Annotated in this window: 30 protein-coding genes and 3 pseudogenes (2 of these 33 cut by a window edge); 8 read left to right on the top strand and 25 right to left on the bottom strand. The window is 71.9% G+C overall.

Annotated features, from left to right (window positions below):
- A protein-coding gene (locus SMA5143A_RS19805; RefSeq protein ID WP_107464229.1) for an MFS transporter crosses the window boundary here: on the top strand, positions 1-895 show its 3' portion. It extends 644 nt beyond the left edge of the window; the window shows 895 of its 1,539 coding nt (coding positions 645-1,539); its start codon lies off the left edge, out of view; its stop codon occupies positions 893-895.
- A gap of 151 nt (positions 896-1,046) precedes the next feature.
- On the opposite strand, the gene SMA5143A_RS19800 is transcribed toward SMA5143A_RS19805, so the two are convergent.
- The 16 genes and pseudogenes from SMA5143A_RS19800 to SMA5143A_RS19725 all read right to left on the bottom strand — a co-directional run bounded on the left by SMA5143A_RS19800 (position 1,047) and on the right by SMA5143A_RS19725 (position 38,829).
- Entirely contained in the window at positions 1,047-2,261 is a 1,215-nt protein-coding gene (locus SMA5143A_RS19800) for an acetylornithine transaminase (RefSeq protein ID WP_107464228.1), read from the bottom strand.
- Positions 2,258-3,205, bottom strand: coding sequence for an acetylglutamate kinase (gene argB / locus SMA5143A_RS19795; RefSeq protein WP_107464258.1), 948 nt, complete (start codon positions 3,203-3,205; stop codon positions 2,258-2,260). The genes SMA5143A_RS19800 and argB overlap by 4 nt, the downstream gene beginning before the upstream one ends.
- Positions 3,206-3,264: 59 nt before the next feature.
- The gene (argJ, locus tag SMA5143A_RS19790; RefSeq protein WP_107464227.1) at positions 3,265-4,416 is read right to left on the bottom strand and encodes a bifunctional glutamate N-acetyltransferase/amino-acid acetyltransferase ArgJ; all 1,152 of its coding nucleotides are present in this window, start codon (positions 4,414-4,416) and stop codon (positions 3,265-3,267) included.
- Positions 4,413-5,441 (bottom strand): N-acetyl-gamma-glutamyl-phosphate reductase, encoded by a 1,029-nt coding sequence (gene argC / locus SMA5143A_RS19785; protein ID WP_107464226.1) that lies wholly within the window; start codon positions 5,439-5,441, stop codon positions 4,413-4,415. Before argC ends, argJ begins: the two co-directional genes overlap by 4 nt.
- Before the next feature lie 194 nt (positions 5,442-5,635).
- On the bottom strand, positions 5,636-6,133 hold the full coding sequence (locus tag SMA5143A_RS19780; protein ID WP_055541637.1) for an AAA family ATPase: 498 nt from the start codon (positions 6,131-6,133) through the stop codon (positions 5,636-5,638).
- Positions 6,134-6,383: 250 nt separating this feature from the next.
- Positions 6,384-7,613: a cytochrome P450 family protein gene (locus SMA5143A_RS19775; RefSeq protein ID WP_181361937.1), complete on the bottom strand. Its 1,230-nt coding sequence runs from the start codon at positions 7,611-7,613 to the stop codon at positions 6,384-6,386.
- Positions 7,614-7,997: 384 nt separating this feature from the next.
- Positions 7,998-8,891, bottom strand: a complete 894-nt coding sequence (locus SMA5143A_RS19770; RefSeq protein WP_258193624.1) for a dimethylarginine dimethylaminohydrolase family protein — start codon at positions 8,889-8,891, stop codon at positions 7,998-8,000.
- Positions 8,888-9,103: an MbtH family protein gene (locus SMA5143A_RS19765; RefSeq protein WP_055516485.1), complete on the bottom strand. Its 216-nt coding sequence runs from the start codon at positions 9,101-9,103 to the stop codon at positions 8,888-8,890. Before SMA5143A_RS19765 ends, SMA5143A_RS19770 begins: the two co-directional genes overlap by 4 nt.
- A gap of 111 nt (positions 9,104-9,214) precedes the next feature.
- On the bottom strand, positions 9,215-10,528 hold the full coding sequence (locus tag SMA5143A_RS19760; protein WP_107464223.1) for a lysine N(6)-hydroxylase/L-ornithine N(5)-oxygenase family protein: 1,314 nt from the start codon (positions 10,526-10,528) through the stop codon (positions 9,215-9,217).
- An 83-nt stretch (positions 10,529-10,611) separates the two neighbouring features.
- Positions 10,612-11,307 (bottom strand): FMN-binding negative transcriptional regulator, encoded by a 696-nt coding sequence (locus tag SMA5143A_RS19755; protein WP_055538566.1) that lies wholly within the window; start codon positions 11,305-11,307, stop codon positions 10,612-10,614.
- A gap of 125 nt (positions 11,308-11,432) precedes the next feature.
- Positions 11,433-27,785: a non-ribosomal peptide synthetase gene (locus tag SMA5143A_RS19750; RefSeq protein ID WP_107464222.1), complete on the bottom strand. Its 16,353-nt coding sequence runs from the start codon at positions 27,783-27,785 to the stop codon at positions 11,433-11,435.
- Positions 27,786-27,791: 6 nt separating this feature from the next.
- A pseudogene (locus tag SMA5143A_RS19745) lies at positions 27,792-31,493 on the bottom strand (amino acid adenylation domain-containing protein); the annotation flags it as partial.
- A 148-nt stretch (positions 31,494-31,641) separates the two neighbouring features.
- Positions 31,642-32,568, bottom strand: a complete 927-nt coding sequence (locus SMA5143A_RS44000; protein WP_258193622.1) for a hypothetical protein — start codon at positions 32,566-32,568, stop codon at positions 31,642-31,644.
- Between the two features lie 86 nt (positions 32,569-32,654).
- Entirely contained in the window at positions 32,655-36,701 is a 4,047-nt protein-coding gene (locus SMA5143A_RS19735) for an SDR family NAD(P)-dependent oxidoreductase (protein WP_107464219.1), read from the bottom strand.
- The gene (locus SMA5143A_RS19730; RefSeq protein ID WP_107464257.1) at positions 36,698-37,543 is read right to left on the bottom strand and encodes a thioesterase II family protein; all 846 of its coding nucleotides are present in this window, start codon (positions 37,541-37,543) and stop codon (positions 36,698-36,700) included. Before SMA5143A_RS19730 ends, SMA5143A_RS19735 begins: the two co-directional genes overlap by 4 nt.
- 173 nt (positions 37,544-37,716) lie before the next feature.
- Positions 37,717-38,829 (bottom strand): ParB/RepB/Spo0J family partition protein, encoded by a 1,113-nt coding sequence (locus SMA5143A_RS19725; protein WP_181361936.1) that lies wholly within the window; start codon positions 38,827-38,829, stop codon positions 37,717-37,719.
- Positions 38,830-39,266: 437 nt separating this feature from the next.
- Here SMA5143A_RS19725 and SMA5143A_RS19720 point away from each other — a divergent pair.
- The 3 genes and pseudogenes from SMA5143A_RS19720 to SMA5143A_RS43060 all read left to right on the top strand — a co-directional run.
- Positions 39,267-39,371, top strand: a pseudogene (locus SMA5143A_RS19720) (TetR family transcriptional regulator); the annotation flags it as partial.
- A 269-nt stretch (positions 39,372-39,640) separates the two neighbouring features.
- A complete protein-coding gene (locus SMA5143A_RS19715) occupies positions 39,641-40,939 on the top strand; it encodes an RNA-guided endonuclease InsQ/TnpB family protein (RefSeq protein ID WP_107464217.1) in 1,299 nt (432 codons plus the stop codon).
- 283 nt (positions 40,940-41,222) lie between these two features.
- The gene (locus SMA5143A_RS43060) at positions 41,223-41,378 is read left to right on the top strand and encodes a hypothetical protein (RefSeq protein WP_181361935.1); all 156 of its coding nucleotides are present in this window, start codon (positions 41,223-41,225) and stop codon (positions 41,376-41,378) included.
- Between the two features lie 345 nt (positions 41,379-41,723).
- Here SMA5143A_RS43060 and SMA5143A_RS19710 read toward each other — a convergent pair whose 3' ends face one another.
- The 3 genes from SMA5143A_RS19710 to SMA5143A_RS19700 all read right to left on the bottom strand — a co-directional run bounded on the left by SMA5143A_RS19710 (position 41,724) and on the right by SMA5143A_RS19700 (position 44,847).
- Positions 41,724-42,335 carry a ScbR family autoregulator-binding transcription factor gene (locus tag SMA5143A_RS19710; RefSeq protein WP_258193621.1) on the bottom strand — a complete coding sequence of 204 codons (612 nt, stop codon included), beginning with the start codon at positions 42,333-42,335 and terminating at the stop codon, positions 41,724-41,726.
- 513 nt (positions 42,336-42,848) lie between these two features.
- On the bottom strand, positions 42,849-44,078 hold the full coding sequence (locus SMA5143A_RS19705) for a cytochrome P450 family protein (RefSeq protein ID WP_107464215.1): 1,230 nt from the start codon (positions 44,076-44,078) through the stop codon (positions 42,849-42,851).
- A gap of 91 nt (positions 44,079-44,169) precedes the next feature.
- On the bottom strand, positions 44,170-44,847 hold the full coding sequence (locus tag SMA5143A_RS19700; protein ID WP_107464214.1) for a ScbR family autoregulator-binding transcription factor: 678 nt from the start codon (positions 44,845-44,847) through the stop codon (positions 44,170-44,172).
- 520 nt (positions 44,848-45,367) lie between these two features.
- On the opposite strand from SMA5143A_RS19700, the gene SMA5143A_RS19695 reads away from it, so the two are divergent.
- Positions 45,368-47,191 (top strand): acyl-CoA dehydrogenase family protein, encoded by a 1,824-nt coding sequence (locus SMA5143A_RS19695; protein WP_308812041.1) that lies wholly within the window; start codon positions 45,368-45,370, stop codon positions 47,189-47,191.
- Positions 47,192-47,231: 40 nt separating this feature from the next.
- Here SMA5143A_RS19695 and SMA5143A_RS19690 read toward each other — a convergent pair whose 3' ends face one another.
- On the bottom strand, positions 47,232-47,834 hold the full coding sequence (locus SMA5143A_RS19690; protein WP_375136520.1) for a hypothetical protein: 603 nt from the start codon (positions 47,832-47,834) through the stop codon (positions 47,232-47,234).
- Between the two features lie 349 nt (positions 47,835-48,183).
- Between SMA5143A_RS19690 and SMA5143A_RS19685 the strand changes: the two genes are divergently transcribed.
- The 3 genes and pseudogenes from SMA5143A_RS19685 to SMA5143A_RS19675 all read left to right on the top strand — a co-directional run bounded on the left by SMA5143A_RS19685 (position 48,184) and on the right by SMA5143A_RS19675 (position 51,498).
- Complete coding sequence (locus SMA5143A_RS19685) at positions 48,184-49,623, top strand: hypothetical protein (RefSeq protein ID WP_107464213.1); 1,440 nt, start codon at positions 48,184-48,186, stop codon at positions 49,621-49,623.
- Positions 49,620-50,771 carry an ARPP-2 domain-containing protein gene (locus tag SMA5143A_RS19680; protein ID WP_107464212.1) on the top strand — a complete coding sequence of 384 codons (1,152 nt, stop codon included), beginning with the start codon at positions 49,620-49,622 and terminating at the stop codon, positions 50,769-50,771. Before SMA5143A_RS19685 ends, SMA5143A_RS19680 begins: the two co-directional genes overlap by 4 nt.
- Positions 50,772-51,004: 233 nt before the next feature.
- Positions 51,005-51,498: pseudogene (locus SMA5143A_RS19675) on the top strand (GNAT family N-acetyltransferase).
- A gap of 40 nt (positions 51,499-51,538) precedes the next feature.
- Here the strand turns inward: SMA5143A_RS19675 and SMA5143A_RS19670 are convergent.
- The 5 genes from SMA5143A_RS19670 to SMA5143A_RS19650 form a co-directional block, all read right to left on the bottom strand.
- Positions 51,539-52,378: a hypothetical protein gene (locus SMA5143A_RS19670; protein WP_107464211.1), complete on the bottom strand. Its 840-nt coding sequence runs from the start codon at positions 52,376-52,378 to the stop codon at positions 51,539-51,541.
- A gap of 178 nt (positions 52,379-52,556) precedes the next feature.
- The gene (locus SMA5143A_RS19665; protein WP_107464210.1) at positions 52,557-53,744 is read right to left on the bottom strand and encodes an acyltransferase family protein; all 1,188 of its coding nucleotides are present in this window, start codon (positions 53,742-53,744) and stop codon (positions 52,557-52,559) included.
- Entirely contained in the window at positions 53,741-56,044 is a 2,304-nt protein-coding gene (locus SMA5143A_RS19660; protein WP_258193620.1) for a glycosyltransferase, read from the bottom strand. Before SMA5143A_RS19660 ends, SMA5143A_RS19665 begins: the two co-directional genes overlap by 4 nt.
- On the bottom strand, positions 56,044-57,084 hold the full coding sequence (locus SMA5143A_RS19655; RefSeq protein WP_146193917.1) for a hypothetical protein: 1,041 nt from the start codon (positions 57,082-57,084) through the stop codon (positions 56,044-56,046). Before SMA5143A_RS19655 ends, SMA5143A_RS19660 begins: the two co-directional genes overlap by 1 nt.
- 159 nt (positions 57,085-57,243) lie before the next feature.
- On the bottom strand, positions 57,244-57,671 hold the 3' end of the coding sequence (locus tag SMA5143A_RS19650) for a LysR family transcriptional regulator (RefSeq protein WP_107464208.1). The gene runs 547 nt beyond the window's last position; the window shows 428 of its 975 coding nt (coding positions 548-975); the start codon falls outside the window, past its right edge — the gene reads right to left on this strand; its stop codon occupies positions 57,244-57,246.

The following is a 57,671-nucleotide window of genomic DNA, read 5'->3' as shown; positions in this document are numbered from 1 at the left end:
CTGGGCGATCAACGAGTGGCCGAAGGACGGCATCACCCATCCCGCCACGCTGACGGCGGCCGTGGTGGCCGTGGTCGCGCTGGTCTCCTTCGGGATCTGGGAGACCCGGATCCCCGAGCCGATGATGCCCGTGGCGCTGTTCCGGAACCGGGTGTTCACCGGGTCGAGCTTCTCGCTGGTCCTGCTGACGTTCGCCAACGGCGGTCTGATGCTGGTGCTCACGCAGTACCTCCAGTTCGTGCTGGGCTACTCGCCCACGAAGACCGGCCTCGCCTTCATGCCCGCGGCCGTCGCCTCGCTCGTCTTCAACGGGGTCGGCGCCGCGCTCGCCAAGAAGATCGGCAACCGGGCGCTCGCCGTCTCCGGTCTGCTGGTCATCGCCGGCGGGTTCGCCACCCTGTCGACGCTGTCCCCCGGGGACGGCTTCGGGACGCTGTCGGTGGCGATGGTGCTGATGGGCGCGGGCGCGGGTCTCGCGATGCCGGCGGCGATCGCGGCGCTCATGGGGGCGGTTCCCCAGGAGCACGCGGGTGTCGGCTCCGCCCTCAACGACACCATCCAGCAGGCGGGTGCGGCGTTCGGTGTGGCGGTGCTGGGTGCGGTGCTGTCCAGCACGTACACCTCCGAGATGCCGCAGTCCGCGCCGGCCGCCGCGCGGGAGACGATCGGCGAGGGGCTCGCCGTGGCCGCGCGGACGAACGACGCGGGGCTCGTCTCGACCGTCCACGAGGCGTTCACCGACGCGGTGTCCAGCAGCTTCACGGTGGGTGCGGCGGGGGTCGTGGGTGCGGCCGTGCTGGCGCTGTTCCTGATGAAGGGGGCGGGCAAGGGGGAGGCGCCCCCGGCGGGTGACGCGGGCGAGGAGAAGGAGCCGGAGGTGGTGGGGGTTCACTGAGGCGGTGTGATCGTGACGACGGCGGGCTCCACGGGGGTATTCCCGTGGAGCCCGCCGTCGTCTTTGGGGGGTTTGCGCCTTTGAGCTCGGGAGGTTCTGAGCGTGGGCGACCGCGCGTCATTCGTGGCTTGTCGCGCCGTTCCCCGCGCCCCTAGCTCGGCACAGACCGCGTTTCGTCCAAGATGGACGGGAGTTGGTGTACGAAGTGGTCCGCGTCTTCCTCCGTCAGGATCAGTGGGGGTGCCAGGCGGATCACGTTCGGGGTTGCCGCGTTGACCAGGAAGCCCGCCTGTTGGGCCTTCTGCTGGACGTCCGCGGCCCTTGGTTCCCGCAGGGCGATGCCCAGCAGCAGGCCCGTGCCGCGTACTTCGGTCACCCAGGGGTGTGCCAGGGCCTCGATGCCCGTACGCAGCCTCTCCCCCACCCGCTTCACCTGGGCCAGCAGGTTCTCGCTCTCGATGGTCTCCAGGACCGCCAGGGCCGCCGCGCAGACGATCGGGTTGCCGCTGAACGTGGAGCCGTGGGTGCCGGGGGTGAGGAGGTCGGCCGCGGAGCCGAACGCGAGGGTCGCGCCGATCGGGAGGCCGCCGCCGAGCCCCTTGGCCAGGGTGACGACGTCCGCCTCGACTCCCTCGGCCTGGGCGGCGAACCAGTGGCCGGTACGGCCGATGCCGGTCTGCACCTCGTCGAGGACGAGGAGGGTGCCGGTGGCCTCGGTGATCTCACGGGCCGCCGTCAGATAGCCGGGGGGCGGGACGATCACGCCGTTCTCGCCCTGGATCGGCTCCAGGATCAGCACCGCGGTGTCCCGGGTGACCGTGGCGCGCAGGGCGTCCACGTCGCCGTACGGGACATGGTCGACCGGGCCGGGGAGCGGGGCGAAGGGGTTGCGTTTGGCCGGCTGGCCGGTGAGGGAGAGAGCGCCCATGGTGCGGCCGTGGAAGCCTCCGGCGGCGGCGACCATGTGGGGGCGGCCCGTGAGCCGGCCCATCTTGAAGGCGGCCTCGTTGGCCTCGGCGCCGGAGTTGGAGAAGTACACGCGGCCCGCACGGCCGGAGAGTTCGAGGAGGCGCTCGGCGAGGGCGACCGTCGGCTCGGCCACGAAGAAGTTGGAGATGTGGCCGAGACCGGCCGCCTGCTCGGTGAGGGCGCTGAGGATCGCCGGGTGCGCGTGGCCGAGGGAGTTGACCGCGATCCCGGCCAGCAGATCCAGGTACTCCCGTCCGTCCGCGTCCCAGACGCGGGTGCCCTTGCCGCGCACCAGCGGCAGTCGCGGGGTGCCGAAGTTGTCCATCATGGCGCCCCGCCAGCGGCGGGTGAGGTCGCCGGGTGTGCCGGGTGCGGTACCGGTCGTATCGCCGCTCATGCGGCCGCCTCCATTCGGGCCGTGGCTGCCATGGACTCGGTCTCGTCGGGCACGACCATCGTGCCGATGCCCTCGTTGGTGAAGATCTCCAGCAGGATCGAGTGCTTGACCCGGCCGTCGATGACGCGGGCGGTGCGCACCCCGTTGCTGACGGCGTGCAGGCAGCCCTCCATCTTGGGGATCATGCCGCTGGCCAGGCCGGGCAGCAGATCGCGCAGTTCGCTCGCGCTGAGCCTCGGGATGACCTCCTCGCTGTGCGGCCAGTCCGCGTACAGGCCCTCGACGTCGGTGAGGATGAGCAGCATCTCGGCGCCGAGCGCGGCGGCGAGGGCGGCGGCCGCGGTGTCCGCGTTGACGTTGAAGACGCCGCCCTCGGCCGCGTCCTTGGCGTCGGAGCTGCGGGCGATGGAGGAGATGACCGGGATGCGGCCGTTGTCGATCAGGGCCTGGACGACCCCGGCGTCCACGGTGGCGACCTCGCCCACGCGGCCGATGTCGACCGGTTTGCCGTCGACGTCGGCGTAGCACTTCACGGCGGTCATCAGCCGGGCGTCCTCGCCGGTCATGCCGACGGCGTGCGGTCCGTGCTCGTTGAGGAGGCCGACGAGTTCGCGCTGGACCTGGCCGGCGAGGACCATGCGGACGACGTCCATGGTCTCGTCGGTGGTGACCCTGAGGCCGCCGGTGAAGTGGGACTTCAGACCGAGGCGTTCGAGCTGGGCGCTGATCTGCGGGCCGCCGCCGTGCACGACGACGGGGTTCAGGCCGGCGTGCCGCAGGAACAGGATGTCCTGCGCGAAGGCCGCCTTGAGGGACTGGTCGACCATGGCGTTGCCGCCGAACTTGATGACGATGGTCTTGCCCCGGTGGCGGGCCATCCAGGGCAGTGCCTCGACCAGGGCGTGGGCCTTGGGCAGCGCCTTCTGTCTGCGGTCGGCGGCCATGCCGGTGGGGGTGAGAGGGCTGTCGGGTCCGGCGTCGGCGCCGGTTCCTATGGGTGAGGTCACGACGAGTACTCGCTGTTCTCGTGGACGTACTGGGCTGTCAGGTCGTTGGCCCAGATCACGGCGGACTCGGTGCCGGCGGCGAGGTCGGCGGTGATGCGGACCTCGCGGCCGCTCATGTCGACCAGCGAGCGGTCCTCGCCGACCGAGCCGCCCTTGCAGACCCAGACGTCGTTGATGGCGACGTTCAGGCGGTCCGGGTCGAAGACGGCGGAGGTGGTGCCGATCGCGGACAGCACCCGGCCCCAGTTGGGGTCCTCGCCGTGGAGGGCGCACTTGAGGAGGTTGTTGCGGGCGATGGTGCGGCCCACCTCGACGGCGTCGGTCTCGCTGTCGGCGCCGGTCACCTCGATGCGGATGTCCTTGCTCGCGCCCTCGGCGTCGCCGATCAGCTGCCGGGCGAGGTCGGCGCAGACGGCGCGTACCGCCTCGGCGAACTCCTCCTCGGCGGGGGCGACTTCGGCGGCGCCCGAGGCGAGGAGCAGGACGGTGTCGTTGGTGGACATGCAGCCGTCGGAGTCGACGCGGTCGAAGGTGGTCCGGGTGGCGTCGCGAAGTGCCTTCCCCAGCACGGCACTTGGCAGGTCGGCGTCGGTGGTGATCACGGCCAGCATGGTGGCGAGGCCGGGGGCGAGCATGCCGGCGCCCTTGGCCATGCCGCCGACGGTCCAGCCGTCGCCCTGGTACACGGCTGTCTTGTGCACGGTGTCGGTGGTCTTGATGGCGATGGCGGCCTTCTCGCCGCTGTGCTCGGACAGCTGCCCGGCGGCCGTCTCCAGGCCCGTGAGCAGCCTGTCCATCGGCAGCCGTACGCCGATGAGGCCGGTCGAGGCGACCGCGATCTCCTCGACGCCGCGGCCGAGCAGCTCCGCGGCCCGCTGGGCGGTGGTGATCGTGTCCTGGTAGCCCTCGGCGCCCGTGCAGGCGTTGGCGCCGCCGGAGTTGAGGACGACCGCGGACACATGGCCGTCGGCGAGGGCCTCGCGGGACCACTGGACGGGGGCGGCCTGGACGCGGTTGGAGGTGAAGACGCCGGCGGCGGCCGACCGCGGCCCGTTGTTGACCACGAGGGCGAGGTCCGGATTGCCGTTCTGTTTGATTCCGGCGGCGACGCCCGCCGCCGTGAAACCTTTCGCTGCGGTGACGCTCATGGTGCGACTCCGATCGTGGAAAGCCCCAGGTCCTCGGGGAGCCCGAGGGCGATGTTCATGCTCTGGACGGCACCCCCCGCGGTGCCCTTGGTGAGGTTGTCGATGGCGCTGATCGCGATGATCCGGCCGGCCGAGGTGTCGAGGGCGACCTGGATCTGTGCGGCGTTCGACCCGTACACGGCGGCGGTGGCGGGCCACTGCCCCTCGGGCAGCAGCCGGACGAACGGTTCGTCGTGCAGTGCCTTCTCGTACGCGGCGCGTACGTCGTCGGCGGTGGTCCCGGGCTTCGCCTTCGCGCTGCACGTGGCGAGGATGCCGCGGGGCATGGGCGCCAGGGTCGGGGTGAAGGAGACGGAGACCGGCTCCCCCGCGGCGGCGCTCAGGTTCTGCATCATTTCAGGGGTGTGCCGGTGTTCACCACCCACGCCGTACGGGCTCATCGACCCCATGACCTCGGAGCCGAGGAGGTGCGGCTTGGCCGCCTTGCCCGCGCCGGAGGTCCCCGACGCGGCGACGACGACGGCCTCGGGTTCGGCGAGAGAGGCGGCGTACGCGGGGAAGAGGGCGAGGGAGACGGCGGTCGGGTAGCAGCCCGGTACCGCGATCCGGTTCGTGCTCCGCAGCAGCTCGCGCCCGCCGGGGAGTTCGGGCAGGCCGTAGGGCCAGGTGCCGGCGTGCGGGGAGCCGTAGAAGCGTTCCCAGTCGCCGGAGCTGCGCAGCCGGAAGTCGGCGCCGCAGTCCACGACCAACACGTCGCGGCCCAGTTCGTGGGCGACGGCCGCCGACTGGCCGTGCGGCAGGGCGAGGAACACGACGTCGTGGCCCCTCAGCACCTCGGTGGTCGTCGGTTCCAACACGCGGTCCGCCAGGGGCGGCAGATGAGGCTGGAGTCCGCCCAGCGGCTGCCCGGCGTTCGCGTTCCCCGTCAGGGCGCCGATCTCCACCTCCGGGTGCCCGATCAGCAGGCGGAGAAGCTCACCTCCCGCATATCCGCTCGCTCCGGCTACGGCTGCTCGCACTGTCATGACCCCTCCCGGATTGGCATGGGTTGCCGTTGTAACCGGGGTCGGAGCACCCCAACAAGGCGTTCAGTCATGTTCATGACAATGATGCGGAGCTGTTCCTCCCCGGCCGCGCACAGCGAACGGGGCGGCGGCGCCGACACGGCACCACCGCCCCGCTGACCAGGCGTTCAAGGATTCCACGGAAGACCGCGGGCTCAGCTCACCAGCCGCATCGGCCCTCCGTACACCGCCTCCACATGCCCGAACCCCTCCCCCGGCAGGCCGGGCGTCGCGTCGACCGTCTCCGCGTACTGGAGGCGTACGACGTCGTCGGGGACACGGCGTTCCGGCGGGCGCCGGGCGTTGCGCTCCAGACAGGTCTCCAGCGGCGTGGTCATGATCAGCGCGGCCGCCGGGACCCGGTGCCGGCCGGCGATGTCGAGCAGTTTCGCCCGCACCACCCGGTCGGGACCGTCTGCGTCGACGACCGTCGTCAGCCGGCGCGCCAGCCGCGCCTCCAGCACCTCGCCCAGGACGTGGACCGCCTCGTCCGTGGCGTCCTCGTCGATCGGGTCGTCGCAGATCCGCTCCCGGAACTCGTCCAGCTCCAGCACCGCGCTCGGCGGCCAGGCTCCGGCGAGCGCGCTCTTCCCACTGCCCGCCGCGCCCAGCAGCACGATCAGAACCGGGTCGGGCAGAACGGCGTCGGCCATGGCTCGTCTCCTCTCGGATCTGGTGGACGAGCCGGGTGCGTACCGCCGAGGAGCCCGTACATGACCGAACGGCCCGCTCCGGGCGGGCCGTTGATCAGGGTGTTCGAGAAGTACGGGAATCGTGTACGGGGATCTGTACGGGGATGTCCAAGGGATGTGAACCCGGCCCCCACGTCTGTCCGTCAAGGATCGACCAGGGGTGGGTGTTCAGTCCATGGCTGCCGGAGAAGAGGGCCCTGACCCCTCAGGGTCAGAGGCGCACCGGGAGCGACACCAGGTGGATGCCGTCGCCCGGCATCGCCACGTACTCCAGCGCCTCGCGGTCCACGGCGAGGGTCAGGCCGTCGTTGCGGACGAAGAGGGTCTCCAGGACCACCTCGGCCTGGAGACGGGCGAGGGCGGCACCGATGCAGAAGTGCGGACCGTGACCGAAGGCCATGTGGCCGACGCCGCGGCCGAGTTCACGGCCGATGTCGAGCTTGTCGGCGCCGCCGGGGAACTCGCGCGGGTCGTGGTTCACACCGACCAGCGCCGCCGTGACCACCTCGCCCTGCTTGACCGGCATACCGCCCAGCTCCAGGTCCTCGGTGGCGTACATGGGGGCGCCGATCGGGACGGGTGTGGTGAAGCGGAGGAGCTCCGGGACCGCGCGGCCGGCGAGCAGCTCGGGCTCCTCGCGCAGCCGGGCGAGCTGGTCGGGGTGGTCGAGCAGGGCGAGGATCGCGTCGGCGATGAAGTGGGCGGGCGGCATGATGCCCGTGTTGATCAGCAGCAGGAAGATCGCGACGATCTCGGTCTCACCGAAGTCGCCCTCCTCCCGGCTCACCCGGATCAGCTCGGAGATCAGGTCGTCCGAGAGGGCGGCCGTGCGCTCCTCGATGAGCTTCTTGCAGTGCTCGACCATGCCCTTGAGGGCCGGGATGAACCGCTCCGGGTCGCCCGAGATGTAGTCGCGGATCCACGCGCAGATCTGCGGCTGGTCGGCCGCGTCGACGCCGATGAGTTCGCAGACGCCGAAGCCGGCGAGGGGATGGCTGAGGTCCTCCAGGAGGTCGGCCTCGCCCTTGGCGGCCATCGCCGTGTAGAGGTCGTGGGTGATCTTCTCGATCTTCGGGCGCAGGGCGTTGATACGGCGGGCCGTGAAGGCGCGGGTGATCAGGGTGCGCATCCGGGTGTGGTCCTCGCCGTCGGCCAGGACGAGGATGCCGAGGTAGTCGCGGTACTCCGCGGGCAGCCCGTACGCCTCGATCATCTGGTCGGCGATGCTCGGGCCGTCCTCGCCGGGGAGTTTGCGGTTGTCCCGCACGAAGCGGGGGTCCGTGAGGGCGGCCTTGGCGTCCTCGTAGCGGGTCAGCAGCCAGACCGGGGTCTCGACGTCCGGGAGGGTCACCCGGACGAGGGGGGCCTGCTCGCGGAGGCTGGTGAAGCCGCCGGGGGTGCTGACGAACTTCGAGGTCAGGCTGAGGACTTCCTGGGACATGGGGTCTCCGTCCGTGGCTCCGGGCTGGCTGGCGTTGGCTTGAAACATACCGGGACAGCGGTATGTTTCCTACGGCGTTCAACTGCTCGGGGGGCGCGGTTGTGGGGGCATGGGGAAGGGCCGCGCGGCGGGGGTTCGCCTGCGCGGCCCTTCTTGGGGTGGGTTCGTGGTTCGCGGGAGAGCTCGGGGGGGTGGGTGCGTTGGCGGCTGCGGGTGAGTGGGGGTTGTTCGCGCAGTTCCCCGCGCCCCTGAAAAGCACGGGCTGCGCCCGCTGCTTTTCATATGAAGGAAGGGCCGCAGGCCCGTTCCTTCAGGGGCGCGGGGAACTGCGCGAGAAACCACGACGCACCCGCACCCGCCGACGAACCGCGCACCCCCGAGCCACTAGGCGCCCGGCCCCAACTCCAGCGTGCAGGACTTGACTCCTCCGTCTCCCCTCACCAGCTCCGACAGATCCAGCAGCAGAGGCCGGAACCCCCGCTCCCGCAGCGCCGGCCCCACCGCTTCCGCCGTTTCCGGCAGGACCACGTGGAGGCCGTCGCTGACCGCGCCCAGCGCCAGCGACGCCGCGGCCGGCTCGTCGACCAGGAGCGCGTCGGGGAAGAGGCCGGCCAGCACGTCCCGGCTGACCTCGGTGAACGCCTCCGGGTGGTACATCACCTCGTCGCCGTCCAGGACGGCCAGCGCGGTGTCGAGGTGCTGGAAGCGGGGGTCCGCCAGCTCCAGGCTGATCAGCGGGCGCCGGAAGAAGTCCAGGGCCTCGCGGTGGGCCTCGGGGGCGCTCCCCACCTGGCGGCCGGCGAGGATCCAGCGGTCGGTGACCAGGACGTCCCGCGCGCCCTCGTTGGCGTGCACGGCACCCCGTACGTCCGTGAAGCCGTGCGTGCGGAACCAGTCCAGGTACGCCGGTTCACCCGCCGGACCGCCCCGGCGCGCCCCCAGCACCCGGCCGTCCACGACCGCCGCGGTCGCCGCCGCGCGGACCGCGTCGGGGAGCCCCGGCAGCGGGCCGATCAGCCGGACGTCGTGGCCGAGCGAGAGGTAGAGGCTGTAGAGGCGGCCCCACTGCGTCAGGGCCCGCCGGGAGGTCAGGGGCGCGGAGGACCGGTCGGTCCAGGGACGGTCGGCCTCCACCGCGTCGAACGGGTACGGCTGGCACATCAGGTATCGGCGGCGGGTCGCGGTGCGCTCCCCACGGCGGTACGCCGGCCGGAGGGGGGTCCGGCGGCGCACCGCCGCGCGAGGGCGGGCGAGGACACCCTCGCGGCGGGCGCTCATGCGCCGGCCATCGCCTCGCGGAGGCTCTTGGGTCGCAGGTCGGTCCAGTGCCGCTCGATGTAGTCGAGGCAGTCCTGGCGGCCGGCGTCGCCGAACACCACCCGCCAGCCCGCCGGGACCTGGGTGAAGGTCGGCCACAGCGAGTGCTGCTCCTCGTCGTTGACGAGGACGTGGAAGGTGCCGTTGGCGTCGTCGAACGGGTTGGTGCTCATGACGGGGTCACTCCTTCTCGGGGTGCGTCGATCGGTGTGTGGTCGAAACGGTCGGTGCTGACGGAGCCACGGCCCCGGGCCTGACGGGGCCGCGGTCCCGGGGCGGTCGTGTCAGACGGTCGTGTGCTGGCGTGACGCCAGGTCGATGGCGATGGCGTCGGCGATCTCGCCGCTGCGGATGGCGATGTTGGACAGCAGCGAGGAGGCGAGGCCGTGGGTGTGCTCGGTGCCGCCCTGGAGGTAGATGCCGACGTTCAGCTCGGGCTCGGTGACGAGGCGGTAGTCGCGCTCGACCCTGAGGCGGCCCTCGTCGTCGCGGAGGCAGTACGGCGCCAGGTCACCCAGGAGGGCGGTCGGATCCATGGAGTCGTAGCCGGTGGCGAAGACGATCGCGTCGACGTCGAGGTCGTACACCGAGTCGTCGCGCACGGAGTGCATGGTGAGCCTGGCCCCGTCGGCCCTCTGGTCGACCCGCTGGACGCGGGACAGGTTGAGCAGATGGAGGCGCTTGATCCGGGCCACCTCGTCGTCGTAGGCGCGCTGGTAGAGGTCGCGGATGACCTCGTCGTCGGCGACGCCGTAGTTGGTGTTGCGGTGGTAGCGCCAGAACGACTCGCGGGTGCGGTCGGTGCCGCCGTAGTAGTCGTCGACGGCGTCGGCGTCGAAGATGCGGTTGGCGTAGGGGGTGTCGTCGGCGATCGAGTAGCCGTACGACGGCATGATCGCGTAGACCTCGGCGTCCGGGATCGTGTCGTAGACGAACCGGGTGATCTCGGCGGCGCTCTGGCCGGCGCCGACGACGGCGAACCGGCGGACCCGGCTCGGGTCGAGGGTGTTGAAGCGGCCGAGGAACTCGGAGCTGTGCCAGACGCGTTCGCCGCGGTCGACTCCGTCGGGCATCTTCGGGACCAGGCCGGTGGAGATGACGAGGTTGCGGGCCTCGACGAGGCGGGTGCCGCCGCGCGGGCCGTTGTCCTTCACCTCGACGCGGACGGTGTCGACAGGGCCGCCGGCGTGTCCGTCGGGCAGGTGGACCGCGTTCACCTCGGAGTTGTAGGTGACACGGTCCGAGAAACTGGACTCGGCCCATTCGAGATAGTCGTGGAATTCGTTCCGGGTGGGGAAGAAGTTCTGGTTGTTCACGAACTGCGCGAGACGGCCCGCGGCGTGCAGATAGGCGATGAAGCTCCACTGGGAGGCGGGGTTGCGGAAGGTCGCCAGATCCTTCAGGAAGGAAATCTGCATCTTGGTGTCGGGAAGCAGCATGTTGCGGTGCCAGCCGAGGGACGGCTGCTTCTCGAAGAAGGCCGCGGTGAGCTGCTTCTCGTCCTTTCCGCGCTGCTCCTCCAGTGCGATGGCGAGCGAGAGGTTGGCCGGTCCGAAACCTATTCCCACGACCTCGTACGCTTCGGTGTTCGCTTCCATGAATTCTCCCGCAAGTGGTGTGCTGGAAAGGTACGTTGCGCCTTTTTGGAGCGTCAACGGCGGTACAGGGTGGACAGTTGAACTCAGTGGTGGACCGGGCAGCCCTTGATGGTGCCGGTCTTCTCCATGCGGTCCATGAGTTCGGCCGTCTCGCGGTACTGGCTGGAGTCGCGCAGGGCGAAGTCCTCGCGGACCCGCTCGCGGATCTCCTCGTCCTGTTCCTGGCTGAGCTTGAACATGCCCTCGGCGCCGGTGATCTCGACGCGGAAGGCGCCCACCGCGGGCAGGATCGTCGCGAAGTAGTCGATGGAGCGGGACATGTCCCAGGCCTTGGCGGCGCCGAAGTCGCGCTCGTAGGCCTTGACGGTGTCCTTGCAGACCTCCAGGGAGTCCTCACCGGGGGCGGCGGCCTCGATCTTCTCGAAGACACCGTGGACGTGGACGGAGGTGAAGTCCCAGGTGGGCGCGGCCGGGGTGATGTCGTAGACCGTCGGCGACACATAGGCGTGCGGCCCGGTGAAGGTGATGAGGACGGGCGTGCCGTTCTCCAGGGCCGTCCAGTGCGGGTTCTCCCGGTTCATATGGCCGATGAGGCGGCCGCCGGCCAGGTTCTCGGTCCATGCGCCGGTCCACTCCGGGTCGCGGATCACGGGGAGGTGGGTGGCGTACGGGTCGGCGTCGGCGGGGCCGTTGGACACCAGCAGGGCGAAGGGGTTGAGGCGGATCAGCTCGGTCATCCACGAGCCGTCCGGCTCCCGGTACGGATCGGGAACGAACATTCGGACCTACCAATTCTCGGCGCGGGGCGCTTTCTGAGGGTTTTTTCCGTCCCCGGGGCGTTCCTTGTGGGTGCGCCCCGGGGACGGATTCGCGGGGACCGGGGGGTAGGGGTCCCGCGAGGGGATCAGGACGGTGTGCCGCCCTGGGCCTTGTCGAGCTCGTCGAGCTTGTGGCCGATGACTTCCGCCATTCCGGCGGCGTGCGCCGGAAGGCACATCTCGTGGTGGGTGCTGTGGACGTCGTACGCCGTCAGCTCGCCGTCGACGTACGGTGCCCACTGGTCCGTGTAGGGCGCCTCGGGGTTCAGCGTCGCGTTGAAGAAGAGCACGTCGCCCGTGAAGACCGGCGGTGTGAAGTCCTTCAGCAGTTCGACGTGGTGGACCACGAACTCCGACGACGTCGCCAGGAGGCTTTCCTGGTCCGTTCCGCCGGCGTTCCCGCCGAGCTCTCCGACGAATGCGCCGAGGAGGGTGCGCACCTGGGCCAGTTCGAGTTCCGGGTCGTTCGCGAAGTGACCGCTCGGTGCCGCGTCGAGCAGACCGAGGAGGGCGACTTCGTGGCCCCTGCGCTGGAGTTCCGCGGCCATCGCGTGGACGACCGCCCCGCCGAAGGACCAGCCGATCAGATGGAACGGTCCCTCGGGCTGAATCGAGAGTATCTCCGTGACGTAATCCGTCACCAGGGATTCCAGCGAATTCGGCAGGGAATTCGACGACGGCGAACCCTCCGGGGACTTCCCGGCCGCCAGGTCCCGCACGGCGGACCACGCGGGCGACTGGATGCCGTACGCCGGCCGGTCGGCGGGCAGGTGCCCGGCGAAGGACAGATAGGGCCAGGCGAGACCGCCGGTGAGGTGCACGAACCACAGGGGTTCGCGGTCCCCGCCGGGCTTGATGGTCAGGACGCGGGCGAACGGGTCGGTGTTCTCCCCCGCCGTCCGCGTGCCGTGCGCGGCGAGCCCGGCCACCGTGGGCGCCTGGAACACCGCCCGCATGGGCAGCGACCAGCCGAGTTCCCGGCGGACGCGGCTGACGAGCCGGGCCGCGAGGAGGGAGTGGCCGCCCAGGGAGAAGAAGTCGTCGTCGATGCCGACCTTCTCCAGGCCGAGGACCTCCGCGAAGAGGGCCGCCAGGGCCTCCTCCCGGCCGGTGCGCGGCGCCCGGTACGCCTCACCGGTGAACTCGGGCTCGGGCAGCGCCCGGTGGTCGAGTTTGCCGTTCGGGGCGAGCGGCAGCCGGTCCAGATGCACGAACGCGGAGGGGACCATGAACTCCGGGAGCCGGCCCGCGGTGTGGGCCCGCAGCGAGTCGGCGTCGAGGTCGGCGCCGGGCACCACGTAGGCGACGAGCCGCCGGCTGTTCCCGTACGGCTTCGCCACGACCACGGCCCGGTCGACGGCCGGGTGGGCCGTCAGGGCCGCCTCCACCTCGCCGGGTTCGACGCGGAAGCCGCGCACCTTGACCTGCGCGTCACCGCGACCGGCGTACTCCAGCTGCCCGTCGGTGTTCCAGCGGGCGAGGTCGCCCGTGCGGTACATCCGGGAGCCGGGCGGGCCGAACGGGTCGGCGACGAACCGGTCCGCGGTCAGCTCGGGGCGTCCCCGGTAGCCGCGTCCGACGTTCCCCGCGACGTACAGCTCCCCCACCGCGCCCGGCGGTACCGGGGTGAGCCCCGGACCGAGGACGTACGCCCGCATGTTGGCGAGCGGGGCGCCGATCGGGGCGCCGGCCGTGGTGTCGCCCACCTCGGCGAGGGTGGCGTAGAAGCTCTCCGTCTGGCCGTACGCGTTGATCACGCGCACGTCGGGGAAGGCCTCCCGGACCCGGCGTACGAGCCCGGAGGGCAGGCCCTCGCCCGCGAAGACCAGGGTGTCGACGGTGGTGGTGTCGGCGAGCTGGTCGACGAGTTCGGCGAAGACGGACGGGACGGTGCTGATGACGGAGCCCTGCCAGCCGTCCCGCTCTCCCAGGGCGAGCACGTCGCGGACGATCTCGACGGTCCCGCCGTGGGCGAGGGTGGTGAACAGCTCGAACACCGAGACGTCGAAGTTGACCGAGGTGCCCGCGAGCATCCGGCGGCCGGGTGCCATGCCCACCGGGCCGGCCAGCCGCAGCACGCCGTTGACCACGTTGGAGTGCGTGATCGCTACGCCCTTCGGGGTGCCCGTCGAACCGGAGGTGTACATCACGTACGCGAGGTTCTCCGGGTGGACCGGGCGGCCGAGGTCGGTGTCGTCGGCCGGGAGGACCAGCTCGTCGACGTACAGCTTCGGCACGGTCGTCGGGGGCAGTACGGAGACCGTCGCCGAGTCGGTGAGGACCAGCTGGGGCCGGGCCTCGCCGAGGATGTACTCCAGGCGGTGGCTCGGGTACTTCGGGTCGATCGGCAGATGGGCGCCGCCCGCCTTCAGTACCGCCAGCAGGGCCACCGCGAGGCCCTCGGTGCGGGGCAGGGCCACCGCGACCACGGTCTCCGGGCCGACGCCGTGGGCGACGAGCTCCCGGGCGAGCCGGTTGGCCGCCGCGTTCAGCCCCGCGTACGTCAGCGTCGTGTCGCCGTACTCCACGGCCGGCGCGTCCGGGGTGGCCGCGACCTGCCGTTCGACCAGTTCGGCGACGGTCAGCGCCGGGGTGCCGGCCGAGGTGCCGCTCAGTTCGGCGAGCCGCTCGTGCTCGGCCGGTTCGAGGAGGTCGACGCGGCCCACCGGGACCGACGGGTCGGCCGCCATCTGCCTGAGGACCCGCACGAGCCGGCCGCCGAGCGCCTCGACGGTCTCCCGGTCGAAGACGTGCTGCTGGTACTGGAGGACCAGGTGGAGGTGCGGGTCGGCGGCCGCCATCACCGTCAGCGGGTAGTGCGTGCCGGAGAAGGGGCGGATGCCGGTGAAGGCGATCCCGGCGGCGCTGTTGGCGGAGTCGATGCCCTCCTTGTCCACGGGGAACGACTCGAAGACCACGAGGGTGTCGAAGAGGGTGCTCAGTCCGGTCGTCCGGTGGATCTCGCTCAGCCCGTGGTGATGGTGGTCGAGGAGCGCCGCCTGGCGCCGCTGGAGCCCGGTGAGCAGGTCGGCGAGGGTGTCGCCGGGGCCGTACTCGACGCGTACGGGCAGGGTGTTGATGAAGAGTCCGACCATCGAGTCCACGTCGGTCACCGTCGGCGGCCGCCCGGAGACGGTCGCGCCGAACACGACGTCCGAGCGGTTCGTCAGCCGGCCGAGGACGACCGCCCACGCGCCCTGGACGAGCGTGTTGACGGTGATGCCGAGTTCGGAGGCGCGGCGGTTGAGGGCGCGGGCCTCGTCGAGCGGCAGCCGTACGTCGAGCTGGCCGACACCGGGGTCACCGCCGTCCGTGGCCGTGTCCGCGTCCTTGTCGCCGGCCTGTTCCGCGACGCCGGCCGGGGTGGGGGGTGCCAGGAGGGTGGGTTCCTCCACGCCCGCCAGTTCCGCCGCCCAGGCGCGGGCCGTCTCCGCCTCGTCCTGGCGGGACAGCCAGGTGAGGAAGTCCTTGAAGCCGCGGGTGCGGGGCAGGACGGCCGGGTCGCCGGCGGAGCCGTACAGATGGAGCAGGTCCTGCATGAGGATCGGGAAGGACCAGCCGTCGAACAGCACATGGTGGGCGGTGAGGACCAGTTCGGAGCGGTCGTCGGTCATCCGGACCAGGGACAGCCGCAGCAGCGGCGGGGCCGCCGGGTCGAAGTGGGCGGTGTGGTCCTCGGCGAGGAACCGCTCGAAGGCCGCCTCCCGCTCCTTCTCCGGGAGTTCGCGCAGGTCGACCTCCCGCCAGGGAAGGCGGACGCCGTCCACGACGGCCTGGACCTGCCGGCCGGCCGAGTCCGTCACGAACGCGACGCGCAGGTTCGGGTAGCGGTCGAGCACGGCCTGGCCCGCGGCCCGCATACGCACCGGGTCGATCCGGCCGGAGACATGGAAGGCGATCTGCATCTGGTACGCGTCGTGTGCCGCGTCGTCGTCCAGGAGGGACTGGAAGAGCAGGCCCGACTGGAGCGCGGTGAGCGGCCAGACGTCGCCGAGGCCGGGGTAGGTCTCCTCCCACTGCTCGATGTCCCGCTGGGTCACGTCGACGAGGGGCAGGTCGGAGGGGGTGAGCCCGCCGGCCTTCGGGTCCTCGGTGACATGGGTGGTGATCGCCTTCAGGGCGTCCGCCCAGAGGGACATGAGGTCCTCGACCTCGGTGCGGGTGAGGACGCCGGCCGGGAAGCCGACGGAGGCGTCGAGCTGGGCGCCGAGGTCGGTGTCGATGACCGCCGAGTTGATCTCGACGGTGGTCATGGCGGGCATCCCGCCCAGGTCCGGGGAGAGGGTCACGTCGGGGAGCTGGGTCCAGCCGAGGTGGCGGAGTTCCTCCGGCATGTCGGCGGAGGAGAAGCGGCCGAGGTAGTTGAACCCGATCTGCCCGGCGGCACCGAGAGCGCCGAGGTCGGCCGCGGTGCCCTCGTTGAAGTAGCGCAGGAGGCCGTAGCCCAGGCCCTTGTCCGGGATCGCGAGGAGTTGCTCCTTGACGGACTTCACCACCGCGCCCGTCGTGGCGCCGCCCTCGAACGCCTCGTCCACGTCGAAGCCCGTCGTGTCCAGGCGGACCGGGTACATGCTGGTGAACCAGCCGATCGTGGAGGACAGGTCCGCGCCGGGGACGACGTCCTGTTCGCGGCCGTGGCCTTCGAGACGGACCAGCGTCGACGGCTCGTCCACGCCCCTGCCTCGGCGCCACTTGGTCACCGCGAGGGCGAGGGCCGCGAGGAGGGCGTCGTTGACGCCGCCGTGGAAGGCCGCCGGGACCTTCGTCAGGAGGGCCTCGGTGACCTCCACCGGGAGGCGGAGCGAGACATGGTCCATGGTGGAACGGGTGTCGGCGGCCGGGTCCAGCGGGCGGGAGCCCAGCAGGGGGTCGGGGCCGTCGAGGACGCCCCGCCACAGCTCCAGTTCGGCCGTGCGCTCCGGGGAGCCGGCCTCCTCGATCAGGGCGTGCGTCCAGCGCCGTACGGAGGTGCCGACCGGCGGGAGTTCCGCCGTGCCGTTCTCCGTCAGCTGCTTCCACGCCTCGGCGAGGTCGGGCAGCAGGATGCGCCAGGAGACACCGTCGACGACCAGATGGTGCAGGGCGATGATCAGGCGGCCGGGGATCTCCGGGTCGGCCGGGTCGAACCACACGAACTGCGCCATCACCCCGGCCGCCGGGTCCAGTCGGCCGGTGGCCGCGTCGAGTTCGGCGGCTGCGTCGCGCAACCAGGTCTCGTCCCAGGTCCCGTCGCAGGCGACGCGCCGGATCAGGGAGGCGGTGTCGGTGGAGCCCGCCGGAGCGACCTCCAGGCTCGCGCCGGTCAGCCGGGACCGGAGCAGGTCATGGCGGTCGAACACGGCGTCGAGGGTGGCGACGAGGCCGGACCGGTCGATGCCGAGGGGCAGTTCCAGCGGGAGGGACATGGAGAAGCGGTCGAAGTCGCCGCCGAGTTCCAGCATGTACTGGGCGATCGGCAGCAGCGGCAGGGTGCCCGTGCCGCCGCCCTCGAACTCCTCCAGGAGCACGGCGGTGCCGGTGGTGCGGGCCACGCGGGCGAGTTCGGCGACCGTGCGGTGCTCGAAGATCTCACGCGGGCTGACCTCGACGCCCTGGGCGCGGGCCCGGGTGACGACCTGGATGGAGCGGATGGAGTCACCGCCGACGGCGAAGAAGTCGTCGTCGATGCCGACCCGGCCGTGGCCGAGCACGTCGGCGTACACGGCGGCGAGGATCTCCTCCTCCGGGGTGCGGGGCGCCCGGTACTCGCCGCCGCTGAACTCCGGTTCGGGCAGCGCCTTGGTGTCGAGCTTGCCGTTCGGGGCGAGCGGCAGCCGGTCGAGGACGACGAAGGAGGCCGGGACCATGAACTCGGGGAGCCGGTCGGAGACGAAGGAGCGCAGGTCGCGTGAGGTGAGTCCGGCGGTGAGGTCGAAGTCGGTGCCGCCGAGCTGTCCGGCGCCGTCACCGCCCGTCCCCGCGTCCGCCGGGACCACATAGCCGACGAGCTGCTTGGTCCTGCCGTGCTCACGAACCACGACCGCCGCCCGGGCGACACCGGGGTGCGCGGTGATCGCGGCCTCGACCTCGCCGGGCTCGATGCGGAAGCCCCGCACCTTGACCTGGGAGTCGGCGCGTCCGGCGTACTCCAGCTGCCCGTCGGCGTTCCAGCGGGCGAGGTCGCCCGTGCGGTACATGCGGGAGCCGGGCGGGCCGAACGGGTCGGCGACGAACCGCTCGGCGGTCAGGTCGGGCCGGCCGCGGTAGCCGCGGCTGACGTCACCGGCGATGTACAGCTCGCCGACCACGCCCACGGGCGCCGGGGTGAAGCCGGGGCCGAGGACGTAGGCCCGCATGTTGCCGAGGGGCGTGCCGATGGGCGCGCTGCCGGTGCCGCCGGCCGCTCCCGTGCCGGTCGCGGTGTGGGTGGTGGCGTAGAACGACTCGGTCTGGCCGTAGGCGTTGACGACGCGGACGCCGGGGATCTGCTCCCGCATCCGCTCCACCAGGGCGGTGGGCAGGGCCTCGCCGGCGAAGACGACCGTCTCGACGGTGAGGCGGCCCGCGAGCTGGTCGAGCAGCTCTGTGAAGGCCGACGGCACGGTGGAGATCATCGTGCCGTTCCAGCTGTCGCGTTCGCCGAGGACGAGGACGTCCCGGACGATCTCGGCGCTGCCGCCGACGCTGAGCGTGGTGAACAGTTCGAACACCGACACGTCGAAGTTGATGGAGGTGCCCGCGAGGATCCGCGAGCCCTTCTTCACACCGACCCTCGGGATCAGCCGCAGCACACCGTTGACGATGTTGTGGTGGCTGAGGGACACGCCCTTCGGCACACCGGTCGAGCCCGAGGTGTACATGACGTACGCCAGGTTCTGCGGGTGGGCGGTGACCGGCAGGTTGTCCGGGGAGCGGTCGGTGAGGTCGAGCCGGTCCAGGTACAGCTTGGGGAGGTCCGTCTCGGGGAGCACCGAGACCGTCCCGGTGTCCGTGAGGACGAGGGCCGGGGCCGCCTCGGTGAGGATGTGGTCCAGGCGGTGGCTCGGGTACTTGGGGTCGATCGGGAGGTAGACGCCGCCCGACTTGAGGACGGCGAGCAGGGCGACCGCGAGGTCGGCGGTGCGCGGCAGGGACACCGCGACCAGGGTCTCGGGGCCGACGCCGTGGGCGACGAGTTCGCGGGCGAGCCGGTTGGCGCGGGCGTTCAGCTCCCAGTAGGCGAGCGTGGTGTCGCCGGAGACGATCGCGACCGCGTCCGGGGTGGCGGCGACCTGCTTCTCGACGAGTTCGGCGACCGTGAGGTGCGGGGTCGGCTCGGCGGTGTCGTTGAAGCGGTGCAGCACCTGCTCGCGCTCGGCGTCGTCGAGGAGGTCGACCGCGCCGACACGGGCCGCCGGGGCGGCGACGAGCTGGCGCAGCACCCGCACGAAGCGGTCGGCGACGCGCTCGGCCGTCTCCCGGTCGAACAGGTCGGAGGCGTACTCCAGCAGGCCCTCGACCTCGCGTCCGTCCGGGCCCGTCACCTCGGTGAGGTTGAAGAACAGGTCGAACTTGGCGGTCCCGGTGGGCGTCGGCACATAGGCGACGTCCAGGCCCGGCAGGTCGAAGTCGGCCTGCGCGAAGTTCTGCCAGGCGAACATGACCTGGAACAGCGGGTGGTAGGCCGTGGACCGCTCGGGGTTGAGCAGTTCCACCAGGCGCTCGAAGGGGGCGTCCTGGTTGGCGTACGCGGCCAGGGCCTTCCCGCGGACCTGGGCGATCAGCTCCTCGAAGGTGGGGTTGGCGGACAGTTCGGCGCGCAGCACCCAGGTGTTGACGAAGAACCCGACCAGGTCGGCGAGGGCCTCGTCGGTGCGGCCGGCGATCGGAGAGCCGATCGGGATGTCGTCTCCACCGCCGAGCTGGTGCAGCAGCACCGCGAGGACGGACTGCATGACCATGGAGACGGTCACGTCGTGCTCGCGGGCCAGCTTCTCCACGGCGACCAGGAGGTCGTCGTCGAGGCGGAAGTCGAGCATCTCGCCCCGGTAGCTCGCCTTCGGCGGGCGCGGCCGGTCCACGGGCAGCCTCAGCGGCTGCGGTACGGCGGCCAGTTCGCGCCGCCAGTACGAGGACTGCGCGGCGAGCACGCTGTCCGGGTCGGTGGCGTCGCCGAGCAGGTCCCGCTGCCAGAGCGTGTAGTCGGCGTACTGCACGGACAGTTCGGCGAACTCGGGCGCGAGGCCCTCGCGGCGGGCCGCGTAGGCGGTGGAGATGTCCCGGATCAGCGGGGCCATGGACTCGCCGTCGCTGGCGATGTGGTGGATGAGCAGGGTCAGGAGGTGCTCGCCCGGGCCGACGCGCAGGATGCCCGCCTTGACGGGGATGTCACTCGCGAGGTCGAAGTGGTGCCGGGCCGCGCGGGCGACCGCGTCCGCCACGTCGTCCGCCGCCACCTCGACGACCGGGACGGGGAGGCTGTACTGCCCCGGCTCCAGGACGACCTGGTAGGCGGTGCCGTCCACGTCCTCCGCGTACACGGTGCGCAGGCTCTCGTGGCGGGCCACGACGTCCCGGATCGCCTCGGCGAGCGCCTCGGTGTCCAGGTCGCCGGTCAGCCGCAGCGCCATCGGGATGTTGTACGTCGCCGAAGGCCCCTCGAACCGGTCGATGAACCACAGCCGGCGCTGGGCGAACGACAGCGGCAGCTTCTCGGGGCGGGTGCGCAGGCGCCGCAGCGGGGTGCGGACGGTGTCGCCGGACGACAGCTGCGCCGTCAGCTCGGCGACCGTGGGCGAGCCGAAGACCACCTTGATCGGGATCTCCACGCCCAGTGCGGTGCGGATACGGCTGATCAGACGGGTTGCGAGGAGCGAGTGGCCGCCCAGGTTGAAGAAGTTGTCGTCGATGCCGACCTCGTCCACGCCGAGGACCTCGGCGTACAGCCCGGCGAGGATCTCCTCCCGCTTGGTGCGCGGCGCCCGGTAGGGCACCCCGGCGAACTCGGGGGCGGGCAGCGCGGCCCGGTCGAGCTTGCCGTTCGGCATCAGCGGCAGCCGGTCGAGGGCGACGTAGGCGGCCGGGACCATGAACTCGGGGAGCTCGCGGGCCGCGTGGGCGCCCAGCTCGTCGGCGTCCACCGCGTCGGGCGCGGTGGGCACGACGTACGCCACGAGGACCTGGCCGGCGTTGGTGCCGCGCCCGTTGCGGGCGATCACCGCGGCCTGGGTGACCTGCGGGTGGGAGGCGAGGGCGGCCTCGACCTCGCCGGGTTCGATGCGGAAGCCGCGCACCTTGACCTGGGTGTCGCCCCGGCCGAGGTACTCGATCTGCCCGTCCTCGGTCCAGCGGGCGAGGTCACCGGTGCGGTACATCCGGGAGCCGGGCTCGCCGAACGGGTCGGCGACGAACCGGTCGGCGGTCAGCTCGGGCCGTCCGCGGTAGCCGCGGCCCAGGTTCCCGGCGACGTACAGCTCGCCGACGGCGCCCGGCGGCACGGGCGTGAGGCCCGCGCCGAGGACGTACGCCCGCATGTTGGGCAGCGGGGTGCCGACGGGCGCGCTGCCCGTGCCGTCCCAGTCGCCCGCGTCGAACGTGGTCGCGTAGAAGCTCTCCGTCTGCCCGTAGGCGTTGACGATCCGGACGCCGGGGAACGCCTCGCGGACCCGGGAGACCAGCGTCGACGACAGGGCCTCGCCCGCGAAGACGACCGTGTCCATGGAGGTGCGGTCGGCGATCTGGTCGAGGAGTTCCGCGAACGCCGACGGCACCGTGCTGACGACGGCCCCCCGCCAGTGGTCGCGCTCGCCGAGGACCAGGACGTCCCGGACGATCTCCGCCGTGCCGCCGTGGACGAGCGTGGTGAACAGCTCGAACGCGGAGACGTCGAAGTTGATCGAGGTACCGGCGAGGACCTTGGAGCCGGCCTGGACGCCCATGCGGGCGGCGAGCCCCAGCACACCGTTGACGATGTTGGCGTGGGTGATGGCGACGCCCTTGGGGGTGCCGGAGGAACCCGAGGTGTACATCACGTACGCGAGGTTCTGCGGGTGGACCGGACGGCCGAGATCGGTGTCGTCGGCCGGCAGGTCGAGCTCGTCGACGTACAGCTTCGGCGTGTCGGTGTCCGGCAGCACCGCGACCGTCTCGGCGTCCGTGAGGACCAGGGTCGGGCGGGCCTCGCCGAGGATGTACTCCAGGCGGTGGCTCGGGTACTTCGGGTCGATCGGCAGATAGGCGCCGCCCGCCTTCAGCACCGCCAGCAGGGCCACGGCCAGGTCGGTCGAGCGGGGCAGGGACACGGCGACGACGGTCTCCGGGCCGACGCCGCGGTCGACGAGGAGCCGGGCGAGCCGGTTGGCGCGGGAGTTGAGCTGCTCGTACGTCGTGCGGGCGCCCTCGTGGACGAGTGCGATCGAGTCCGGGGTGGCCGCGGCCTGCTTCTCGATGAGCCGGGTGACGGTCGTGTCGGGGCGGGGCGCGGTGGTGCCGCTCAGCTCCAGCAGACGCTCGTGCTCGGCCGGCTCCAGCAGGTCGACGAGACCGACCGGCAGGGTCGGGTCGTCCGCCAGCTGCCGCAGGACGAGGGCGAGGCGCGCCGCGTACGACTCGACGGCGGCCCGGTCCAGGACGTGCTCCTGGAACTGGAGGGCGAGCCGCAGATGCGGGTCGGCGTCCGCCATCACGGTCAACGGGTAGTGGGTGCCCGTGGAGGGGCGGATGGTGGTGAAGGCGATCCCGGCCGCCGCGTTGGCCTCGTCGAGGCCGGCCCGGTCCACCGGGTAGGACTCGAAGACGACCAGGGTGTCGAAGAGGGAGCTGAGGCCGGTGCTCTGCTGGATCTCGCTCAGACCCTGGTGGTGGTGGTCGAGCAGCGCGGCCTGCCGCCGCTGGAGCGCGGTGAGGACGTCGGCGAGGGAGTCGCCGGGCCCGTACTCGACGCGGACGGGCAGCGTGTTGATGAACAGGCCGACCATCGAGTCGACGTCCGGCACCGCCGGGGGCCGTCCGGAGACGGTCGCGCCGAACACGACGTCCCGGCGTCCGGTGAGCCGGCCGAGCAGGACCGCCCAGGCGCCCTGCACCAGGGTGTTGACGGTGACGCCCAGCTCCGAGGCGCGGCGGGTGAGCCTGCGCACCTCGTCCAGGGGCAGGGGCACGTCGACGGAGCCGATGCCCTGGCTGCCGGTGGCGGGGGCGCCGCCCCGCACGAGCAGGGTGGGCTCCTCGACGCCCTCCAGTTCGCGGGCCCAGGCCTGCCGCGACGCCTCGTGGTCCTGGCGGTCGAGCCAGGTGAGGAAGTCCTTGAAGCCGCGGACGCGGGGCAGGACCGCGGGGTCGCCGCCGGAGCCGTACAGGTGGAGGAGGTCCTTCATCAGGTGCGGGAAGGACCAGCCGTCGAAGAGGACGTGGTTGGCGGTGAGGACCAGCTCGGAGGTCTCGCCCGTCATCCGGACGAGGGTCATGCGGAGCATCGGCGGGCTGGCCGGGTCGAACGCCTGCGCGTGGTCCGCGGTGAGGAACCGCTCGAAGGACTCCTCGCGCTCCTCCTCGGGGAGGTGGGTCAGGTCGATCTCCCGCCAGGGGAGTTCGACGCCGTCCACGACGGCCTGGGCCTGGCGGCCGGCGGAGTCGGTGACGAACGCGGCCCGCAGGTTCGGGTGCCGGTCCAGGACGGCCTGGCCGGCGGTGCGCATGCGCTCCGCGTCGACCTCGCCGGTGACGTGGAACGACATCTGCATCTGGTAGGCGTCCCAGGAGTCGTCGTTCAGCATCGTGTGGAACAGCAGGCCCGACTGGAGGGCCGTGAGCGGCCACACGTCGGTGAGACCGGGGTAGGTCTCCTCCCACCGTTCGATGTCCTGCTGGGTGACGTCCACGAGGGGCAGGTCGGAGGGGGTGAGCCCGCCGGCGTTCTCCTGGCCGACGTGTCGGGCGAGGGCGGTCAGCGCGGTGAACCACAGGTCCACCAGCTCCTCGACGTCCTCCTTCTCGAAGAGGCCGGCCGGGAAGCCGATGCTCGCATCGAGCCGGGCGCCGTCCTCCGTGTCGACGACCAGGGAGTTGATCTCCAGGGACGACATGGCGGGCATGTCCTCGTCGAGGGGCGCGGAGAGCTCGCGGAGCTGGGTGAAGCCGTTGCCCCGCAGGTGCTCGGGCATGTCGGCGGAGGAGAAACGGCCGAGGTAGTTGAAGCCGATCTGGCCGGTGGAGCCGAGCGCGTTCAGGTCGGCCGCGGTCGTCTCGTTCAAGTAGCGCAGCAAGCCGTGGCCGAGGCCCTTGTCCGGGATCGACAGGAGCTGTTCCTTGACGGCCTTCACGGCGGCTCCTGCCGCCTTGCCGCCCTGGAACGCCTCGTCCAGGTCGATGCCCGCCACGTCCAGGCGGACCGGGTACAGGCTGGTGAACCAGCCGATCGTGGCGGACAGGTCCGCGCCGGGGACCACGTCCTGTTCGCGGCCGTGGCCCTCCAGCTTGATCAGGGTGGAGGACTCGTAGACGCTCCGCGCGCGGCGCCACTTGGTGACGGCCAGGGCGAGGGCCGCGAGGAGGCCGTCGTTGACGCCGCCGTGGAAGGCTGCCGGGACCGTGGTGAGGAGGGCCTCGGTGACGTCGGCGGGGAGCTGCACGCGGACGAAGTCGAGGGAGCCCCGGGTGTCGACGGCGGGGTCCAGCGGGCGGTGCGAGAGCAGCGGGTCGGGCCCGTCGAGGACCCGCTTCCACAGGTCCAGCTCGGCCGTGCGCTCGGGCGAGCCGGCCTCCTCGATCAGGGCGTGCGTCCAGCGGCGTACGGAGGTGCCGCCGGCCGGCAGCTTCGCCCGGCCCCGCTCCTTGACCTGCTGCCAGGCGGCGGCGAGGTCGGGCAGGAGGACGCGCCAGGAGACGCCGTCGACGACGAGGTGGTGCAGGGCGATGATCAGGCGGCCGGGGGCCTTGGGATCGGCCGGGTCGAGCCACACGAACTGGGCCATGACCCCGGCGGCCGGGTCCAGGCGGCCGGTCGCCGCGTCGAGTTCGGCGGCCACCAGCTCGTCCGCGGCCTGTGAGCCGTCGCAGGCGACGCGGCGCAGCAGGGTGCCCGCGTCCACCGTGCCCGGCGCGCCGACGATCATCCGGCGGGCCCCGGCGTCGAGCCGTGAGCGCAGGATGTCGTGGCGGTCGAGGACCGCGTCGAGGGTGGCGGCGAGGCCGGCGCGGTCGATGCCGAGCGGGAGTTCGGCGAGGACGGCCATGGAGAAGCGGTCGTGGGAGCCGCCGAGTTCCAGCATGTACTCGGCGATCGGCAGCAGCGGGAACTCACCGATGCCGCCGCCCTCGTACTCCTCCAGGACGACGGAGGCCGTCGACTGCTCGGAGGCGACGGCGGCCAGTTCCGCGGCCGTCCGGCGCTCGAAGATCTGCCGGGGGGTGACCTCGACGCCCTGGGCGCGGGCCCGGGAGACGACCTGGATGGACCGGATGGAGTCGCCGCCCACGGCGAAGAAGTCGTCGTCGACGCCGACGCGTTCGAGGCCGAGGACCTCGGCGTACACCTCGGCGAGGATGCGCTCGCGCTCGGTGCCGGGGGCCCGGTAGGCGCCCGCGGTGAACTCCGGCTCGGGCAGCGCCTTGCGGTCGAGCTTGCCGTTCGGGGCGAGCGGCAGCCGGTCGAGGACGACGAACGCGGACGGCACCATGAAGTCCGGGAGCCGCTGCCCGACGAAGGCCCGCAGGTCGGCGGTCTCGACGCCGGCGCGCAGGTCGGTGCTGGTGGAGTCGCTGCTGTAGGCGGGGACGACATAGCCGACGAGCTGCTTGGTGGTGCCGTGGGCGCGGGCGACGACGGCGGCCTGGGCGATGCCCGGGTGCGCGGTCAGCGCGGCCTCGACCTCACCGGGCTCGATGCGGAAGCCGCGCACCTTCACCTGGGTGTCGCCGCGGCCGAGGTACTCCAGCTGACCCTCGGCGTTCCAGCGGGCGAGGTCGCCCGTGCGGTACATGCGGGAGCCGGGCGGCCCGTACGGGTCGGCCACGAAGCGGTCGGCGGTCAGCTCGGCGCGGCCGTGGTAGCCGCGCGCCACGTTGCCGGCGACGTACAGCTCGCCCGCCACGCCCCGCGGTACGGGGGTGAGGCCGGGGCCGAGGACGTAGACGCGCATGTTGCCCAGCGGGGTGCCGATGGGCGCGCTGCCCTCGCCGTGCCAGCGGCGGCTCTCGTCGATGGCGAACGCGGTGGCGTAGAAGCTCTCGGTCTGGCCGTAGGCGTTGACGATCGTCACGTCGGGGAACGCCTCGCGGACCCGGGCGGCGAGCGTCGAGGAGAGCGCCTCGCCCGCGAAGACGAGGGTGTCGACGCTGGTGGTGTCCGCGATGTGGTCCATCAGCTCGGCGAAGACGGACGGGACGGTGCTGACGAGGCTGCCGTTCCAGCCCTCGCCCCGGGCCGCGCGCTCGCCGAGGACGAGGACGTCGCGGACGAGTTCGACGGTGCCGCCGTGGGTGAGCGTCGTGAAGATCTCGAAGACCGACACGTCGAAGTTGATGGAGGTGCCCGCGAGGGTCCGCGAGTCCTTGCCCATGTCGACGCGCTCGGCGAGCTGGAGGACGCCGTTGACGATGTTGTGGTGGGAGAGGGAGACGCCCTTCGGGGTGCCCGTCGAGCCCGAGGTGTACATGACGTACGCCAGGTTGTGCGGGTGGGCGCCGCCGGGGAGGTTGCCGTCCGGCTCCTCGCTCAGGTCCAGCTCGTCGACGTACAGCTTCGGGGCGTCCGTCTCCGGCAGCACGGAGACCGTCGCGGAGTCGGTGAGGACCAGGTGCGGGCGGGCCTCGCCGAGGATGTACTCCAGGCGGTGGCTCGGGTACTTGGGGTCGATCGGCAGATAGGCGCCGCCGGACTTCAGCACCGCGAGCAGCGCCACCACGAGGTCGAGGGAGCGCGGCAGGGACAGCGCGACGACCGTCTCGGGGCCGACACCGTGCCCGACGAGGACGTGGGCCAACCGGTTGGCGCGGGCGTTCAGTTCGCCGTACGTCAGCGAGGTGCCCTCGTGGACGACGGCCTCGGCGTCGGGGCTGAGGGCGACCTGCTCCTCGACCAGCCGGGCCAGGGTGACCATCGGGGTCTGCTCGGCGGTGGCGTTCATCTCGACGAGGAAGCGCCGGCGCTCGGCCGGGTCCAGGGTGTCGACGGCGCCGACCGGGAGGGCCGGGTCGGCCATCAGCTGCCGCAGGACGCGGACGAAGCGGGCGCCGACGGCCTCGGCCGTGGACCGGTCGAACAGGTCGAGGGCGTACTCGATGGTGCCGCGCGCGCCCTGCCCGTCGTGGTGCCGGGCGATGTTGAACTCCAGGTCGAACTTGGAGGTCTTGGTGTCGAGCTGCTCGAAGTCGAGGCGGGCGTCGAGGCCGGGCAGGTCCAGCTCGGGGCGGGTGATGTTCTGCCAGGCGAACAGCACCTGGAACAGCGGGTTGTAGGCGGTGGAGCGCTCGGGGCTGAGCCGGTCCACCAGCATCTCGAAGGGGGCGTCCTGGTTGTCGTAGGCGTTCAGGGCCCGCTCGCGGACCTGCTCCAGGACGTCCTCGAAGGTGGGGTTGCCGTCCAGGCGGACGCGCAGCACCCAGGTGTTGACGAAGAAGCCGACCAGATCGGCGAGGTCCTCGTCGCCGCGGCCCGCGATCGGGGAGCCGATCGGGATGTCGTCGCCGCCGCCGAGCTGCTGGAGCAGCACCGCGAGGACGGACTGGAGGACCATCGACACGCTCAGTCCGCGCTCGGTCGCCAGTTCCTCGACCTGGGCGAGGAGTTCCGGCTCCAGCTCGAACTCGACGGTGTCGCCGCGGTGACTGGCCACGGACGGGCGGGTGCGGTCCAGGGGCAGCTGGAGCGGTTGGGCCAGGCCGGCCAGCTCGTCCTCCCAGTGGGCGAGCTGGCGGGAGACCAGACTGTCGGGGTCGTTCTCGTCGCCGAGCAGCTCCCGCTGCCAGAGCGCGTAGTCGGCGTACTGGACGGGCAGTTCGGGGAACTCGGGGGCGCGGCCCTCGCGGCGGGCCCGGTAGGCGAGGCTCAGGTCCCGCAGCAGGGGCGCGCCGGACTCGCCGTCGGCGGCGATGTGGTGGAACAGCAGCAGCAGGACGTGCCGGTCCGGGGCCTGCCGCAGGATGCGGGCGCGCACGGGGATCTCGGCGTACAGGTCGAAGGTGTACGAGACGGCCTCGGCGATGGCCTCGGGGAGCCGCTCGGGCTCGACGTCCACGACGGGGATGTCGGGCCGGATCTCCTCCGGCGGAAGTATTCGCTGGTAGGGGACGCCGTCCTCGTCGTAGAGGATCGTGCGCAGGCTTTCGTGGCGGCCGATCACATCGCGGATCGAGGCGGCGAGGGCGCGGGTGTCGAGCTCTCCGGCGAGGTGGAGGGCGAGGGGCACGTTGTAGGTGGCTGAGGGGCCCTCGAAGCGGTCGATGAACCAGAGCCGACGCTGGGCAAACGACAACGGGATCACTTCGGACTACTCCTTGTTCATTCTGCGCAGACGGGGCCTGCTCGGGCTGGACGCGGGGGATCCGGCGGATCCGGCGGCCGTGGGGGCGGCCGCGATGTGGTCGGCGAGCTGGGCGAGGGTCGGGCTGGAGAAGATCGTCTTGATGGACACCTCGGTCCCGAGCTGCTTGCGGATGCGGCTCTTGATCCGCGTCGCGAGCAGCGAGGTCACGCCCAGGTTGAAGAAGTTGTCGTGGACGCCGATCCGTTCGGGCTCGGTGCCGAGGACGTCCGCGAACAGGTCCCGCAGGGCCTGCTGGGCCGGGGGGAGGGGAGCGGAGTCGGCGGTGGCGGCCGTCGCGCTGTCCGCCGTGCGGTCGGTGGCGCCGTCCGCCGCGGGGTCCGCCTTGTCGTGCGCCGCGGTGTCCGTCGCGACGATCGGCTCGCCCAGGTCCAGGGCGCCCACCGGGTGGCCCGGGTCGGCGGCCAGGGTGCGCAGCACGGTGTGGAGGCCGCCGGCGATCCGGTCGGCGCCGGCCTCGTCGAGCACACCCCGCTGGTACTGGAAGGTGAGCCGCAGCCGGGGCTCGGTGTCGGCGATCAGGGTGAGCGGGTAGTTGGAGCCGCCCAGCGAGCGGGTCCCGTCGAGGGTGATTCGGGCGGCGGCAGCGGCCTCGGCGAGCGCCGACTCGTCGGCGGGGAACGCCTGGTAGACGAGCAGCGTGTCGAAGAGGGCGCCGACACCGGTGGCCTCGTACAGGCCGCTCAGGGACTGGTGGTGGTGGTCGAGCAGCTGGGTCTGCCGCTCCTGGAGGCCGGTCAGCACCGTCCCGAGACCGTCCTCGGGGGCGTACCGCACCCGTACGGGCAGGGTGTTGATGAACAGCCCGACCATCGACTCGACGCCGGGCAGCCCCGGCGGCCGGCCGGAGACGGTCGCGCCGAACAGCACGTCGTCGCGTCCGGTGAGCCGGCCGAGGACGACGGCCCAGGCGCCCTGCACCAGGGTGTTGAGGGTGACGCCCAGCTCCCCGGCGCGCCGGACCAGCAGCGCGGCCTCCTCGTCGGTGAGGGGGACGGCCGCGGTGCCGACCTCGGAGCCGGACGCCTCGTCGCGGGCGACGGCCGTGCCGGCGAGCAGCGTCGGTCGGTCCACGCCGTCGAGTTCGGCGGCCCAGGCCGCCGCCGCCTCGCCCTGGTCCTGCCGGGCCAGCCACGCGAGGTGGTCGCGGAAGCCGCGCACCGGCGGCAGGGGTGCCTGGTGGCCGTGGGAGGCGTACAGGCGGAGCAGGTCCCGGGCGAGGACCGGCTCGGACCAGCCGTCGAGGAGCGCGTGGTGCAGGGTGAGGACGAGCGCGGCCTGTTCGGCGCCCAGCCGGATCAGCGTCATCCGCACCAGGGGTGGGGTGGCGAGGTCGAAGGGCACGGCCTGGTCCTCGGCGAGGAACCGCTCGAACGTCTCCTCCCGCTCCTCGGGCACCAGGGTCCTCAGGTCCAGCTGCTGCCAGGGGAGCTGGACGCCGTCCACCACCAGCTGCACCAGATCGCCCTGGGTGTCCGGGGCGAAGGCGGCCCGCAGCGCGGGGTGCCGGTCGAGCAGGCCCTGCCCGGCCTCCCGCATCCGCGCGGGGTCGACCCGGCCGGAGAAGGTGAACACCGTCTGCATGCGGTACGCGTCGTAGCCGCTGTCGCTGAGCATCGACTCGAACAGCATCCCGGACTGCATCGGCGTCAGGGGCCACACGTCGGACAGGTTCGGGTGGCGCTCGCGGAAGGCGGCCAGGTCCTCGTCGCCCAGCTGGACCAGGGGGCCCGACACGTCGTCGTACGTCTCGGTGGGGGTGCCGGCGTGCGGGGCGAGCCGGGCCACCGTGCGGTGGGTGAGCAGCTGCCTCTGGGTGATCTCCAGGCCCCGGGCGCGGGCCTCGGCGACCACCTTGACGGAGCGCAGCGAGTCACCGCCGATGGCGAGGAAGTCGTCGTCGGCGCCGACCCGGTCGAGGCCCAGCACCCGGGCGTAGACCTCGGCGAGGATCCGCTCCCGCTCGCCCTCGGGCTCCCGGTACTCCCCTGCGGTGAACACCGGCTCGGGCAGCGCCTTGCGGTCGAGCTTGCCGTTGGGCGACAGCGGGAGCGTGTCGAGGAACATGAAGGACGCCGGGACCATGAACTCGGGCAGCCGCTCTGCGGCGAGGGCCTTCAGCTCGTCGGCGGTGACGCCGGCGCCGGGCGCCGCGTCCACCGGTCCCGCGTCCGCGACCAGGTAGGCGACCAGCTGCCGCCCCTCGTGGGCGACGACCGCGGTCTGCCGTACGGCCGGGTGGGCGAGCAGCACGGACTCGATCTCGCCGAGTTCGATGCGCAGCCCGCGCAGCTTGACCTGGTGGTCGGTGCGTCCGAGGTACTCGACCTCGCCGTCGGCGGTCCACCGGGCGAGGTCGCCGGTGCGGTACATCCGTGTCCCGGCGGGACCGTACGGGTCGGCGAGGAAGCGGTCGGCGGTGATCTCGGGCCGGCCCAGGTAGGCGCTCGCCAGCTGGACGCCCGCGAGGTACAGCTCGCCGGGCTCGCCGACCGCGACCGGCCGCAGCTCGGCGTCGAGGACGTACAGCCGGGTGTTCCACACCGGCTTCCCGATCGGTACGGGGCCGTCGGCGGTGGTGTCGCAGGGGTGGTAGGTGACGTCGACGGCGGCCTCGGTCGGCCCGTACAGGTTGTGCAGCTCCACGCCCGGCAGCAGCCGGCCGAACTCCCGGACCGCCTCGCGGGGCAGGGCCTCGCCGGAGCAGAACACCTGGCGCAGCCCCGTGCGGCCGGACGCGTCGAGCCCGGCGAACCCGCCGAGCCCGGCGAACCCGCCGAGCCCGGCGAGCCCGGCGAGGAACACCTGGAGCATCGACGGCACGAAGTGGCAGGTGGTGACGGACTGTTCGCGGATGGTCCGGGCCAGATACACGGGGTCCTTGTGGCCGCCGGGTTCCGCGACGACGATCGCCGCGCCCTCCCGCAGCGCCCAGAAGAACTCCCACACGGACACGTCGAACCCGGACGGCGTCTTCTGGAGCACCCGGTCGGCGGCGGTGAGCGGGTACTCCGCCTGCATCCACCGCAGCCGGTTGTCGATCGCGCCGTGCGGGACGACGACGCCCTTGGGGCGGCCGGTGGAGCCCGAGGTGAAGATGATGTACGCCGGGTGGGCGGGGGTGACGGCCGGCGTGGGATCGGTGTCCGGCAGGCCGTCGAGGGCGGTGTCGTCGAGAGCGACGACGGTGATGCCGTCCGGCACCGGCACCCGCCCGGCGGTGTCCGCGACCACGCAGGCCGGGCCGGTGTGCTCCAGCATGTAGGCGAGCCGGTCGGCCGGGTAGTCGGGGTCCAGCGGCAGATAGGCGCCGCCCGCCTTCACCACCGCGACCAGGGTGACCAGCAGCTCCAGGGAGCGCGGCACGGCCACCGCGACCGGGGTGCCGGGGGTGACGCCGAGGGCGGTCAGACGGTGCGCGAGCCGGTTGGCGCGGGCGTTGAACTCGGCGTACGTCAGGGTCTCGGAGCCGAAGACCAGGGCCGTCGCGTCCGGGGTGCGCCGGACCTGCTCCTCGATGGGGGCGACGAGTGTGGTGACCGGCAGCTCACGGCCGGTGTCGTTGAACTCCTCCAGAACCAGGGCGCGTTCGGCGCCGACTGCCTGACGGGCCGACTCCACCTCCGCGGAGCGCTGTTGGCCGGTCAATTTCCACACCTCTTCTCTCACTGGATTTCCCGGACTCCGGGAATGACGCGAATGCGGAACACAAGTCCGCGAATTGCACGGAAGAAAGACGGAACAAAGGGGGATTGCAACGACCCTAATCGGCCGCTTAATTGGCCAACAAGGATGTTCAACCGACCAATTGAGCCGCTTGGACGGTGAATTCACCGGCGTGCGAGACGCCCGCCCGGGAATCGTTCGCGAGCCGTCGCAGGACGCCCGCGAGCCGGTCGGCGGTGTCCCGCGCCGCCTCGGTCCCGAACAGTCCGCGCCGGCCGCGCAACCGCAGCTCCAACGGGCCGGGGTCGGCGCGCAGGACAAGGGTCAGCGGCGGCTGCCCGTGCTGGATCGCCCGGACGCCGGTGACGGTGACCCGCCCGACGGCGGGCACGGGGGCACCGGGGGGCGGGGCGCAGAGGTCGGCGCCGCCGAGCACGACCTCCCGGCGTCCGGCGGCGCCCGCGAGGACCACCGTCCAGGCGCCGCGTACGACGGTCTCCAGGTCGACGCCGAGCCCCAGGGCCCGCAGGGTGAGCCGGCCGGCGTCCGCCGCGGTCAGCGGAACCTCGGTCTCCTCGACGGGCGGCTCACCGCCCCGGGCGCGCACGGTGCCGGGGACGGCGTACGCCCGCAGCAGATCCCGCAGGAGGGCGCGCAGGGTGGCCTCGTCGTGGTGCTGCTGCCGGGCGGTGAGCACCAGCAGATGCCGCTCCCAGGCCAGCCGGACGAGGGCGACCCGCTCCGGCGGACCGGGGGAACCGACGCTCCCCCGGTCCGCGGCGAGCAGTCCGTCCAGCGCGTCGGTCCGCTCCCCGACGGTCAGCGCCCCGAGGTCCAGCTCCCGCCAGAACGGCTTCCGCCCGCCCCGGTCCAGCACCCCCTTGACGGCCCCCCGCATCCGCACGGCATCCACCCACCCGCCGAGGTGCACGACGAGCTGCGACGGACCGGTGTCGGGGGCGGGGAGGAGGGTGGGCGGGGCGTCCGCCGATGCCGGGGGCACCTGGGAGGCCGCCGCCGGGGAAGGCGCCGGGACCTCCGGTCGACGCGAGGCCACCGGCGGCACCGCCCGCGCCGGGGCGGCCGGTGAAGCCGCCCAGGCCGCCCCCGCCGCCCCCCGTAAGGGTGCCGGGCTGCGCCGGGTCATCGCGCGGCTCCCGCCGCTGTCGGGGTGACCGCCTCGGTCGTCGGCGTGACCGCCTGGGTCGTCACCGTGACCGCTTCGGTCGCCGCCGTGGCCGCGGCCACCTTCGTCGCCATGCCCTCGACCGTCGGGTTCTCGTACAGCTCGTGGGTGCTGAGGCGGACGGCGAGTTCGGTGTCGACGCGGGCCAGCAGGCGGGTCGCGCGCAGGGAGTTGCCGCCGAGGTCGAAGAAGGAGTCGTCGCGGCCGACGGTCCTCTGCCCGAGCACGTCGGACCAGATCGCGGCGATCCGCTGCTCCAGCTCCCCCTCCGGCGGGGTCTGCGTCCGCCGGCCGAGGGCCGCCCGGCGCGGCGCCATGTCGAGCAGCAGCTGGGTCGTGTCGACGGCCCCGCTGCCGTCCTTGGGGATACGGCTGACTTCGAGGAGCCGTACGGGCACCGGCAGGTCGGCGAGCGCGGGCGCGAGTGCCGCGTGCACGGAAGCCGGGTCGGCGCCCTCCTCCGTGTCGGTGGTGTACGCCACGAGCACCTCGCGCACGCTCAGTTCGTCGGGCGCCAGCTCGCCCACGACGAACGGGTTCCGCGCGTCGAGCCCGATGAGCTGGTAGTGGTACGGCAGCGCCGTCGCGGTGAGGAAGCAGCGCAGGCCCCGCTCGGGGTCGATCGCCCGGAAGCCGCGTCGGCGCGCGGGCGCCGTGGACTGGCCCTGGCTCATGCCGACGTCGTCCCACATGCTCCAGGCGAGGCAGCGCACGTCCCGGCCACGCTCGTGGTGCCAGTGGTCGGCGAAGCCCACGAGGAACGCGTTGGCGGCGGAGTACGCGCCGAAGGAGTGCCCGCCGAACTCGCCGTTCACCGAGCCGAAGAGGACCAGGGACGCTTCCGGACGGCTCTCCAGGACGTCGGCGAGGGCGAGCGTGCCGGCGACCTTGGCCGCGTACTGGGCGCGGAAGCCGTCCTCGGACTCGCGGGCCAGGGTGTGCCGTTCGAGGTGTTGCCAGTGGTCGGAGACATCGGCGGCGGCCAGGTGCAGGACCCCGTCGAGGGGGCGTCCCCAGCGCTGCTCGGCGGCGCTCACCGCGGCGTTCAGCTGCTCGGGGTCGGTGATGTCGGCCTGCCGGTAGGTGACCTCGCCGAGGTCGGTGAGGTCCCTCAGCCGGGCCGCCTTCGTGCCCTCGGCGGGCGACCGGCCCACCAGCAGCAGCCGGGCACCGTAGGCGGCCAGCAGGTAGCCGGCGAGGTCGCTCGCGATCCCGCCGAGACCGCCGGTGACCAGGTACAGCCCGCCCGGCACCAGCGGCGGCGCGACCTCGGCCTCGGTCTCGTCGTCGACGGGGCGCAGCCGGGGCTGCCAGCGCAGGCCCTCGCGTGCGGCGACCACCCCGGTGTGGGTGGGGTCGGCGAGTTCGGCGCGTACGGCGCGGGCCCACTGGGCGCGGTCGGCGGGCAGGTCGAGCTGTCGCACGGTGATCAGCGGGTTCTCGGCGGCGGCCGTGCGGATCAGGCCCGGCAGGGCGCACACACCGAGGTCGACGTGGTCGCCGGGCCGGACATGGGCGGCGCCCTCGGTGAGGACGAGCAGCAGCGGGGCGCCGAAGTCGTCGAGCACGCCCATCAGCGCGGTGAGCTGGGTGCTGACGGCGGTGGTCCGGGCGGCGGGCTCGTCGTCCTTGCCGTCGAGCGGCCAGGCGAACACCACGGAGTCGATGGGCCCGTAGTGCGCGGTGACGTCGGTGAGCACCCGGCGCAGGTCCTCGGGGTCGCCGGGCGCGACCCGGTAGCGGTCGAGGTCGACCTCGGCGAAGGAGCGGCCCCGGCCGACGACCACGGCGGGTTCGTCGTCCAGGCCGAGCGCGGCGAGCTGCTCGTCCTCGGCGAACACGACCCGGGTGCCGCAGTCGGCGGAGAACACCAGCCGGGAGGAGCCGCTGTCGGCGGGGGCCTGCGCGGCGGGCAGCCGCGACCACTGCCGGCGGAAGAACCACGTACCGGAGTCCTCGGTGTCCTCCTCCTCCTCGTCGGCGACGCGGTCGGCGAACCGTCCGGCGCGCAGGTCGGCGACGAGCGCGGCCCGCTGGATCTTGCCGCTCGCGGTCTTCGGGAACTCGGCGTCCGTGACGGGCACGACCACGTCGGGGACGATCCCCGCCTCCCGGACCAGCGCGGCCCGTACCTCCTGGAAGGTGCGGGCGAGCGACTCGGCGTCCCAGCGCACCGGCACGAAGAAGACCACCAGCCGGTCGGAGCCCTCGCCGGGCTCGCGGACCCCGGCGGCCGCCGAGAACGTGACGCGGACGCCCTCGACCTGTTCGACGACGCTCTCCAGTTCGTGCGCGACGAAGTTGGCGCCCCGCACGATGATCTGGTCCTTCTTCCGCCCGGCGATGACGAGCGATCCGTCCCGTACGAAGGCGAGGTCCCCGGTGCGGAACCAGCCGTCGTCGGTGAACGCGTCCCGGTTGGCCTCGGCGTTGCCGTGGTAGTGCCGCAGCATCGTCACACCGCGGATCTGGAGTTCGCCGACCCGGTCCTGGGGCAGTGTCCGCCCCTGGTCGTCGACGACGCGGACGGTGACACCGGGGATGGGCCCGCCGACCTCGGTGAACGCGACCGCGTCGGCGCCCTTGCCGTCGACCGACTGGTAGACGAGGTCCCCGTCGAGGGACGCCTGGGAGACGACGACCGTCCCCAGCTCCCGGTCGTCGCGGCTCTGCCGGGTGTAGGTGACGCCGGAGCAGGTCTCGGACATCCCCCAGCACGGCACCATCGCGTCCGCGCGCAGCCCGTGCGGGGCGAGGAGTTCGAGGAAGCGGTGGCTGGTGGCGGCGACGACGGGCTCGCCCGCGTTGACGAACTCCCGCATCCGCGACAGGTCCCAGCTCCGCTGGCCGATCTCGTCGGCGCACTCGTTGACCAGGTTGTACGCGAAGTTCGGCGCCCAGGTGTTGGTGACGCCGTACCGGTCGATCCAGTCCAGCCAGAGCAGCGGGTCGCCGAGGACGTCGTCGATGCGCCCGTTGACGTGCCGGCACCGCAGGAACATGTCACGGACGTTGTAGTAGACCATCGTCACGTGGTCGAGCGGCATCCAGATGAGGCTGACGTCCTCGCCGGTGTAGCCGCGCGCCTGGATCACCGCCCACTCGCGCGCGGCGACGGAGGCGTTGGTGTGCTGGACGCACTTGGGGACGCCGGTGCTGCCCGAGGTGAGCAGGTTGATCACCGGCGAGTCCGGGGTCGTCGCGAACCAGTCGGAGTCCCTTTCCTGGCCGAGGAGTTCACCGACCCGGAGGATCCGCAGGTCCGGCTCGCCCCACAGCGTGTGCAGCGCGCCGAGCGCCGGCGCGGTCGCCCCGTCCGTGAGGATCACGGGCCGGTCGAGCAGCTGCCAGGCGTTGTGCAGCTTGCGGGTGGTCTCGTTGTGGCTCTCGTACGTCGTCGCCACGGCCACCGGCGTCGGCACGAACCCGCCGAGCACACAGGCCCAGAAGGCGGTCATGTACGCCCGGTGGTCCCCGAACTGGAAGAGGGCCGCGTCACCGGGTGCGAGCCCGGCCGCCCGCAGCCCGGCGAGCACCCGCTCGGCCTCGACGAGCAGCTCGGCGTAGGTCTGGAGGTCGGGTTCGCTGCCCTTGCGCAGATACAGGGTCCCCTCTTCGGGGGCGAGCGCGGCGGCCTGCCGCAGCCCCTCCTGAAGGGTGGTGGGCGCCCCCTCGGGGATGCGCGGCTCACCGCCGAAGGTCTCGGAGGAGGGCCGGTCGGAGAGCGACACCTGCGACGCCTGCGACGCCTGCGACGCCGACGGTGCGGAGGATGCCTGCGGTACCGGCGACGCCGGGGTAGGCGTCCGGAGTGTGCCCTCTGCCCCTCCCCCGCTGTCGACCCCGCTGTCGACCCTGCTGTCGACCCTGCTGTCGACGGTCCGTGCTCCCTGCCGTACGACGACGGCGGCGTCGCGCACGCCCGGTATCGCCCGGGTGGCGGTGGCGAGGCGGGCGGCGACGGCGGGGTCGAGGCCCGGGGTGAGGTCGGGTGTGTGGGTCATCGCGCGCTCCCCGCGAGTTCGGGTGCCGGCCGGGAGGACCCGGCGTGGGACGGGCCGGTGGGGGCCTGACCGGTGAGGACCTGGCCGGTGAGGACCTGGCCGAGGTGGGCGACCAGTTCGGTCGGGTCGTGGAGGAAGTAGAAGTGGCCGCCCGGATAGAACCGGGTGTGGAAGGCGCCGGTGGTGTGCGCGGCCCAGCCGTAGAGGGTGTCCTTGGGCGCCCGAGGGTCCGCGTCGCCGCTGAGCACGGTGATCGGGGTGTCCAGCGGCTCCCCCGGTTCCACCCGGTGCCGCTCCCAGAGGGTGAAGTCGGCGCGCAGCGTGGGCAGCAGGCCCTCCATGACCTCCTCGTCCTCGGCGATCTCGGGCTCGATCCCGCCCAGCCGGACGACCTCGGCGCCGAGTTCCTCGTCGGAGAGGGTGTGCATCACCGGGATCCGGCCGACGGTGCCGGGCGCGGGCTGCGCGGACAGGAACAGCCGGCTGGGCCGGGGCCCGCCCTTCTCCCGCAGCGCCTTGGCGACCTCGTACGCGAGCGCCGCGCCGCCGGAGTGCCCGAAGAAGGCGAAGTCCCCGTCGAGGTAGGGCCGCAGCGCCTGCGTCAGCACCTTCACCAGGGGGCCCACCTCGGTCACCGGGTCCTCGGCGATCCGGTTCTGCCGCCCCGGCAGTTGCACGGCGGCCAGCTCCACCTCCGCCGGCAGCAACCGCGCCCACTCCCCGTACGCCCCGGCCCCGGCCCCGGCGTGCGGAAAACAGATGAGCCGCGTCCGGGCCCGGGGGCGCCTGGCCCGCCAGATCCAGGGGGTCTCGACAAGAAGATCGGGACTGTGATCAGCCATGAGGATGTCCTCCATAAGAAATTCCGGGTCCAGAAACCGCGCGCCACGGAAGCCGCGCCCAAAGGGGCACGGGGCGCTGACACCATGCGGCTCCGCCGCGTGGGCGCGACCAGCCACGAACAACCCGCACCCGCGCCGCGAAAGAACCCCCGCGGCGGCCGGGCGCGAAAATCTCAACCCCGCCGCATTTCCAACTCATTGGCCAGCCGCAGCCAGTGGTCCGCACACCGCCGCGCCGCCTGCGCCAGCACCGGCGCCCGATGCCCCGGCACACTCCGCGCCAGCCGCTGCCACTTCGCCTCGTCGCCGATCGAGTGGACGCTGAGCATCTGGAGCAGCATCCGCCCCGCCTCGGTCCGCAGCGACGGGTCCTTGCGGATGTTCGGCAGGATCAGCCCGATCGCCGCCGCCGACAGATGCGCCGTTCCACGACCGCCGCCGGCGGCCGGCCCGGCCCCGCGCCCCGGCTCGTCCCGCGCGGCGACCCGCCTGGCGGGCGGCGCCTGCGGCACCGGGTCCTGCCCGCGGCGGATCCGGTCCCGTACGTCCTTCGCCGTGGCGGTGGCGATCCCGGCCCGCTCGGCGATCTCGCGGAGCGACGCCGTGGGGTTCGCGGCGATGACCTGGCTGGCCCGCAGCCGCCCCTCGGTCGCCTGAAGCGGCCGCACCCGGCCGTCCCGTCCGACGCGGGGCGCGTTCAACTGGTCGGTTCGGCTCGTTGAACGGCGCCGGATCGCCGCGACCGTGCTCGGCGCGAGTCCCGCGTTGGAGGCGATACGGCGGTCGGACCAGTACGGGTGGGTGGTGAGGATGCGCTCGGCGGCCGCCGCGCGGTCGGCCTGGGACAGGGGCAGGCCGTGCGCGATGTTCAGCTCGACGGACAGGGCGAAGACCTCGTCCTCGTCGCCGTCGAAGTACTCGACCTCGATGGTCGTGGCACCGCGCAGCCGGGCCGCGGCGAGCCGGTGCATCCCGTCGATGACCCGCATCGTCGGATGGTGGACCAGGATCGGCGGCAGCGGTTCCTGCTGTTCGGCGAGGGCCCGCACATGGTCGCGGTTCTCGCCGCCGAGCCGGGGGGAGTCGGACGCGCGGAGCGCGTCGACGTCCACGACGCCCGTCCGCCGCGCCCGGCCCCCGCGGTCGCCGGCCGGTCCCCCGCGGTCGCCGGCGGGGGTGGCGGCGGGCTGTGGCACCCCGGCGCCCGCCGCGACGGCCAGACGCAGGCCCGGCCTGGGCCCTTCCCGGCGGTCAGTGGTTTCGACGTGAGCGCCTGAGACGTTCATGACGTGTTCGCTCCTCCCCGTACGGGCGGGCCACAGCTCTGCTTTCCCCCGTGGCCCTCTCAACCGTCCCAAGAAACATACCAGGGGCGCGGATTTTTTTACCCCCATCGTGGCCGGTTTCCTCACGACCACCCACACCGTTCGCCCGGAACAGAATCAGACAAACAGGAATGAAAACGGCCCGCAGCCGCGCCTCGGGGGATGTAGGCACGGCTGCGGGAGTCTGTTTCAGCGCGGAAACGGGCGATTTCCCCGGGGGATCACCCCGAGCCCGTCGCTTCCCCTCGATAGAAACATACCGGGTTGCTGGTTTGCAATGCCCCGACGCGGCACCCCTCCCCCGCGGTAGCTGAATGCACGCTTCCGCCAAGCCTGCCCGCGCCGCGGCGCCCCACTTGCCGGAATCCCACCGATAAAACGAGACCCGACACGCCCTCGTGCGCTCGGCCGCGGAGGTCTTCGAGCGGCACGGGTACGTCCGGGCGAAGCTGGCCGAGATCAGCGCCGGCGCCGGAGTGAGCCCCGGAGCACTGCACTTCCACCTTGTTTCCGGGCAGGGTGCCCGGTCCTTCAGAGCCGGGGTGAATGCCCCGCTCCCGCGTAGTGGGGCAGGGGAAGTCGAATCGCCGTCAGGGTGATTCGGCGTCGCCGCCCATGACCTTATGGGCGACCACGAACAGGCGGTGGTGACGGGAGTTGAGGGACCAGTGGCTGGCGGCCGGCCGGGGCGGCGGCCGGGAGCGGTAACTCACACAGGTGATGTTGATCGATGGCCTGCCCGGTCGGGGAACGTGCGGGCTAGGTTCGCGGCATGTCACGCTTCCGGATGTACCCGACGAGTGAGCAGGCGAGCATCATGCTCGACCACTGCGCGCACGCGCGGTACGTGTGGAACCTCGCCGTCGAGCAGCACGCGCACTGGTCCAAGGGGCGCAAGACGGCGCCCGGTTTCGCCGAGCAGTGCCGCCAGCTCACCGAGGCCCGGCGGGAGAACGAATGGCTGCGCGCTGGTAACGCCGATGTGCAGCAGCAGGCCCTGAAGGACTTCGCCAAGGCCAAGAACGCCAGGTTCGCCTCCGGGTTCGGTGAGCCGACGTGGCGCAGGAAGTACGTGCACGAGGGCTTCCGCGTCATCGGCACCGACCGGGTCGCGGAGTTCGAGGCGGACGGGGCGCCGAAGCTGAACGCCAAGGGCAAGCAGGTGATGGGCCGCTTGGTCGTGGTGCAGAAGCTGAACCGGCGGTGGGCGCAGGTGAAGGTGCCCGGCTGTGGGTGGGTCCGCTTGCGCCTGTCCCGCGAGGGCAAAGGCGCCCGCCTGCCCGCCGCGAAGACGTTCCGTGTCACCTTCCTCAACGGGCAATGGCATATCGCGTTCGCCGTCCTTCCCGAGCCGGTCGACGTGCCCGGCGCGGGTGGGGTCATCGGTATCGACCGTGGTGTGAAGATCACCGCGGCCCTCTCCGACGGGCGGAAGCTGAACTGCCCACAGCTCACGGTCAGGGAACGGGCGCAGATCCGCAAGCACCAGCGCAGGGCTGCTCGCGCCCCCAAAGGCAGTGAGGTCGAGGCCGCCGAGTACGCCAAGGTTGCCAGACTCAAGGCGCGCGAAGCCGACCGGCGTAAGGACTGGTGCGAGAAGACCAGCACCATGCTTGCCCGCACCTATGGTCTGGTGCGGTTCGAGAAGCTGAACATCAAGAACATGACCCGCTCCGCGAAGGGGACGGTCGAGCAGCCCGGCAGGAGGGTCAGGCAGAAGGCCGGACTGAACCGGGTGATCCTCGCGCAGGGCTGGGGGCTGCTGCGGCAGCGTACGAAGGACAAGGCTCCGGGCCGGGTCGAGGACGTCCCCGCGCCCTTTACGTCTCTGCGGTGCTCCGCCTGCGGATGGATCGAGAAGAAGTCGCGCAAGAGCCAAGCCGACTTCGTCTGTGTGTCCTGCGGGTTCACCTGCAACGCCGATGAGAACGCAGCGAACAACGTCGCGGCAGGACAGGGTGGGATCCCCCGCCTCCGGCGCTCAGCCGGTGCCGGAGGGGTGACAGCGGCCACCGGCCGTGCGAGCGCCCGTGAACCTCAACCCACCTGGGTTGGAATCCCGCTCTTTTAAGAGGGGGAGGATGTCAATTCGAGAACAAGGCGGCCGTGGCCGCGACGGTTCAGGCGGTGGCCGCTGAGAACCTGCGGCGGGCGGCCCGCACCGCGACCCGGCGGCCCGATCTCGCCCCCCTGCAACGCCTCACCCACGCCTCGTACGCCCTGGCCGAGCTGCTCCGCCAGGACGTGGTGGCCCGGGCGGGCTCACGGCTGCGCGGCGACGGGGCGTACCGGACGGATGTGGACCTGGGGACCTGCTCGCCGGCAGCGTCTCCCGCGCCGACGCGACGGCGTCCGTGGTCGCGGCCACGACAGGTCTGGAGGTCCTCGGCCGCACCGATCCCGAGTGGCTCTCCCCCACGACCCTCACCCGCGTCTGGCGCGTCACGCTGCCCCGCCTGGCGAGGCCGGGGGCGCTGAGCCGGCAGTCGCCGGGGCAGGGCGCCCAGTGACTCGGGGGTCACTGTTGTCGGGCGTCTGCGGGTGAGTGGGGGCTGGTCGCGCTGTTCCCCGCGCCCCTGGAGGGACGGGCCTACGGCCCGCCGTCCCCATGAAGGCTCCCGCGAAGGCTTTGCCCTGGAGGCTCGGCCACCAAGGCCCGGCCCTGAAGCTCGGCCTTCAGCGGATCGCGCCGTCGAAAGGCACGGGGCGCAGCCCTGGCCCGCTGCTTTTCGAGATGAAGGTCGGGCCGCCAGGCCCATGCCTTCAGGGGCGCGGGGAACTGCGCGAACAACCCCCACCACCCGCGCCCGCCGACGCATACACGCGCCCCCGAGCTATTAGGCGCCCGGCCCCGCCTAATGGACACCCGGCCCCTCGCCCCGCCACATCCCCCCGCTCCCCGACGGCCGCAGCGTGGACGTGCACGCCACCCGGGGCAGCAGCAACCGCCAGAAGCGTGACAACGAATCCGCGGTGAGCCACTGCGGATCGTGCCGGCCGAGGGATTCGAGGCCGGCGGTCGCGGCGACGACCACGGCGGCCGCGTCCTCCGCGGAGACCCCGTGCGCGAGGGCCCCCTCCATGTCCGCCTTGGCCAGCACCTCCTCCACCCACTCCTGCCAGGCCCGGCGCAACCCGGCGCCGGAACTCACCCGGCCGACCCCGTCGCCGAGGTCGAACCCGGCGCGCAGCACGGCGTCCTGGCCGAGCGCCCGCACGAGGGCATGGGTGGCGTCGATGAGGGACTGCAACGTGTCGCCGGCGTCCTGGGCGGTGATCCGGTCCAGTCGCAGGGCCGCCGCCTGACCGACCGCGTCGGCGAGGTCCGCCTTGCTGGCGAAGTGGAAGTGCAGCGCCCCGCTGCTGACTCCCGCCCTGGCGCTGATCATGGACAGGGACGCCGTTTCGAAGCCTTCCCGGTCGAACAGCTCGGCGGCGGACTCGATGAGCGCGTTACGCGTGCGCACCGCGCGCTCCTGTTTGGCCATGGGGCGCTCCGTTACTACGCAGGGGACCAGTGCGGACCTGTGCCCGGGATGCCCCCGCTGGGCCTGCCGCCCATTCCCGTGCGTAAAGAGATTATCAAACCGCCGTAGCGGTTTCTAGATGCCCTCTGAACCAAGTCGACTGTAGGTGCACCAGCCATAACGGTATGTATACGGAACCCCCGGCCGGGCGCTCCGGATTCGTCACCCCTCCGCAGGAAACGCCGAGAAGCCACACGTCAGCGCACCAGATCCGACCGTCCCCCGCTGGAACGACGATCCAGCCACCCTCACGTCTCTCCCACGACCACAACCTCAACCTCCGACCCCTCCGACCCCTTCGACCGCGACCACGACCACGAACGCCACCTCCATCGCCATCGCCGCCGCCACGCCCCCACGTCCGCCGCCGCGCACGACAGCGCCCCGCGGCCGGAGTCGGCCGCGGGGCGCATCACTTTCGTCCGTGTCAACGCCCCTCTCGGGGCCGCCGTTTCACTCGGGGCGGAGTACCACCGGCAGGGAGGCGTACCCGTTGAAGAGGAAGGTCGGCATGGGGTGGAGGTCCGCCACGGGGCGGGCGAGCCGCATCTCGGGGAACCTGCCGAAGAGTGCCTCCAGGGCGATGGCCGCCTCCATCCGCCCGAGGGGCATGCCGAGGCAGCGGTGGACGCCGTGGCCGAAGGCGAGGGAGTCGCGGTCGGCGCGCAGGAGGTCGAAGGCCGCGGCGTCGTCCCCGTAGCGCTCGGGATCGAGACCGGGCGCGGCGAAGTTGACGATGATCGCGTCGCCCCGCTCGATGGTGACGCCGTCGTCGAGCGTGATGTCGTCGACGGCGAACCGCAGCGGGATGTACGCGGCGGGGTTGTGCACGCGGACGGTCTCGTCGACGGCGTCGCTCCAGCTCGCGCGACCGGAGCGGATGTGGGCGAGCTGCTCGGGGTGGTCGAGCAGCGCGGCGGCGGCGTTGCAGATCACACCGGTCGTGGTCTCCAGGCCGGCGGCGATCATGAGGTAGAGGCTGTCGACCAGTTCCTTCTCGCTGAGCTGGTCGTCTTCGTCCCGTGCGGCGATCAGCGCGGAGGTGAGGTCGTCCGCGGGCCGGGCCCGCTTGGCGGTGACGAGTTCGGCCAGCATCTCGCCGATGCGTATCCGGGCGGCGTCGATCTCCTGCGGGGTGGCCGAGGCGTTGACCGAAGTGCTGATGGCGAGGGCCAGGGGGCGCCGGGACTCGTCGGGTACACCGAAGAGTTCGCAGATCACCCCCATGGGCAGCAGGGCGGCGTACGAGGTCAGCAGATCGGTCTCCCGGCCCGCGGGCAGGGCGGCCAGGTCGTCGGTGAGCCCTGCGGAGATCCCTTGCACCCACGGTCTGAGCAGCTCGGTCCGCCGGGTGGTGAACGCGCCGGCGATCAGTCTGCGCAGCCGGGTGTGCTCGGCTCCGTAGGAGAAGAGCATGGTCGTCGCGGACACCCACGGGTAGAGGGGCCACTCCTCGGTGATCAGCCCGTCGCGGTAGGCGGGCCAGTGCTGCCGGGGGTCCCGCGAGACCCGTGGGTCGGCGAGCAGCTGCTTGATGTACCGATGGCGGTTGACGGCCCAGGCCGGCACTCCGCCCGGCAGGCTCACCCGGGCGACCGATCCCTGTTCCCGCAGCGCGGCGGCCTCTCCGGCCAGGTCTCGCGCCGCGGGGTCCAGGGCGTAAGGGCAGGCGATCGTTTCCATCAGACGGTGCTCTCCGTTCGGTCGGTATCGCACTGGGCAGTTCCCGCGTCCGGCTGAACGGCGCCTGTGGCACGCCGTGAATCGTGCGCGCTCAGCCGAGCGCGACTTCCTCTCCCGCCCGGGCCTGTGCCCGCGCGGTGTTCCACACGTGTTCCGCCCTCGCGGGCGAGAAGTCGAGGCGTACGAGCACGCCGGGGACCGCGATGGAGGCCATCAGGTGCCGGTACAGGTCGGACACCCGCTGCACCATGTCCTGGTGCTGGGTCAGGATGTGCGACAGCACCTGGACTCCGGTGAAGCAGCCCACGAACACCCTGGCGATGGAGGCCACATCCGTGTCGGGCAGCAGTTCACCATCCGCCTTCGCCCGGGCGAACACCCCCTCCGAGCGCTCCACCCAGCCCTGCATGGGCACCTGGCGGTCGAGACCGTCCAGCGCCCCCTGCTCCACCGTGAGCCGGACGCTGCCGCGCACCAGCGGGTCACCGGTGCTGAGGAGATACGCCAGCAGCAGGGCCTCGTCGATCGCCGACTGGAGCGTCAGGTCCTGCTCCTGGACGGCGGGCACGGCGCTGACCTGCTTGGCCAGGACCTCCTGCGCGAGTTCCTCCTTCGAGGCGAAGTGGAAGTACAGCGCACCCTTCGTGACTTCCGCCTTCTTGAGGATCTGGGAGATGGTCGCCGCTTCGTATCCGACTTCGTCGAACACCGCGGCGGCCGCGACGACAATCTTCTCCCGCGTCCGGATCGCTCGTTCCTGCCGCGCCACCACACACCTCCGTACGCCCCCCGCAAGCGAAAAATACCGTCAGGTACGTATGATATCAGAAGGTAACGCTCTGTAGTACCCGAGCAAACCGAAGGCTTTGCGATCCGGCCGGACTCCGGGGCCCTGGAGCCTTAAAACCGACCGGCGAGATCGAGAATAAGACCGGGCGTCCTGTTTTGCAACCCTGCCCGCAGAGCCCCCTCCATCACGCTCACCCGCTCGACGAGCCCACCATCTCCGCAGGCCAGAAGCGTGAGGCTCGATGTTCGAGGGATACCGCTTACCCCGGGGCCGCTCCTGGGCGCCCCGCGTCAAGGTCGCGTCAAGGAGTCAGGAACCGGCAGAAGACGTCTTGAATAAAAACCGGTTGGTTCGTATCTTCTGAACCCTGTGATCCCAACTACTGGGCTCTAATCAGGGGGAAGAGGTCGTGACCATGACCTTGCTCACGCTCGACAAGTCTGCCTCTGCCAAGACAGACGCGCAGAAAACCGACCGCGTTGCTTCGAATCCGCCTCCCGTGGGCCGCGACGGCGAGGGGACAGCCGCCGAGGAACTGACCCACCTGCTCTTCGACCAGCAGGACCGGGCCCGTGTCCACGACACCTGGCGCACCCTCGTCAGCGGTGAGGCGTTCGCCTACCGCCCCGGACTCTCACCGGACGAGCGCACGGCGCTGTCGTACGACCGGCTCCGACTGGTCAACGACGCGGTCGACAACCCGGAGGCCCTGGCCTCCGACCCGCGGATGCTCGCCAGCCTGCACGAGTGGACGGGCTTCGTCGACGGTGCCCTCGGCACCTTGTCGGGCATCCACTACAACCTGTTCCTGGGCAGCTTCGTCGACCACGACGGCTACCGGCACGATCTGTCGGAGTACGTGTCGATGAACCGCACGGGCACGTTCCTCTGCACGGAACTGGACCACGGCAACGACGCGGCCGCCATGGAGACCACCGCGACGCTGGACCCGGCCACCGGCGGTTTCGTCCTCGACACCCCGCACCCGGGGGCCCAGAAGTTCATGCCCAACACCAGCCTGGTCGGGGGCCCCAAGAGCGCCCTGGTGGCCGCCCGGCTGATGGTCGAGGGCAAGGACAAGGGGGTCTTCCTCTTCCTGGTGCCGCTCAGCGACGAGGTGGGACACCTGCCCGGCATCACGGTCCGCGCGCTGCCTCCGAAGCTCGGCAGTTCGGTCGACCACTGCCTCACCTCCTTCGACCGTGTGTGGCTGCCGCGGGAGGCACTGCTGGAGGCCGAGCACGGCCAGCTCTCCCCCGAGGGCACGGTGACCAGCAGTGTGGGCAGCCGGCGCAAGAGGTTCCTGCGCTCCATCGGCCGGGTGACCACGGGCAAGCTGTGCATGAGCGCCGCCGCGATCGGGGTGTCCCGTACGGCGCTCGCCATCGCCGTACGGTATGCCCACCGGCGCCACGTCAGCGGGCCGAAGTCCGGGCAGCGGCTGCCGCTCGCCGCGCACCGCAGCCACCACGGGCGGTTGTTGCACGCCCTCGCCACCGGGTACGCGATGACGTTCCTGCACCGCCACGTGGTGACCCGGTGGGCCGAGCACACCTCGGCGGACCGGGCCGAGGTGGAGCGTCTGGTGGCCATCGCCAAGGGCTGGATCACCTGGGAGGCGCGGGACATCACGCTCGAATGCCGGGAACGCTGCGGCGCGCAGGGGCTGTTCCGGGTCAACGGCCTGTCGGAGCTCCAGCAGGACCTGGAGAGCGCGATCACCGCGGAGGGCGACAACCTTGTCGTCTGGCTCAAGGCCGGCGGCGAGATGCTCTTCGGACACGACACGGTCGAACGCGGCCACCTCGGCCCGGTCTCCCCCGGCCAGGAACTCGCCGACCTGGCGTTCCTGCGGGGTCTGCTCGCCGAGGCCGAGTCCATCTGGCAGGCCCGCGCCCGCACCGCTCTGCGCGAGGGTCCCGCCGGGGACCCGGTGGGCCGCTGGAACGAGGCGTCGACCGCCGCTCTGGAGGCCGTCTCGGCCCACGCCCGTCTCCAGGCGGCGGACGCCTTCCTCGCGACGGCCGCGCAGGCGACCCAGCCGACGGCCCGGTTCCTGCTGCACAGCCTGTGCCGTCTGTTCCTCCTCAAGCAGATCGGCGAGCACACCGGCGATCTGCTCGCCGAGGGTCTCATGACGGCCGATCACGTGCGCGGCCTGCCCAAGACCATCGAGACCGTGATCGCCGACCTCGCCCCCCACATGACCACCCTCGTCGAGGCGTTCGCCCTCCCGGCCGAGTACCTGGCCACCATCCCCCTCGCCGGCGGCACGCCCCTCTCGCAGTACGCCGACGACCGGGCCCCGCTCGTCAGGGTCTGACCCGGCGTCGACGCCACCACCCGGCCCCCCGCGCCGCCGGTCACCCCGCGGGGCAGGGCGCCCAGGTGTCGGCCGGGATCCACTTGCGGTGGGCGAGCGGCACGTCGTCGATCCACTCGTACCAGGCGCGGGACACCGGCGGGGCGGTGCGCCGGGGGGCCGGGACCGTACGGGCCGGGGCGGTGAGCGGGGTGTTCGCGGCCCCGGCCGGCTTCCCCGCGGCGAACACGACGACGCGGAGCACCACGAACCGCCCGACCCCGGCCAGCGCGCTCGCGCCCAGGTAGACGGCCTGCTCGACGAGGAGACCGGGGGCGGAGTGCACGAGGTGCAGGACGGCCGTGGCCGCGCAGGTCACGCCGTACGCGGCGGCCGCAGACCCGGCCGACTGGAGGTGCTCCCGCCGTCCGGCCCGGCGCCCGGCGCCGAAGGTGAAGCGGGCGTGCAGCTCGGTGGCCAGGACGGTCGACACGACCGTGACGACCGCGTTCGCCACGGCCCACGGCAGCAGCGCGGCCAGCAGCGCGACGGCCCCGCTGGACAGCACGCCGACTCCACCGCCGCACGCGACGAACCGCATGAACGAGGACAACGGCCGGGTGGGCTCGGGGAGTTGGCGCGCCGAGTGCTCCATCTGCTCCATCACGAACCTTCCGTTCCCCTCATGGCGGCCCACCGCGTACGTACGGCGTGCGTCGTTAAGAACAGCGTACGTGCATGCGCACACTGTTCGCAAGGGGGTACGGTGTGCCGCAGGCGGTCGCTCTGCCCGCCTGCGGACACATGACAACGGGGTTCGCTAAAAGGGGACTTGGACCCGCGTGGAGGCGGGGTGAAGGAAAACAGTAGAGGGCGTGTGCGCTGCCCTGTTACGGTCCAGAGGCCGGCCGCGGGACTTCGGTGCGACTTCCGGAAAATGCCATTTCAGCACTGATTCGCAGTTCGTGCCCCCATTCCCCGGCCGGCATCCGCACTCTTGAGGAAAGAACGGGATGGATTCGTACGGGGACCTCGTCGCAGCCGACGATGTACTGCTCTTCGTCAACGCGGCAACCACCTCCACCGGCCAACGTGAATTCCACAGCGACGAGGGCGAGCAGCGGCTGTCCTTGGGCTTCCTCCATGCATACATGCTGGGTAACTACCGTGACCTGTACGCCGGAGTGCTTGCGCTCGACATCAACGACTACAACGCGGTCCTCATCATCAGACAGTTGCTGGAGACCACCCGTGAGGCCACTGCCGACCAGCGTCGCAGCGAGGGCCGACTGATCGCGTGCCGTCTGGCGACGCTGCCGCCGCAACGCGTGTACGGGCTGTTCAACGCCTTGCGCCGGGCCGGGGTGAACAACCGTCGCACGCGCGCGATCATGCGTGACTGGCTGTCCGCCCGCCCGGACCTGGCGTTCGATGCCGTGAAGTACCGCAGCGGCCTCAAGCGAGCCCTTCGCCACGCACACCTGGTCCCTGCCACCGAAGAGCTGGGGGCGTTCGTCTTTGCGCCGCTGACCCGCAAGCACTACGCGACACCTCTCTTGGAGACGTGGCGCCGCGCGCACTACGAGCAGGCCGCCCTGTACGAGCTGCCCTATACGGCTGCCGAGGGCTTCGCCGCCAAGCACAAGATCCCCCGGAAGGTCTTCCTGGAGCGCATAGCCCCGCGGATGACCCGCCAGGAGACCTTGCGGTTGCAGGAGTCCGCGCGCAAGAGCGGGATCGCGGGAGTACAGGCAGACCTGTCCCGGATGCCGCTGACCCGGTTGGCGACCTATGTGCTTTCGCTGCCGGTCGAGGACCGCCTGCGCCGACGTGCCGAGCTGACCCACGCCCTGGAATCGGCCGCCGACCGGGCGGCCGGCCCCCACCGGGGGAGCTGGGGCAAGGTCACCGCCGTCCTGGACGACAGCTTTTCCACCTTCGGTTCGGTTCACAAGCGTCGTCGACCGCTGGCCGTGGCGATGGCCTGCCACTATCTGCTCGCGGCTCTTTCCGGCACCTACACCGCGCTGTGGACGTCCGGGCGGACCGACGCACTGCTGACCCGCCCGTACGGGCCGACGCCGTTGGGCCGGCGGATCCTCGACGCGCTGGACACCACACCGTCCAGGCTGGTGATCGTTTCCGACGGGTGGGACAACGCACCTCCTGGCCTGGCCGCCGAGGTGCTGCGCATCTGGCGCACTCGGCTCGACCCCAGGCGTCGCACCAGCATCGTCCATCTCAACCCCGTCTACGACGCGGCCGATTTCGACGTACGTCGGCTGTCCCCGACGGTGCCCACCGCGGGTATCCGTGACGCCGAGGACCTTCCCGCCCTCGTGGAAGTCGCCCAGTTCGCGGAGGGCCGGACCGGCCTGGCCGAACTGGTCACGTACATGAACACCCGTGCCGCTCACATGCTGAGCGGACACCAGCAGGAGCAGGCGCGATGACCACACTGGACCTGACCGGCCTGACCGCCCGCCCCTCACAGGTCTGGGGTGCCGTCCGTCTGGTGCCGCTCGTACGTGACGAACCTATCGTCGACCTCCGCCTGCGCCCTCAGCTCTACGGCGGTGCGACCGGTCTGGTCGAGGTCGGCCCACGCGCTGTCTATACCTCCTACATCCCCCATGGATTCGTCGCCACATGGACTGACGACGGCACGCCGGCAGCCGCCTACGGCACCCAGCTTTCCACTGACGGCAAGGCGGCGCCCGCCGCCACCATGGGCCTGCGCATCCACCGCAGGATGGCCCGCCGCCAGGCCAGAGACCGGCTGCGGTTCCTCCCCATGCACCTGGCCATGGAAGGCTACCTGGCACTGCACTTCGGCGGCCCCTCCATCGCATGGGAGGAGTGGTCGCGGCGTGCGATCAGCCGAGGGCTCTCCCCGCGCGTCGAGGAAGCCTATGTGGGTGCCGAAGTAAGCGGACTCGCCGACGCACTGCGCATCTTCGAGATCCACCCCGGTCAATGCGGTGTGATGGTCTACGTCGCCGACGCACTCGCGTCCGCCTTCGTGGTCCCGCATCCCGACGACTACCGCGCCCTCCACGCCACACTCCTGCAGGACATGTACGGCGACCTGATCTACACCTACGCCATGCTGATGCCACCGGTACAGGACTTCCGGGCCCGCATCTCCGACTCGCAGATCCGCTCCCTGGCCCACCTGCGCACGGCAGTTGCCGAGCAGGAACATGCTTGGACGGATTTTCACGACACGACCATGGCGGCCGGCCTGCTGGAGCGCGCGTATACCTGGCAGACGGTCTACCGGATGCAGGGCTTCACGCTCTCCCGCTTCTTGCCGCAGTTCCGTCCTCAGCAGGAGAACCACATCGGTGAGGCCATCACCGACCACAGGGGCAGGATTGCCTACCTCAAGACGTTTCGTCTGTCGGAGACCCAGGTCCGTCGCGGTCACCTTCTCAGCAGGCTTGCCGCCAACGACTGGCACCTGGAGAACACCGCACACGAACTTGGCATCGAGGGCTATCAGCTGGGGATACGCCTGGCGTCTGTCGGCTTCGATTTCCTGCTCCGCCAGGACATTATGGATGGATACCGCAAGCAAGCACGAACCCGGACCGGCTGAGCGCCTGAACGGTACGCCCGCCCCGGCGTCGACTCGCTCGCCCGGCACGTCGCGGAGCGCGACCCCTCACGCGACGTCCCCGCCCACGACACCACCGGCACCCTGCTCCTCCACGAGAGCGACAGCCCCGGCACTACCCTCACCACAAGCCCAGTGTCGTTCGGTCACCTCATACGCGCGCTCAAAGCAGCCGATCAGACTCAGACGTGAATACGTCCGGATAGGGTCGGGCGATGCCCAGTCTGATACGGCTGCATGCCGGCCACGCCCCGTCGGTCCTGGCCTTCGAGTTGGCGAACCGCGCCTACTTCGCCGCCTCGGTCCCCGACCGCGGTGACGACTTCTTCGACCGGTTCACCGACAGGTACGACGCCTTGCTGGCCGAGCAGGAGACCGGCGTCTGTGCCTTCTACGCGCTCGTCGCCGAGGACGGCTCGGTGCTCGGCAGGTTCAACCTGTACGACCTGGAGGACGGCACCGCCAGACTCGGCTACCGGGTCGGGGAGCGGGTCACCGGACGCGGTGTGGCGACCGCGGCCGTCCGGGAACTGTGCCGGACGGCGACGGCGACGCACGGCCTGCGCGAACTGCGGGCGGCCGCCTCCGACCAGAATGCCGCCTCCCGAAGAGTCCTGACCAAGGCCGGGTTCGTCCCGGTCGGCCCGCCACCCCGGCCGATCTCGGCGGTGAGTCGGGCACCTGGTACCGGCGTGAACTCCAGCCATAGACCTTGAACTCGCCCGCCGTCGCTCGCAGGGCGCCGCGCGTCAGCCCGACGCCTCCCCCACATAGCTCAGCTTGTCCGTGCCGCCGCCGTCCTCCCAGGTGATGACGACGTCGTTGCCGGAGCGGCGGACCGTGGCGAAGGTGATGTCCTTGTCGTCCACGTTCTCCGAGGCCATCGGCCGCAGCGCCATGCGGAAGTTGTTCTCGTCGCGGTACTTGCCGACGCCCGTCAGGATGCCCTTGCCGCCGACCATGTCGATGTAGGACAGCGGGTGCTGGCCCTGGAGGTCGCCCGAGGACTGCTCCTTGCCGATCGTCAGGGTCCGCGCCTCGTCGTCCTGCCACTGGCCCTCGACACCCGTGCGGGGCGCCGTGGACGCGTCGCCGCCGGCGTCGGTGTCCTCGGGGGTCGGGGTGTACTCCTCGGTGGGCTCGGAGGTCGGCGTCTCCGAGTCGTCAGCCCGCGCCGACACACTCTGCCGGGGCTTGGCCGCGGTGTCGTCGCCGTCGTCGGAGGTGAGCAGGAAGATCCCGCCGCCGATCACCGCGAGGGCGGCCACCGCGGCGACCACGATCAGCGCGATCCTGCCACCGTTGCCGCCCGGGGGCGGAGGGGGCGGATAGCCGCCGTACTGCTGGCCGTAGTTCGGTACACCGGGCGCTCCGGGGGCACCCGGCATGCCCGGCGCGCCGTAGGGCGGCTGACCGGCGCCGTACGGCTGCTGCGGGGCGGTCGTGTAGGGGTTGGGCGGAGGGCCGGGCTGACCGGGAGCCTGACCGGACGCCCCCGGCGGGGGCCCGTACGGCCCCGGGTACGGCGGTTGCTGCGGCTGCGGGGCCCCGTAACCGTCGTACGGCGGCTGGCCGGGAGGCTGAGTCATCGGCGGGTGTCACTCCTCGGGTCGCTTCGGCGAGGCAAGGAACGCCTGCCTCCAGCGAGCCCAACATCCATCACCGGCTGAGTCGTACGCAAGTGCGTATCCCGGTTGGTTACCGGGTCAGTACAAGACCCGACGGGGGCGGCGACACCCTGGCCGTGCCGCCCCCGGACTGGCCCGTTCAGTGCCTGTGCGCGCTCCGCCCCGCCCGGCCGCCGTTCGGCCACAGTCTCGGCCGGCGGCGGGCCGCCAGGTCCTCCGCCCAGCCGAAGGCGACGACGCAGCCGACGATCAGCACCCAGGTGAGGACCAGCACCGGCCAGACGCTCTCCAGCAGCCAGGGCACGTTCTGTTCGAGGACCACCACGGACCACAGCCGGTCCCACTGGGTCGCGGCGACGAGGATGCACGTGTTGTGCCACAGATAGATCGTCACCGCACGGGAGTTGAGGAAGGTGATCACCCCGTTCCAGCGGCGCAGCCGGCGCGGCCACTCGGACCACGAGGGGCTGAGGTGGAGCAGCAGCGCCACCGTGCCGAGGGAATACAGCGCCTGGGCGAACGGCATGGAGTCCAGGTCGTTGCCCTGGCCGAAGTCGTGGTGCAGGGCGTACCAGAGGCCCGTCAGGGCCACGGCCGGGGCGACGGAGGGGACGATGTAGCGGGGCAGGCGCCTGAGGACGCCCTCCTGGTGGGCCATGCCGAGGATCCAGCACGCGCCGAAGGTGCTGAAGTCCGTGAGCCCCGACGCGAACCGCTCACCGGGCAGGGACAGATAGCCCAGTTCGAACGCGGCCGACAGGACGACCGGGAAGAGGAGCGTCACCACGGGCACCGCGCGCAACGCGCGAAGCAGCACCGGGGACAGGACGACGTACCAGAGGTAGGCGCGGACGTACCAGAGGGGCCCGGCGAGTTCCACGGCCCAGTCGGCGCCGATGAAGCCGTGCACGCCGGGCAGTCCCTCGGCGTACGGCGGGTCGCTGATCGGCAGGATCCAGAACGTGAGGTGGAGCCACCACCACGCGGGATGCCCCTCCGCGTCGGGCCCCCAGCCCTGGGCCACCATGCCGGTCACCCCGATCACGCCCAGCAGCCAGATGGGCGGCAGCAGCCGGCGGAGCCGGCCCTTGACGACCTGGAGGGCCGGGCGCTTCAGCGAGCGGGCCATGAGGTTGCCGGCCAGCGCGAACATCACCCCCATGGAGGGGAAGACCAGCGGCAGCCAGGCCCAGCCGGAGAGGTGGTAGAGGACCACGCGGAAGATGGCGAGGGCCCGCAGGAAGTCGAAGTAGCGGTCGCGGGCGGGCGCGGCCGGCGCCGGCGCTGCGGGGGTCTCCTCCGTCGAGGTCTGCGTCAGGGTGCTCATCCGACCGGGCTCCCTTCACGCGGCTGGGACCCGGTGGTCGCCGCGCCCGCCCCGCCGGGATCACCCGGCAGTCCCACCGCGCCCGTGCGCCGCAGCTTCTGCCAGCGGAGCCGGCCGCCGGTCAGGGCGGTGATCCACGACTGGAGCAGGACGACGTACATCAGCTGGCGGTAGAGGAGTTGTTGCAGCGGCAGGGAGATCAGATGGGTCATGCGTTCCTTGTCGAGGTGGAAGGCGTACGCGGCGCAGACGGCCTGGACGGCCAGGACGCCGAACCACGCGCCGATCGTCTTCTCCGTCGGGCCGAACACCAGCCCGTACAGGAGGAACACGTCGATGAGCGGGGCCAGCAGCGGCGCGACCACCATGAACAGCGACACCAGCGGCAGGCCCACCCGTCCGAAGCGGCCCGAGGGGCCCCGCTCGAACAGGGCCCTGCGGTGCTTCCAGATCGCCTGCATGGTGCCGTAGCACCAGCGGTAGCGCTGCGACCACAGCTGCTGCACGGATTCGGGCGCCTCGGTCCAGGCGCGGGCCTTCTCCGCGTAGACGACGTGCCAGCCGTCGCGGTGCATGGCCATGGTGATGTCGGTGTCCTCGGCGAGGGTGTCCTCGCTCATGCCGCCGACCCGTTCGAGGGCCTCGCGGCGGAAGGCGCCGACGGCGCCGGGGATGGTGGGCATGCAGCGCAGGACGTCGTACATGCGGCGGTCGAGGTTGAAGCCCATCACGTACTCGATGTGCTGCCAGGCGCCGATGAGGGTGTCCCGGTTGCCGACCTTCGCGTTCCCGGCGACGGCGCCGACGCGCGGGTCGGCGAACGGCTGGACCAGTTCGCGGACGGTGGACGGTTCGAAGACGGTGTCGCCGTCCATCATCACGATCAGGTCGTGCCGGGCATTGGCGATGCCCCGGTTGAGGGCTGCGGGCTTGCCCGCGTTGAGCTGCCGCACGACGCGCACGTCGGGCAGGTCCCGGCTCAGTTCCTCGACGATCCGGGCGGTGCCGTCGCTGGACCCGTCGTCGATGACGAGGACCTCGATGGGATGGTCACTGGCCACCAGCGAACGGACGGTCTTCTCGATGCACTTGGCCTCGTTGTAGGCGGGGACGAGGACGGACACCGGTTCCGTGACGGGGCCGTCGGGGCCCCAGCGGAAGTTCCGGCGGCGGACCTTGCGGGCGTGGCACACCGACAGGACCAGCATCAGGCCGAAGCGGGCGAGGACGAGGACGCCGACGACCGAGAGGGCCACGACGAGGACGCCCGTGATCCGCTCCGACGCCTGGACGAGCACCACCCACGCCTTGCCCTTCCACAGGCCGACCCCGGTGACCTCGGTGTGCGCGCTGGGCGCGTCGAGCGCACCGGTGAGGGTGTGGAACGCGTAACCCCGGTCGCGCAGTTGGCGGATGAACCGGTCGAGCGCGGCGACGGTCTGCGAGCGGTCGCCGCCGGAGTCGTGCATCAGCACGATCGCGCCCTCGCCGCCCTTCGGTGTGGCCCGGCGGATGATCTCGTCGACGCCGGGCCTGCTCCAGTCCTCGCTGTCGGTGTCGCTGACGACGGTGATGTAGCCGCGGCTGCCGATGTACTGCGTCACCGGCCAGGACCGGTTGTCCATACGGCCCGAGAACGACGAGTACGGCGGCCGGAACAGCGAGGTCCGGATGCCCGCGGCGCCCGCGAGCGCCATCTGGTTCTGGGACAGCTCCCAGTCGATGCGGTCCTTGGACTGGAGCGAGAGGTCGGGGTGGTTGAAGGTGTGCAGCCCGATCTCGTGGCCCTCGTCGACCATGCGCCGCACCAGGTCCGGGTAGCGCGAGGCCATGGTGCCGGTGATGAAGAAGACGGCGTGCGCGTCGTGCTTCCTCAGCACGTCGAGGACCTTGGGCGTCCACACGGGGTCGGGGCCGTCGTCGAACGTGAGGACCAGTTCGCGGTCGGGTACGTCGAGGCTGCCGGCACGGCCCGAGCGGGTGTCGATCACCGGCCCGCCGTCGAGGATCCGCTGCGGCACCCGGTCGTTCGCGACGGGCGGACGGACCCGGTGGTCGGCGAGGATCTCGCTGTGCACGTAGCCGCGGAGCATCAGCATCGCCATCAGGGCGACGAGAAACAGGCACGGCAGGATGTGGCGGAGCGGCAGCCGCACGGCCCGGCGCTTCGACGGGCGCTTCGACGACCCCTTCCGGGGGCTTCCGGCCGTGCCGTCGGCGGCCTCGGGTGAACGGGGTGTGCGGGTACGGCGTTTGGCGGCGGCACGCGAAGGTGTGCCGCCGCGCCTGAAGCGGGTCATTATGCGGGGGTCTCCGAGGTCTGCGGTTCCTGCGGGCTCTCCGGTGCCGCGGTGGCGGGCTCGACCGGTGCCGGGGTCGGCGGACCGCCGGCGACGGTGTCCGTGCCGGATCCCTGGCCGGGAGCGGGGCCGCCGGACTCGGAGGGGGTGGGCGTCGGGGTGGGCGTGGGGCTGGAGCCGCCGCCCGCCGGCGGGGACGCCGAGACCGAGGGCTCTGGCTCCTTCACGCCGGTGGTCGGCCTCGGCTTCGGGCCTGTGCTGGCGCCGCCGCTGGGCCGGGCGCTCGCGGAGGCCTCCGGGGCCTTCTTCCTGCCGTCGTCGCGGGCGTCGTCGCGGGAGTCGCCACGGCCCGGCGCGGGGGTCACTCCCGGGGAGACCGACCCCGCGCTCGGCGGCGGCACGACCCCCTCGGCGGTGTCGGCGACGTCGGACGACTCGGCCGGCTGCGGCGGGGTGTCCACCTTGTCCGCCGGTGCCTCGTCCTTCTGCATGGGCATCGGCAGCCAGGGCGCGTCCGAGTTGCCCGACACCAGCGTGCCGACGATGACCGCGGCGTACGCGGCGCAGGCGGTGCCGACGGCGATGCCGAGCCTGCGGTACCGGTTGCGGCGGCGCCCCGACTCGTCGACGAAGACCGGTCCGTCGGGCTGGCCCCCGGCGGCCTTGTCCGGGTCCTTGCCCGCGTGCCTGCCCGGTCCGTCCAGTTCCCGTCCGACGCCGTCGAGTTGGACGGTCACCTCGTGCGGGTCGTGGTTGCGGCCGGGCTGGTCGGGCTGCTCCCAGGGGGCGGCCACGGTGCCGGGCCGGCCGGCCCCGCGCACGGCGGCGTCGGGTTGCCGGGGCACACCGGCGAAGGCGGTCGACTGCCGGGGCACGGACCCCGTTCTGCCGGCGGCCTCGGGCCACACCACCTCGTCACCGGCGGCTCCGGCCCGGGCGAACGGGTCGGTACCGAGGCCGCCCTCGACGTCACCACGGTGTTCGTCACGGCTGTCGCCGTCGGACCGCTCCGGCTGGGTGCCTTTCGGCCACTTCTCCACGTGCACGCGCTTCCCCCCACGGGTTGCGGATGCGTTCGATGCCGGACTCTCGCACTTTCCTGTACCGGACCGGGCCCCCACCCGATCCGGGGCGCCCCGCCCATCACACGCACCCGGGGGCCCGAATGTAGAGGCGGGAGAGATGTGACATGTGTGTTATCAGGTGAAACTCATCATGATGAGTGCATCTGTAGCCGGAATCCACCCGTCCTCCGGATATGAAAGCCATACTTCCGCGCCCGCCCGTTCCATGGCGGCCCGTCGCAGGGCATCGAGCCCCGGATGCGTGAACCCCTTCCGCCACACCAGAGAGACGGGGGACAGCGGGACGGGGTCGACAAGCGGCCGCAGCACGCTGCGCGGCATGGGCGGGAAGTCCACCACCGCCAGCACGGGCGTCCGGGTCTTGGCCATGACCCGCGCGAACTCCTCCTCGCCCACCACCAGGGGCACCGCGGGCGCGAGGTCGATCCCCCGTCCCGCGAACAGCTCCCGCGCCAGCTCCGTCCACTCCGGCGTACGGGGGTTGCCGGCACCCGCGTACACGGTCTCGCCCCTCAGCTCCGCCAACGGCACGGCGTCCAGCG

The sequence above is a fragment of the Streptomyces sp. MA5143a genome (assembly GCF_900290235.1).
Taxonomy (GTDB): domain Bacteria; phylum Actinomycetota; class Actinomycetes; order Streptomycetales; family Streptomycetaceae; genus Streptomyces.
The sequence above is the reverse complement of the archived record's forward strand: the minus strand, read 5'-3'. Positions and strand labels throughout refer to the sequence as shown.

What these genes read in the sequence shown, in the direction of transcription:
- SMA5143A_RS19660 (WP_258193620.1), bottom strand. Translation starts at nt 56,044, where the DNA reads ATGACCCGCTTCAGGCGCGGCGGCACACCTTCGCGTGCCGCCGCCAAA.
- SMA5143A_RS19705 (WP_107464215.1), bottom strand. Translation starts at nt 44,078, where the DNA reads ATGGAAACGATCGCCTGCCCTTACGCCCTGGACCCCGCGGCGCGAGAC.
- SMA5143A_RS19780 (WP_055541637.1), bottom strand. Translation starts at nt 6,133, where the DNA reads ATGGCCGACGCCGTTCTGCCCGACCCGGTTCTGATCGTGCTGCTGGGC.
- SMA5143A_RS19800 (WP_107464228.1), bottom strand. Translation starts at nt 2,261, where the DNA reads ATGAGCGGCGATACGACCGGTACCGCACCCGGCACACCCGGCGACCTC.
- SMA5143A_RS19765 (WP_055516485.1), bottom strand. Translation starts at nt 9,103, where the DNA reads ATGAGCACCAACCCGTTCGACGACGCCAACGGCACCTTCCACGTCCTC.
- argC (WP_107464226.1), bottom strand. Translation starts at nt 5,441, where the DNA reads ATGACAGTGCGAGCAGCCGTAGCCGGAGCGAGCGGATATGCGGGAGGT.
- SMA5143A_RS19760 (WP_107464223.1), bottom strand. Translation starts at nt 10,528, where the DNA reads ATGGAAGCGAACACCGAAGCGTACGAGGTCGTGGGAATAGGTTTCGGA.
- SMA5143A_RS19685 (WP_107464213.1), top strand. Translation starts at nt 48,184, where the DNA reads ATGGATTCGTACGGGGACCTCGTCGCAGCCGACGATGTACTGCTCTTC.
- SMA5143A_RS19725 (WP_181361936.1), bottom strand. Translation starts at nt 38,829, where the DNA reads ATGAACGTCTCAGGCGCTCACGTCGAAACCACTGACCGCCGGGAAGGG.
- SMA5143A_RS19680 (WP_107464212.1), top strand. Translation starts at nt 49,620, where the DNA reads ATGACCACACTGGACCTGACCGGCCTGACCGCCCGCCCCTCACAGGTC.
- SMA5143A_RS19775 (WP_181361937.1), bottom strand. Translation starts at nt 7,613, where the DNA reads ATGTCCCAGGAAGTCCTCAGCCTGACCTCGAAGTTCGTCAGCACCCCC.
- SMA5143A_RS19735 (WP_107464219.1), bottom strand. Translation starts at nt 36,701, where the DNA reads ATGACCCACACACCCGACCTCACCCCGGGCCTCGACCCCGCCGTCGCC.
- SMA5143A_RS19665 (WP_107464210.1), bottom strand. Translation starts at nt 53,744, where the DNA reads ATGAGCACCCTGACGCAGACCTCGACGGAGGAGACCCCCGCAGCGCCG.
- SMA5143A_RS19690 (WP_375136520.1), bottom strand. Translation starts at nt 47,834, where the DNA reads ATGGAGCAGATGGAGCACTCGGCGCGCCAACTCCCCGAGCCCACCCGG.
- SMA5143A_RS19715 (WP_107464217.1), top strand. Translation starts at nt 39,641, where the DNA reads ATGTCACGCTTCCGGATGTACCCGACGAGTGAGCAGGCGAGCATCATG.
- SMA5143A_RS19730 (WP_107464257.1), bottom strand. Translation starts at nt 37,543, where the DNA reads ATGGCTGATCACAGTCCCGATCTTCTTGTCGAGACCCCCTGGATCTGG.
- SMA5143A_RS19755 (WP_055538566.1), bottom strand. Translation starts at nt 11,307, where the DNA reads ATGTTCGTTCCCGATCCGTACCGGGAGCCGGACGGCTCGTGGATGACC.
- SMA5143A_RS19770 (WP_258193624.1), bottom strand. Translation starts at nt 8,891, where the DNA reads ATGAGCGCCCGCCGCGAGGGTGTCCTCGCCCGCCCTCGCGCGGCGGTG.
- SMA5143A_RS19670 (WP_107464211.1), bottom strand. Translation starts at nt 52,378, where the DNA reads ATGACTCAGCCTCCCGGCCAGCCGCCGTACGACGGTTACGGGGCCCCG.
- argJ (WP_107464227.1), bottom strand. Translation starts at nt 4,416, where the DNA reads ATGAGCGTCACCGCAGCGAAAGGTTTCACGGCGGCGGGCGTCGCCGCC.
- argB (WP_107464258.1), bottom strand. Translation starts at nt 3,205, where the DNA reads ATGGCCGCCGACCGCAGACAGAAGGCGCTGCCCAAGGCCCACGCCCTG.